Origin of the sequence: Flavobacterium gyeonganense (assembly GCF_029625295.1) — a bacterium.
GTDB lineage: Bacteria > Bacteroidota > Bacteroidia > Flavobacteriales > Flavobacteriaceae > Flavobacterium > Flavobacterium gyeonganense.
In genome coordinates this window covers 1,384,114-1,441,784 of sequence record NZ_CP121112.1, presented here as the reverse complement: position 1 = coordinate 1,441,784, position 57,671 = coordinate 1,384,114, and the positions used below count along the sequence as shown (strand labels likewise).

The window sequence follows — 57,671 nt, the reverse complement described above, 5'->3', positions numbered from 1 at the left end:
ATATTTTTGATTTAGATATAGATTTGAGTGTTGTTATTTCTAAATATTATGATTTGTAACTTTTAAGCAGATGATTTACCAAAACAACGCAACTAAATACTTTGATTTCCATCTACATAAGTGAACCATAAACTCACAATTATGAAAACCAAATTTTACTTTATTGCACTAGTACTAATCAGCTGTTTAATGTTTTCCTGCTCTTCAGACGACGAATTAAACTATCAGAATGATTTCCAAAAAAGCCAGAAAACGTGGCTGGATTTCAAAGCATCTTCAAATAACTCCTATAAGTATGTCGTATCTAGTGGTACACTTTTTCTCGCATATAGCTGGGAAACAACAATAACAGTATCAAATGGAAAAATAATCCAGCGTCATTTTAAATACACTGGAAATACTGAAAATATCCCTGATAACATTCCATTAGAATGGACTGAAGAAGAAAATCAAATAAACAGTCATGAAAATTCACCTGCTGCAGAAGCTTTAACATTAGATCAAATCTACAGTAAGGCAGAAAAAGAATGGCTTATTAAAAGAAAAGACGTTACAGTATATTTCGAATCAAAAAATAACGGACTGATTTCTACTTGTGGTTATGTGCCAAAAGGCTGCATGGATGATTGCTTTTTTGGGATAAGAATAAAAAGTATACAGTCGTTAACCCTGGATAATTAAACAAATTCGATGAAAAAAATTAGTATTGCCCTTTTTGGGATTTTAGCCCTGATTTTAACAGCATGCAGTGGCTCAGACACCTATCGCGGTTCCTGGAAAGCAACAGATGCCAAAGGTGAAAAATTCGAATTGTTCTTTAATGCAAAAGATTTTACGGTTAGAAAAAGTTTCGGCAAAAAAGAAAAATTTGAGTACAGTCAGAATTCTGTACAAATTGAAAACTCAGTTTCAACTTACGGAATCCAATTGTCTGACGGAAGAAGGTACCAGATTAATTTCCCTAAATCAGATGATGAAAGTGTAGGCCTAATTAAGGATGAAAATGGAACTCCCTTATATGTTATAAGCAGAAAAAATTATCTGAAATATGAAGATATTTTTAAGTTTAATTGAAGCTTAGTTGTTCTTTAAAAAAAGATCTTGCTTTTTGTTTTGTTGTAAATAGTTGATTTTAAATATTTTGGATTTGTTTTTTTTGTAACTTGTTTGCTGTTTAACCTATAAATCTAAAATCATGAAAAAATCTAACCTATTTATTTATGGTATTGTATTATTAGCCGTATTAATGGTTTCATGCAACGGGCGTAATAAACTGGTGAACTCCTGGAAAATTACCGCAGTAGAAGCAAAGATGCCACTCTCGGATTCTGCAAAAACTGAAATTTTGGCTAATGGAAAGTTAACCTTCACAAAAGATGGTCACGTGACAGGTTTTTTACAGAGTGAAATAACAGATGGTACTTATGCTTTAACAAAAGGAGGGAAGAGTCTGGTCATCAAAGATGAAACAGGAACTCCTTATCCATGTGAAAGCACAATTACAGGAGATAAACTCATATTAGAAAGTAAAGAAATGAAAATAACGCTCGATAAGATATAAAGAACTAAATTAAAATATTAAAATAAAACCTCCTAAATCAATGACTTAGGAGGTTTTGTAATTATGTATTTTATGAAATATTATTTTTCAACAATGGTATTAATCCCATTGATTGCTTTTTGAAACCGCAATGTTACCTGCTCCTGTAAAGAATAAAGTCAGGGCACCAAATAAATAAAGACCAAGTAATTCTAAAGCCCATCCTCCGTGTTCTCCCATAGAAAATATTTCAGAACTGTGGGCAATCAAAATGGCAACCAAACAATTGAAAGCATATATTGCAGCTGCAATTCTGGTTCTGAAACCAATTAAAATAGCAATAGGCGCAAGTATTTCTCCCACCAATACCCCATATGCAATAAAATCAGGAATGCCTTTTTCAGCAAGCATCGATTTAATGAATTCTAAACTTCCTCCAAATTTCGAAATACCATGCAGGAACATTAAAACGCTAACTGTGATACGGAGTATCAATAATCCTAAATCGTTGTTTTTTCTCATATTTTTTTACTCATTAGATTGTTAATAGAATCAAATATATCGAATTTGTCCTTATGTTGACTGCATGATTTAAAAATAAAAGTTTTATATTGGGGAATATAAAAAATGGATTATATAGTACAAATGAATATTAAAAATATACGAAATGAAACAATTACTTCAGTGGACAATCATCATTCCAATATTAGCGTGGATTCTTTTTTTAGCGGACTTGTTGATGGAAGCAGCTTTTTTCAAATTGTAGCAAGTATCTTGCTTATTCTTAGTGTTATGTCTGCCGTACACCATTCTGAAATAATAGCGGAAAGAGTGGGAGAGCCTTATGGAACTATTATTTTGGCTATTTCGATAACAGTTATTGAAGTCTCCATTATTGTTTCTTTGATGTTGTCTGAAGGATCCGAAGCAGCATCGTTGGCAAGAGATACCGTTTATGCTGCGACAATGCTCATTCTGAATGGCATCATTGGATTATGCCTTCTTATTGGTGGTCTTAAGCATTACGAACAAAATTTTTCTACTTCTTCTGTAACCATTGGTTTGGTTTCACTGGTATCTATTATTGTATTTACATTAGTCTTTCCAACGTTTACTGAAAGTGTTCATGGGTCTTATTATTCCGTGCCGCAACTTGTTTTTGCCTCGGGAGCCTGCCTTGTTATTTATGGCTCTTTTCTTTTTGCGCAAACGACAAGATACAGGCAATATTTCCTGACTATTGGAGATGATGAAAATGAAAACATAGCTGAGCCAGTGGTAATCAATAACAAGACGTTTTACACAAGTCTTGTTTTTCTTTTAGTAAGCTTAGGGATTGTAGTGTTATTAGCAAAAACATTATCCCCTACAATTGAAAGTATTATTGTGAGCTATAACCTGCCAAAAGCATTGGTAGGAGTTGTTATTGCCGCCATAATTTTGCTTCCCGAGGCAATTGCAGCAATCATAGCAGCAAGAAAAAACAGGCTGCAAACGAGTTTAAACTTAGCTTTGGGCTCTGCTTTAGCCAGTATAGGACTAACTATTCCAAGTGTAGCAGCAGTTTGTATTATGATGGATATGCCGATTATTCTAGGACTTGATATTAAATCTATTGTTTTATTGGCATTGTCTGTATTTACTGTAATGTTATCATTGAGCAAAGGAAAGTCGAATATTGTTTACGGGGTAGTACTTTTGGTAAATTTATTTGCTTTTATATTTTTGATGATATATCCGTGATGATACAAATAAGAAAATTTGAAACTCTTTTTTGAAAGTATTGTTTAATGAATTTTACAATGCAACTCATTTGAATTTCTATGCAATAAGTAATTTAGATCCAGATTACAAAAACGGTTCTGTCAGCCGGTGTTTAAAAGAAAATAGTACAAGTCCTACTTTTGATTTGATATTGAATTTTTCAAATAAAGTAGCCCTGTAAACTTCAATGGATTTTATTGATAGATTCATAATTTCGGCCATCTGTTCATAGGTTAATTCTCTTTCATCACAAACTAGCCTCAGAAAATCGAATTCGCGCTGCGTTAAAACAATATTTTCCTTTTTTTCGTTATTGCTATCATAATTGCGAACACGCTTAAGAATTTCAGAAACGTTGTTATATCCTATTTTAATAATGTTATCAATAGCAAATTTCAAATCGTGAGCTGTACAATTTTTATGTAGAAAACCTCTGGCACCATGATGATAAGCCGCATCGATTATTTGTTCGTCAAGATGCTGTGTCAACAATAATACTTTAAACTCTTCTTCTTTTTCTTCAAGTGCCTGCAATACTTCAATACCGTTCATGTGAGGCATGGAGTAATCCAGAATGTAGATATGTGGAGACGGATTTATGGGTAATGCCTGCAGGAAATCATCACCATTATCAAACTCTTGTATTACTTTGTAGTTACCCATTTTATACAGCAATTCTTTTAAACCTTGTCTTACAATAGAGTGATCATCGATTATACAAATAGTAGTCTGTTCCATACTTAGATTTTTTTATTTTCAGAAAGGGTAATTTCAGTTCCGGATCCTATTTGGCTTTCTACAGCTAAAATATAGTCTATGCTGCTGGCTCTGTTAATCATGTTTAGCAGTCCTAAAGACAATTTGCTTTTTTTATCTGTAAAATGAAATCCTTTACCATTATCTGCAATTATCATTTTAAAATCAGGACTGGTGGTTATCAAAATACTCATTTTAGAAGCTTTGGCGTGTTTAAAAATATTATTGATACATTCCTGAAAGATGCGGTAAATGATTATCTTTTCATTATTGTCAAATTTCTTTACCTCGATTTCCTCAAAAGAGTACACAATGTCAATTTTGGTATTTTTTTGCAATCGCTTTATTTCTGCAGCTATAGCTTTTATTACATCTTGCTGCAATAGCAATTGGCCATTTAAGGCATGACTGATACTTCTTATTGATTGTGATAAATTAGTAACGGATTGCGACAATGGCTCTAATGTTTTTTGCAGCTCAGGAGAATCCAGTTTAATGTTTTCTATCTGAAAATTAATATAGGTCAATTGCTGTCCGGCATCATCATGAAGATCCTGAGAAATATTATTGAGTACCTGCTCCTGCGTTTCAATTACAGTTTGGGTAATTCCTTTTTGAAAATCGAGATCTTTCTGATGCAGAAGTTCTGTGTATTTTTTTATTTTATTAAAATAAAGACGAATCAGAATAACACAAAAAAACAGTATTAAACCAATAAAAATGAAGGCTATTATTATTCCTATTACGACTTGATTCATTTGTAGTTATTTTTTTCTCTGTAGATGTAAATATTAATTAAGGTATAATAGGCGATACAAACTATATTAACAATGAAAACATATAAAGTAACACTACCAAATAAAACTTTTTTTGTCACTCCTAAGGATTTAAAACCAAGCATTAAGCCCATGCCGAAAAAGAAATATACCGGTGCAAACAAAAGCAGATAATTATTAGATAGAAAATACATTAAATTTTCTTCTTTTAACTGTCTGTAACTTTCGTAAATAAAAAGTGAGACATATAACAGAGCGCCAAAAACGAAGGTGTAATAATTATATTCGTCCGTTATTTCTATAATTATAAAATTAACAACAGAAAAAAGCACAAAAAGATACAGTATTACATTGGACATTTTTTTACGATTTATGATTTCTCTAAACGCAAGCATCCAACAAATATCATGAAAAATAATACTGATATTAAATGGTATTCGAATGGGTCTGTTATTATATACTAAAATAGAATTGATTAATTCCGTAAAAAAAACCACAAAAAGAATATACAGTAAATAGCGGTGCATTTTAATTTTCCAGCTAAGATTGCATAAAGCAAAAAGCAGCGTTATTAAAACGCATGCTTTTATTGGATTTATAATGTCTAGTATATTCAATCGTATTTATTTACAAGGGTATGTTAGGAACTGGAACGCCATGAGGGTCCGTTGAATAATCATAATATGGGTTTGCATTGATTCTATTTCCTTCACCTGGGTTTCCATTTACCTGAATGACAACTACTGACTGTACATTTTTAGGTTTTTCCTCTAGCGTAGCAAAACTAAATTGAAATTCGGAGTTATCATCTTTAGCATATTTTTTAGCCAGGCTTCTTATTAAAGCTGTAGAAAAATAATAACCTTTAACTCCATATCTCTCTGCCATTATCAGTTCACCAATTTTTTCATCATTAGATTTATCAGCTACCACGTTGAGATAGGCATCGTATCCATGAGAGCCTATTATTTTTTTAAGCTCCCCCAGCTGATTACATATTTTTCTTTTTGATTACTTACAGTGCCTTTAGCTCTATGGTCTTCGAGGACTGCTTCTTCTAGTGTGCATTCACAAACACTATCACCGTGCTGTCTTAACCATTCTGCTTTCTCTTCAATATCTGCTGACTTATAATAGCCCTCTAAAGTTAAACAATAAGATAAAGGAGCTTCTTTATCTACATCAGTTGCTGTAGTTGGACTTTCTACTTTTGCTTTTTTACAAGCTCCAATGGTTAAAATAACCATTAACACTATAGTAATTTTTTTCATGCTGTAATTTTTTAAGGGTTAATAATTTATTCTTCAAATTTTGCAATAAATCAATCGCAGCTAATGGGGTAAAACACTATTTTTTAAAGATTTTACCCCTATTATTCAATTTACTAGCTAAAATAGCGATTTTTCATTAACAACCCCAACAGCTATTTGAACTTCAAATAATTAGACAAAAAACTATACATATCATAGGTGTTTACCCAAGTAATTAAATTACACACTGAAGTAGTTTTGGAATGCATATTATCAATAATGCAACCAGGCTGCCGAAAAGGGATTTTATAGAGTAGGCATCAATATAAAAACAAAAATCATGGCGTGTAAATTTACTATAAATTATCCGCATCCAAAAGATGAGGCAGTACGAAAGCTCAGAGAAGCTGTTCTAAATCAGGAAGGAACTTTTGATGGCAACACTATCCAGGGACATTTTGAAGTAAATACCTCTATGGGTACTTTTGAAGTTGAGTATACTATTGATAATGATAATATTGTTGTAAAAGTACTGAGAAAACCAATTTTAATTTCTTGCAAAAGATTAGAAAGAGAGGTTACAGAATATCTTGAAAACAATCCAGCCATTAAAAATTCTCAATTTCAATTACTTAAAATAAAGGCGATCCTATTTATTTTGAGTACCGCATCCTTTTTTGGGTCCTGTTGCTCAATTAAAATCCCACAACCCTTAAAGATTCCAGATCCAACCACTACTGTAACTCCGGAATCTTCCTATTTGGGTGTAGAAGCCTGTGTTTCCAAATCCGATTTTTTACTGGCAGTAAAAAAAACATACATAATCCTATTGTAAACGATGACAAACCAGTAAAAGTTGTCGCTACAATACTCGCTACAGAAGACATTACATTTAACAGGATTGTTAGTGTATTGGTTAAGCCTTATGAACCAGGCTATTGGAAAGATGTAGCAACAAAAACTTATACAACTGTCAGGGAAGCATTTGGCTGTTGGTTAACACCATGGAAATGGGGAAAATGCTGGAAAAATGTTTTAAAGGAAGTATGGACAACTACAAAAGTGTATGTCGAGCCCGTAGTAGCTGTTTATCAACTGCAGACTGTTGCTGTCATGGAGATCGTAAATAAGGTTTACAAACCTGAAGTAGCTATTCATTATCCAACTTATTTGGATGATATCCAAATATCATTTACTGGCAATAAATACAAAATAACAGGCTACACTCATACAGAAATCAAATTAGATGTTGAGAGTAAAATAATACCATTAACGCCCGAAGTAAAAATCAAAAGTTTATTAAACTTAGATGTACATTGCGAGGTAGTTTTAGAAGGAGATGTTACCATCACCAATGATAAAAAAATTGATTTATCTTCCGGAATAACAACATTCAACATCAAAACTCCAATGGACAAGCTTCCTGAAATTGGAGGGAAAAATTTTTCCAAATACTTGTTTACAGATTTAGCTTTAGCAAACATTACTGAGAAATTAGTTGAGGAAGTTGGAAAAAAATCCCTGCAAAATGCGCTGGATAAAATGCTTGAACAAAACGCTAACACCTTAAATTTTGCAGAACAAATAGCGTATGTAACCCAGGCGATGTCTGGTTCCAAAGAAGTATCTCCTAATATTTGGCTAAATTTAAAACCACTCGAAATATCCTGTTCCAATCCGTATGGCTCCGAAGAAAACCTTTGTATTAATGTGGGTTTAAAATTTGAACCAAACATCTGCTATTCTGAAGTTATTCCTGATTTACCTCCCGGCGAAGTGGCATTTAGGGTAGCAGAACCACATCCTGCCGAAACAAACATCAACCTCAAACTTTCAGCACCAATACAGAAATTAGAAGTTTTGCTTTCTGAGGCCATAAATAATAATTTAAAAAATAGTGGTAATAAAATTTTAAAATCACTTTTGGTCGAAAATGCAGCAATTTATCGAACTCAAAATAACAAAATTGTGATTGCCCTAGACATTACCAGAAAAAGGCTGTTGTGTAACTGCAACGTTTTTTCAGCCTACTTAACAGGAGACCTGTCTTATGACAATTCAATCAAACAATTTTCCCTTAAAAACATTGATTTTAGTGTAGATACAAGAAGTAAACTTATCAATACCATTTACAAAGAGTTCTTAGATCAAAAAACAGAAAATTATATCGAACAACATGCCCTATTTGATATTGAACCTATTTATAAAGAAACGAGCCAAAAAATTGAAAACATGTCATATGCAACTGACTATGGATTACTATCCGGAAATTTAGCACTGACAACATTTTTAGGCCCTTATGTAAATGACACTACAATAGATGTTATTGCCCAACTAAAAGGAAATTATACGTTTCAGTTTTTACATAAAAAACCAGAACTATTCTTAGCCAATCCTTCTATAATTAGAACAGATGAAAATGTAAGCCTCAGCAAATTTGTAGCTATACCTACAGACACCATTAGCCCGAAGCAAATTTCTGAATTTGAAGGATATAGCCTTATAAAGTCCGATTCAGTATCTGAAAAAGCTACAGTAACATCTTTATTACCCCTTTACGATGAAAATAAAGAAGTCAAAAAGAAATCGAATAAAGATGAAGATTTTATATATCTCATTGATTCCGAAGGGAAAAAAATAGAAAAAAGAAAGTCCTTTGAAGACCAAATATTTAAAGGTGAGGAAATCATTATTATTGATTCTGTAGGCAATTTGAAGAAAAAAGTTATGGATTAATTTTTTTTCAAAAGATGTAGTTTCTTCTTTCATAATTCATTTTGATTGATTGCACTACATAATCTTAAGATTTACAAATAGTAGGCTAAAAAGAGACAGTAATTACGGTTTTCAATGAAAAATTAAATCAAACAAATCTCAACGTTTTACAAACATCTTAACGGCAAATTATTTGATTTTTTATTCTAAATAAAGACTTCAAATAAAAAAAAACAATGTAATACAGATAGTAGCAAAGCCAGATCAATTTCAAAACCTAACGATTCACCCACAACAAACAACTTGTTAAATCAACTGTTTATACCAAAATTACTATCTATTTATAACTATTTCTAATTGAATCCTGCCTTTAATTCCTTAACCAATTAATCCAATTATTATGAAAAATTTTTTAATATTTACATCGTTACTATTTCTTCAGACTGTTTACACTCAAAATTTCATGTATTTAAATGCCATCGATTTTGATTTTACAACAAATAAAACAGGTTATACAGGTCATTTTAATATTTATTCTCCTCCTATTGACTCTTCAGCTTGGGGGTATAATGCCGGAATTATGAAAATAAACTATTCAACATCTGACAGCATAATGCTTTATAGAGAAGATTACGTAAAATTAAAACCGCTTGATCCGCTTAAAATCGGAAGCAAATATGAATCTAAATACAACGAGTATAAAAATAAAACTAAAATATCATCCTATAGTATTTATATACAATCAATGTATGCACTAACTCCAGCTAAAAATTGCAACAAGATATTTGCCCATGCCCATGCCGAATTACTAATTTCTAATTTAGAAGCCAGCACTGCAATTAATACAATACAAAGAGATACTTTGACAATAACATCATTAGATTCAATACCTCAAAGAATATTGTCTACACAAGGAGACAATATTGAAAGAAAAAGCAAAAGTATTAACGGGTATTTTGGTTTAGGTATGACCTTCGATCTCAAATGTACCGATAAATCTCGCTTATTTTTTCAACCGACAGTAGGTTATACTACGAATTTTCCACAAGCATCGTCTGTAAACACAAATGGCAATGCAAATAATTACTACCTCAGTGAAATAAAAGATTGGAATTCCTTTTACCTTGTTAGAAGTTATTTTCGATATACTTTAGTACAAAATTCAGCTCCCGCAACAGGTACTACACAAACGACACCTTCAGAACTTATTCTTGGAACTGATATAAGAGGAATGTTTCCCAGATTTACGCCTTTTTACTCGGTTTATATAGGTTTAAATTTGGATTTAGCCAAGTTGGTAGATTTGTTTAAGTAAGTTTACCAACAAAATATCTGCATTTCGACCATTATCAAACTGATCGAAACAGATGAAAATAAAAAAACTCCTTAATTTCTTAAGGAGTTTCTTGGTGGGCGATGAGGGGTTCGAACCCCCGACCCCCTCGGTGTAAACGAGGTGCTCTGAACCAGCTGAGCTAATCGCCCTGTTTTACTAGGTTGCTATCATTTCGTGATTGCGAGTGCAAATATACGGTACTTTTTGAGTTCTGCAAACAAAATCAAGTAAAAAATATAACTTTTTTAAAAATAAATTTTATCTCCTTGTTTATGAATTTGTTATTAAAAGTGTTTTCTGGAACTTATTAGACAGAAAAGAACAGTTTTTAACTCAAAGGCAGTTCGGCCACTACAAAAGTGCTTCCGCCAGCGTAGATAAAATCATTTTCAGCAGCATTTTTCTTTGCTTCAGCGAAAGCGATCTCAACCGAATCGTATTTTTCGCCCTCTAAACCAAATTTTTCAGCTGCATTTTTTAAGGTTTCAGCAGGTAAACCTCTTGACGAATTCGGGCTGCAGAAATAATACTTTGCCTCCTTTGGGAATAAGGGCAGAATAGCATCCAAGTCTTTATCATTCACAACACCCAAAACAATATGCAGTTTCTCGTACTTTTCATTTTGAAGCTGCTTCATTACAACAGTCAGGCCATGCTTGTTATGCGCCGTGTCACAGATGATTTTTGGATTTTCACCCAGTTGCTGCCATCTTCCCTGCAGACCTGTATTTTTTACAACATGCAATAAACCTTCTTTTAATTGGCCAGTTGAAATTTTAAAATCAGTTTGGTTATTTAAAATTGCAATCGTCTGCTGGACCGTTTTTTTATTGTGAAACTGATAATCACCAATTAAGTCAGATAAATAAATCTGATCAATCAAATCAGACGCAAAAGAAATAGGAGCCTTGTTTTCTTCGGCTTTAGCCACAAACACCGGCTTGGTTTCATCTGTATATTCGCCAATAACGACCGGAATATTAGGTTTGATAATTCCGGCTTTTTCTCCAGCAATAGCCTCCAGTGTGTTTCCTAAAAACTGGGTATGATCTAAACCAATATTGGTAATTACCGAAACCAGAGGCCTAATGATATTTGTAGCATCCAGTCTTCCGCCTAAACCAACTTCTATAATGGCAATGTCAACTTTTTCAGAATCGAAATAATCAAAAGCCAGTCCAACCGTCATTTCGAAAAAACTCATATCGTTTGCTTCAAAGAAATCTTTATGTTTAGCAATGAATTCAATAACAAAATCTTCTGAGATTTCCTTGCCGTTTATTTTAATCCTTTCCCTGAAATCTTTCAAATGTGGCGAAGTGTACAATCCAACTTTGTATCCTGCTTCCTGCAAAACCGAAGACAGCATGTGCGAAGTAGAGCCTTTACCATTGGTTCCTGCAACATGAATGCATTTTAACCTGTTCTGCGGATTGCCCAAGTGTGCCGCCAGCAGTCTGATGTTGGTTAAGTCTTCTTTGTACGCTGAAGCACCCTGAAGCTGATACATGGGCAATTGATTAAACATCCAATTCGTAGTTTCCTGATAGTTCATTTTCGAATAAAATAGCGGTTAATTGAAATAATTTTCGATTTTATTAGTTTAATAATAGAGTGAAAATTATCTTTATTGCAAATTTCAAATATTTTTTAGAATTAATTATTATAAACCAGGATTAATATATGTTTAGCTTCATTCAATTACAGACAGATACTATTGCAAACGCCGCATCTAACGTAGTTATCGAACAAGTTGCACCCAATACCGAAATTTCAGTTTTAGGATTTATTTTAAAAGGGGGTGTGTTCCTTATCCCAATTGCAATTTTATTGTTTTATACCATTTACGTTATCATTGAACGTTATTTATATATTGCAAAAGCATCAAAAATAGACAATCGTCTAATGCAGGATGTGGGAGATAAACTGCATGCCGGAAATATTGAACTGGCCCGATCTATTGTAGAAAGAAGCAATACGGCTTCCGGAAATATTTTAAAAGAAGGCGTTTTGGTTATCGGGCGTCCAATTGCTGAAATCGAATCGAATATGGACCGTGCTGCTGACATTGAAATTGGTGAAATGGAAAGCCGTTTAGGACATCTTGGTCTTATTGCTGGTATCGCGCCAACACTTGGATTCGTTGGAACCATTTCCGGAGTAATCAAGATTTTCTACAGCATTTCAGTAACAGAGAATATTAGTATCGGAAACATTTCCGGTGGATTATACGAAAAAATGATCAGTAGTGGGGCAGGGCTGATTGTGGGAATTATTGCCTATAGTGGTTACCATATCCTGAATGGTAAAATTGACGATTTTGCCCTGAAAATCCAGAAACAAATATTAGAATTTGTCAATATAATTCAAAGAGCATAAGCCATGTCAATCAAGAGAAAAAGAAGATTTCATGCTGAAGTGGCGACATCGTCGTTAAGTGATATTATGTTTTTCCTGCTGTTGTTTTTCCTGATTATATCAACGCTTGCAAATCCGAATGTTATCAAAATGACATTGCCAAAAGCCAAATCAAACGAAAAAACGAATAAGCAATTAATCAGTTTATCGGTTACCGAAGATAAAAAGTTCTACATCGACAAACAGCCAGTCGAATTTGAAGAATTAGAAACAAGCCTGATGTCAAAAATTGGAGACGATAAAGAGCAAACCGTCGTGGTTCGTATTCCGTTTAATCTTCAGGTTCAGGATTTAGTTGATGTACTGCAGATAGGAGTAAAGAATAATCTGAAATTTGTAATTGCGACGAGTCCGAAGTAAGAAAATTATTTGGGCGTGACCACAATAAAAAAATGGGCCAATCAGCAGGATGTTGATATGCCCATTTTTTTATTCCGGTCGGGCTATTCGCGCTACTTCGGTAGCTTGCTGCAAACGAAGTTCACTGAACTCCGATGAAAATAAAGATTAAGTGAAGTAATCCCTCACGCGAATGACAGGTATTAAAGAACAATAATGTTTATATTTTTACAAAGTACTGTCATTTCGACCGAAGGGAGGAATCACACGCGGGATTCCGCAAAGTAAATCACCAATCTTTGTCGAGTTTCTGGTGTGATTTCTCCCTTCGGTCGAAATGACAAAACCTGTAATAAAAAAAGGCCTTCTGAAATAATTAGAAAGCCTTTTTATGTAATTAATTATTCGTGCTAATCAGTGAAATCCGTGTTTTTAATTCAAACTAAAATTATAAATAATCTTACCCACTTGTTTCGCAGGAGCATTGCTGTCAGCATCCCATTTAGTGTTCATTGCAGCAATTTTTGCCTGATCTAATAAACATCTAGCTAAGTTGGTTGTTCCTTTTATTCCAGGTGTAGCGCTTATTGTTCTTCCGCTTTGATCTACTGTAACTTCAACGACTACTTTTCCTGCTTCATCACAGGTGTATTTTGGTGCCGGTTTTGATAATGCTTTTCGGTTTCCTAAGGAATATCCCGATCCTCCGCCAGAACCTCCACCACTTCCTGCACCGTAACCGCTTCCTGTACCAATGCCGTTTCCGGTTCCATTACCGCCGCCTGTTCCTCCACCGGAACCTCCTGAGCCATAATATCCGCCAGAACTTAGGCTGCCGTTTGCTTTTCCTTTGTTTCCTGCCACTTTATCATCGCCGTCCCCTCCTTTATTTGAACCTTTTAAAATGCTGGATAGAGCATCATTGGTAGAATTCGAAACTTTAGGTTTTTCAGGAACAGGTTTTGTAACCGGTTTTTCTACCGGAACAGGTTTTTTGGGCTTTTCTTTTGTTGGAATAACAACATCGTTATCTGCGGTTGTGTTTTCCTGAGTAATGATAGCTTCTTCTTCAGGAGTGGCTTTTGCAGGTGCTTGTTTTACATTGTTTTTTACATCCAGAACTTCACTTTTATAGTTAGCACCAGAACCCAAATCACTGTCACCAAAATTCAGTGTAACACCACCGCCACCACCGCCTTCGGCTAGTGCTGCATTATTTTCAGGATTATAAGGAGGCCAGAAACGTATAAAAAACAACAGCAATAACAGCAAACCATAAATTGCAGTAGAGATTAATAGTGATTTCTTTTTATCTGAAGAATCCGTAGAAGTCATTTTGATTCTGAATTTTGTAATGTATATTTTAGTAAAAACGTCTAAAAGTACTAAAAATTGTTTAGAAGCAAAGAGAGAATTTAACCGCAAGGCTCGCAAGAGTCTTATGCAAGGAACTTTGCGCCCTTTGCGTAAACCCTTTGCGAGCTTTGCGGTTAAATCTAAAAAATAACGAGCTAAAGTTTTAGCTCGTTATTTAATATAAGTGTATAAAAAATTACACTAATTGTTTCAATGCAATTTCAAAGGCAGTTGCACTTATATTGGTTTTTGACGGATTCAAAGCATGCGCTTTTACAATCGCATTTTTTATAATTTCCGATGTGTCGTTAAAAATAGCCTCATCTGTCATCTGAACTTTTTTCTCCATAAAATAAGCAAAAACCCTCGCCATTCCGCAATTCGAAATAAAATCTGGAATTAGACTTACTTTATGATCCACTTCTTCCATGATCGATCCGAAGAAAATTTCTTTATCCGCAAAAGGAACATTAGCTCCGCACGAAATTACTTCTAAACCGTTTACAATTAAACTGTCAATTTGAGCCTGAGTAACCAATCTTGAAGCTGCACAAGGGGTAAAGATTTCTGCGCCAATCGTCCAGATTTTTGAGTTGATTTCATCAAACGGAATCATATTATCGGCTACTAATTTGTTTCCGTCCTTATTTAAAAACAAAGTTCTTATTTCTTCAAAAGTAAAACCCTCTTCTTTGATTAAGCCTCCATCGCGGTCAATAATGCCAATAACTTTCGCGCCCATTTCTGCCAGATAAAAAGCAGCAGCCGAACCTACATTCCCAAATCCCTGTACAATTGCTTTTTTACCTTTGATATCGCCGCCGTAAGTTGCATAAAAATGGCGAACAGCCTCAGCAACACCAAAGCCGGTAATCATATCAGCGACAGTATATTTTCTGGTTACATCAGGAGAGAACTTAGGATTTTCAATTACTTTTATAACGCCCTGACGCAATTGACCAATGCGGTTGATTTTGTCAGCTTCTGTTGGTTTAAAATGTCCGTTAAAAACGCCTTCCTGCGGATGCCACACGCCACATTCTTCGGTCATCGGTATTACTTCATGTATTTCATCAACATTCAAATCGCCTCCGGTTCCGTAATAGCTTTTTAATAAAGGCGAAACGGCTTTGTACCAACGTTGTAATACGCCTTTTTTACGCGGATCGTTCGGATCAAAATTAATTCCGGATTTAGCGCCTCCAATTGCAGGACCTGAGACGGAGAATTTTACTTCCATTGTTTTTGCCAATGATAAAACCTCGTTCATGTCAAGGCCTTTTCTCATTCTGGTTCCGCCTCCGGCAGCTCCACCGCGAAGTGAATTAATGACAGTCCAGCCTTCGGCTTCCGTTTCGGAATCTTTCCAGTTGAAAACAATTTCAGGTTCTTTATTTTCGAATTGTTGCAATAAATCTTTCATATTGTTGCGATATATTTATTTTGAGCAAATATATGAAAGGTTTTATGAGAAATATGCACTTTGATTTCTTTTTTAATTTACAAGTGCAAGTCTTAAAACATCCAATTGCTATTGTTTGGCTTTGTTGCATTTAAGAAAATAATTTTACTATCTTTTCAGAAACTTTAATCTTAAAAAACATGAAATTGAAAGTAATTATCTTAGCCATATTTGCTGTTTTGATTAGTTGTAAAAAACAGGATCCGGAAAATGATAACCATTCAGATTTAACTTTAAAAGAATCATTCAAAAATGATTTTAGAATAGGAATGGCTGTAAATGAAGAGATATCATCTGGAAAGGATTTAGTGTCTCAAAATATTATTTTAAAGCAATTCAATTCTATTACTCCAGAAAATGTCATGAAAGCAGAAAGAATAAATCCGGAACCGGGAGTGTATAATTTTAAACCTGCAGATGACTTCGTAGCATTTGGACAAAAAAATAAAATGTTTATAGTGGGGCATACCTTAATATGGCACAACCAGACCCCTGAATGGTTTTTTCAGGATAAAAATGGAAATCCAAATACGAAAGAAGCGCAAATGGAAAGAATGAGAACCCATATTCAGACTATTGCTGGCAGATATGCAGGAAAAGTACAAGCCTGGGATGTTGTAAATGAAGTGATGGACGAAAATGGCTCTTACCGTAAAACGAACTGGGTTAATAGTATTGGTAATGGTGATACTTTAGTAAAGAATGCGTTTAAATTTACAAGTAAATATGCGCCAGACACAGAATTATATTACAACGATTTTAATGTTTGGAGGCCGACAAAAAGAGATGGTATTATGCGTATGGTGAGAATGCTGAAAAAAGAAGGTGTGAGAATTGATGGGATTGGTATTCAGGGTCATTGGGGACTTAATTATCCTAAAAAAGAATATATAGAAGCGGCAATAGATTCATTTGCTTCATTAGGGGTGAAAGTAATGATTACAGAATTAGATATTGACGTTTTGCCATTAACAAAAGAAGGACAAATTATTGGAACCGGATTGTTACATCCTCAATATGAATTAGAAGAATTTAAAACATTTTTAGATCCCTACCGAAAAGGTTTGCCAGAGGATATCCAGAAGCAATTGACAAATAGATATGCGGAGTTATTTGAAATATTTTACAGAAAACGCGACAAAATTGATCGTGTTACTTTCTGGGGTCTGCATGACGGAATGTCCTGGAAAAATGATTACCCTATTGCAAACAGGACGAATTATCCATTACTATACGATCGTAATAAAAAACCAAAACCTGCTTTAAAAGCAATTTTAAATATAAAAAGGGATTAAAAAAAATATTGCTTTAGAACTGATTTTGCATTTTGTTAAGTTAGTTTGATGTGAAAAATAATACTATTAAATGTATTTGAATCAATTATAAAAAAAGCCGAAAACAGTTTTTGTTTTCGGCTTATTATTTATGAAACTAAGGACGTTTACTGTCCCAATAAGTTTTTCTTTAACGTTTCGTCAACAGGTTTGTCAGATAGCCATATTCCGAACAATGCTTTTTTGAAATCAAACCCGGGAATTTTTCCTTTTAATGATTCGTTTTTGAAAACATTTATTGTTTGATCCAAAGGGCTATAAGCTAATATAAAAACATCTTTTTCTGTGATTTTGTCACTTAAAAGTGTTTTCAGCTGCTCAATTCTTGGTCGTAATGTCTCAAGCTTATCTGCAGCAGATTTTTCAAATCCTGTATCCATTGCTTTGCCCAATTTGTTGGCAGAAACCATAGACGAAGTAATTTCAATCCGGATAGCCATTTCGGTATCGCTGTCCATAATAAATTGGGCATCCTGTGTTAATTGTGATAGGTACAAAGCCTGAACATATACTTCCATCCACATTTTTGATCTTCCGCCAGCTCCGTTAAGTTGCAAAGTTTTGTTCAAAACCTCAATTTTTCTTGGAACAGTAACGCCGTTTACATCGATGTGTGTTTGCGCAGTTAATGTAAATTGTATGCTTAAAAAAAGCGTGAGTAATAGTAAAATCTTTTTCATAGTCTTTCTTAATAATTGTTTTTTTTAGTGTTTTTGTTTTTTGCAAAAGTACTGTTAATCTGCAAAAATTAGTCTTTTAAACGGCAAGTTTTTTATGATATTGCAATTGGTTTGAAAAATATATTGAATTAAAAATCAAATTAGTAAGAGTATTTTTATCGTCGATTTGCAGTGCAGAAGCTGTTCATGTGCGAAATCCATAAATGGTCAGTTTGTAATTTTTACTATCTATAATTTTACCCTTAAATTTTGAATAATATATTGTAATATTTAGGTTTTATTAATTTTAGTTTAGAGTTGAAACGAAAACGTTATAGTATTTTTTGATTAAAACTTAAAATACTATGCATGCATTGTTATTTGGTATTTAAAATTTATCTTTGAAAAGCTTCTTTCACGGAGCACATGAAAGCAATTTAACAACTAAAGAACCACTATTATGGATTTTAATCTAACAGAAGAGCATTTAATGATACAGCAGGCTGCAAGAGATTTTGCTCAAAATGAACTGTTGCCGGGTGTAATTGAAAGAGACGAAAAGCAAATTTTTCCGACCGAACAGGTAAAAAAGATGGGTGAGTTAGGGTTCATGGGCATGATGGTTGATCCAAAATACGGAGGAAGTGGGCTGGATACAATTTCATATGTAATTGCGATGGAAGAAATTTCTAAAGTTGATGCATCTGCTTCAGTAGTGATGTCTGTAAATAATTCTTTAGTATGCTGGGGACTGCAGGAATTTGGAACTGAAGAACAAAAACAAAAATACCTGCCTCGTCTGGCTTCGGGTGAAATTCATGGGGCATTTTGCTTAAGCGAGCCTGAAGCAGGTAGTGACGCCACTTCGCAAAAAACAACCGCTATTGATATGGGCGATCACTATCTCGTAAATGGTACAAAAAACTGGATTACAAACGGGAATACGGCTTCTGTTTATTTAGTTATTGCACAAACGCATCCTGAATTAAAACATAAAGGAATAAATGTGCTGATTATGACTAAAGATATGCCGGGGTTTTCGGTTGGGCCAAAAGAGCAAAAAATGGGGATTCGCGGTTCTGATACACATTCATTAATGTTTAGTGATGTGAAAGTTCCGAAAGAAAACAGAATCGGTGAAGACGGATTCGGATTTAAATTTGCCATGAAAACGCTTGCCGGAGGCCGTATCGGAATCGCTTCTCAGGCTTTGGGAATCGCTTCAGGGGCTTATGAGCTGGCTTTAAAATATTCCAAAGAGCGTAAAGCTTTCGGAACAGAAATCTGCAATCATCAGGCAATTGCTTTTAAACTGGCCGATATGGCAGTTAATATTGAAGCTGCACGTCATTTATGTATGAAAGCAGCATGGGATAAAGACCAGCACAAAAATTACGATGTAAGCGGCGCTATGGCTAAATTATTTGCTTCACAGGTGGCAATGGATACAGCAGTAGAAGCAGTCCAGATTCACGGTGGAAATGGTTATGTAAAAGAATATCATGTAGAGCGTATGATGCGTGATGCGAAAATCACTCAGATTTACGAAGGAACTTCAGAGATTCAGAAAATTGTGATTTCAAGATCAGTTATTTCAGAATAGCGGATTCTTTTTTAATTATAACCCTTTCGGCTTTTTTAACTTTGAAAGGGTTTTTTTTACGATTATTTTTTTTACTTTTCAGAAGTTTTGCCTTAAGAACACTAATCTAAATTTCTTTTATGAAAAATATATACTTTCTTCTTTTCTTAATTTTATTAGGCTGTAAATCTACTATTTCATCAGTCGGAGAAAAAACTTCAAAGGAAACCGCTGTTGAAAGCAATTATTTGGTTGAACAGAATGAAGTCTCAGATTTTTTAAAATATCTTTCTTCTGATGAACTCGAAGGAAGAGAGACAGGAACGAGGGGGATTGAAAAAGCAGCTGTTTTTTTAGAGGATTTTTTTAAAAAGAATAATGTAAAGCCTTATTTCAGTACGTATCGTGATACGCTTACGAATTTTAAGTCGCCGGCATATAATATTGTGGGATATTTAGAAGGAAGCGATCCTGAACTCAAAAAAGAGTTTGTGATTTTAAGTGCACATTATGATCATATTGGTTTACTGAAAAACAAGCAGGATGATGTGATCAATAACGGTGCAAACGATGATGCTTCCGGAGTAACCGTAGTTGCAGAAATGGCTAAATATTTCGCTAAGACAAAATTAAATAAAAGAAGTATCCTTTTTGTGTTTTTTTCAGGAGAAGAAAAAGGATTATTAGGATCTAAAAGTTTAGTGCAAAAGCTTAAAAAGAAAGATTTTAATTTATACGCCCAGCTCAATATTGAAATGGTTGGCGTGCCAATGAAACGCGATTATCTGGCTTATATCACAGGTTTTGATAAATCAAATATGGCCGAAAGCATTAATCAGTACACCGGAAAGAATACAATTGGCTTTCTTCCAAAAGAAGCCGAATATGAGCTTTTTTACCGTTCTGATAATTATTCTTTTTATGAAGCATTCAAAAAACCGTGTCAGTCCATAAGTACTTTTGATTTTGAGAATTTCGAATTTTATCATCATCCGTCAGATGAATTTCAGGTGATGAATATTCCGCATATCACTAAATTTATACAGGAATTTTTGCCGGCGGTTACACAAATAACAACAACTCCAACGCAAGAAATTACAATGACTAAATAAAGATTCTTTTTAGAAGATTTGATTATTTTTGTGGCATGAAAAATATTATTATTACTGGAACGAGTAGAGGAATTGGTTATGAACTGGCTTTACAGTTTGCCAATGCAGGACATAATGTTTTAGCGATTTCCAGAAAAATTCCACAGGCTCTTTTAGAAAACCAAAATGTAACCTGCCTTTCGGTTGATCTCGCAGATGAATCACAACTCGATATTGTAAGCGATTTTCTTTCTTCGACATGGAAAAAAATAGATGCTGTGGTGCATAACGCAGGTGCTTTGCTTTTGAAACCTTTTGAAGAAACCACTCAGGCTGATTTTGAAAGTATTTACAAAGTGAATGTTTTTGCTGTAGCTAATCTGACCCGGATTTGTTTGCCATATCTTGAAAAAGGCAGTCATGTAGTAACCATTAGTTCGATTGGCGGAGTGAGAGGCAGTCTAAAATTTGCAGGTCTTGCAGCTTATAGTTCAAGCAAAGGGGCTGTTGGTACCTTAACAGAATTATTAGCTGAAGAATACAAAGAAAAAGGCGTTTCATTCAATGTTCTCGCATTGGGTTCCGTTCAGACTGAAATGTTAAACGAAGCTTTTCCTGGTTATCAGGCACCCATTTCTGCAGAAGGAATGGCAACTTATATTTATGATTTTACGCTTAATGGGAATAAATATTTTAATGGAAAGGTGCTGGAGGTTTCTTCGACAAATCCGTAGATTAAATTCCAATTTTTAAAACCTAAATTCCAAATACATCTAACTTTTAACAGAAAACATTTTACTAAGATTGAGCGAAACATTAGCCAAATATATCCCCGAACATGCCGTAAAGCCTGTTTTCGATTTGATAGTTGCCAATCAGGTTCATCTTAAAATCGTTAACGAGCGTCAGACACGCCATGGTGATTACAGGAGAGGACCAAGTGGCAAACATGAAATAACAGTCAATGCGAGTTTAAATAAATATCGTTTTTTGATTACGCTTATCCATGAAATTTCTCATTTAGTAGCTTTTGAAAAGTTTGGACGGAATATTAAGCCCCATGGGAATGAATGGAAATTGACCTTTCAGCGATTAATGATACCCTTTATTCGTCCGGAGATTTTTCCAAATCAGATTCTTCCCTTATTGTCGAGACATTTTAAAAATCCTTCGGCAAGCAGTGATACCGATACCACTTTATCATTGGCTTTGAAGCAATATGATAAAGAAAATGATAAAAATTATGTTTTTGAAATTCCGTATGGCAGTGTTTTCAGAATTAAAAATGGAAAAATATTCAAGAAAATAGCTGTCAGAACAAAACGTTTTGAATGTCTCGAAATTAGTACCGGCAAATTGTATCTTTTTAATCCAAATGCTGAAGTAGAGCTGATAAATATTCAATAAAGAGAAATTAAATTCCAAATATAGAAATTCCAAATTCCAATTACACTAAGATTGGAATTTGGAATTTTAAAGATTGAATTTTAAAGATTTTATCCTTTCAAATAAGCTTCTCTTACCTTTTTAAATAAATTCGAAGAATAAACAAATTTAACAACTGCCTCATTTTCGGTTGTAAAGATTTCTTCTTTAGTTCCCTGCCAAGCTTTAAGGCCTTTCTTTAAGAAAACAATATTCTCACCAATCTCCATTACAGAGTTCATATCGTGAGTGTTGATTACCGTTGTAATATTGTATTCTTTTGTAATTTCCTGAATCAAATTATCAATTAGAGTTGAAGTATTTGGATCAAGACCAGAGTTTGGCTCATCACAAAACAAATATTTGGGATTGTTTACAATGGCACGCGCAATAGCCACACGTTTTTGCATACCCCCTGAAATTTCAGAAGGGAGCTTTTGATGTGCATCAACTAAATTTACCCTTTCTAAAACAAAATCAACACGTTCTTTGATTAGGGCTTTATTATTATTAGTGAACATTCTTAACGGGAAAGCCACATTTTCAGCAACGGTCATCGAATCGAATAATGCGCTTCCCTGAAAAACCATTCCGATTTCGGTTCTTAATTCTCTTTTTTCATCCGGATCTAAATCAGAATACACACGTCCGTCAAACTCTATTGTTCCTGAGTCGGGCGTGTGAATTCCTAATAAGGTTTTCAATAAAACTGTTTTTCCGGATCCACTCTGGCCAATTATTAAGTTGGTTTTTCCGGTTTCAAAAACTGTCGAAACGCCTTTTAAAACTTTGCTTTCACCAAATGATTTTTCTATGTTTTTTACTTCTATCATTATCCTAATAATAATTGAGTTAATATATAATTTAGAAGAATGATACAAACTGATGTCCATACAAAGGATACTGTACTTGCCTTACCAACTTCTAATGCACCGCCTTTCATATAATACCCGTGAAAAGATGGAATTGTAGCCAACAACATCGCAAAAATCAAAGTCTTAATAAAAGCATATGTAATGTGGAAAGGGATAAATTCCATTTGAGCTCCCTGGATAAAATCCTGACTTGTAGAAAATCCTCCATAAGCACAGGCAAGCCATCCTCCAAAAATTCCCAGAAACATACTGATTCCAATAACAAACGGATACATTAATAAAGCTATTATTTTTGGGAAAACCAGATAGTTTAAGGAATTAACACCCATAACTTCAAGAGCATCAATTTGTTCGGTAACACGCATAGTTCCAATACTTGAAGTGATATAAGAACCCATTTTTCCGGCCATAATTACCGAAATAAAAGTAGGTGCAAATTCCAGGATTACAGACTGACGTGTCGCAAAACCAATTAAATATTTTGGAATTAACGGATTAGTTAAGTTTAAAGCAGTCTGAATAGCTACAACCCCGCCAATGAAGAAAGAGATAAAACAAACAATTCCGAGGGAGTCAATTATTAAATCGTCGATTTCTTTGAAAATTAATTTTTTCATTACAGACCATTTAGTCTGTTTGTTGAAAATTTCTTTCAGCATTAAAAAATATTTCCCTACCTGGGATAAATAACGAACTAACATCATAGTTTTACAAATATTGGCTAAGGTAAAAAGAAGTTATGAGTTTTGGGTTATGACTTTCCCTTTTTCGGTTGCTTTCGCAATCAAATTAACTTTTGTTTCATTTTTTGAAAACGATACTTTTTTATAAATTTAGCCTGCTCAGGGGTAACCAATAACGGGGTTTTTGCATTTTTTGCCTTCCAGAAACCTCTGATATAATCTAAAAAAAGAAATGGTTTTTTCTTCATCATGGCCAGTTTTGCAGAAGCAATAGCTGTAATCCAAAAGCCATAACCTATAGTATAAAAAGCTTCGCCTTGTTTATAGCGGGCTGTTTTGTTGTAATTGGCACCGGTTGGTTTTAAGTGTTTTACGTGTAACGATTCGTCTGTTACAATTTTCCAGCCGTAATATTTACACAATAATTCATCTACCGTGTCCCAGCCCATTGCAGGACGTAATCCTCCAATCTGATTGAAGGTTTCTTTACGGTATGCTTTTAAAGCGCCGCGAATATGATCTTTGTCAGTTAAATTTTCTAAAACCCAGTCACCGTTTTTTTCAATATAACAAAATCCTCCAGCCATTCCAACTTTTGAATCGGATTCGAAATGTTTAATAATGGTTTCGAAATAGTTTGGAGGAAAAATTAAATCACCGTCTATTTTTACAATGATATCATATTGTGAATCTAAAGTTTCAAAACCTTTTTGAAAAGCCTGAATGACTTTACTCCCCGGCATGTGAATCGCATCTGAACTTTTGTTGACAACAGAAATAAACGGATTTTCTTTTGCAAAACTCAAAACTACTTCTTCTGTTTTATCTGTTGAATTGTCATTTACGACAACCACTTTTGATGGCAAAACTGTTTGTGAAACCAGAGATTGTAAAGTCAGACCAATTAAATCCTGTTCGTTGTGTGCGGGTATGACGATGTAATATTTCATAAAATAATTATCAATTGTAAATTATTAATTATGAATTTTTTCTGCGTACACAATATAATATCTGTTTGTAAAACTGCGTAAAAATGGTCTTAAACCGAATTTTTTAACCGGATTGGTCCATTTTTGTCTGTCGATGATTTTCCAGCCGGTTTTTTCCAGAAGCCAGTCCAGCTGCCAGTCTTCAAATTCGTGGTAATGTCTGTCCCACATATCTGTTTTAGATCGATAAGCCGGAGAAAACCATAAGCGCATCGGAATCGAAATCAAAAGTTTATCCGATTGGATTTCTTTCAGGATCGTAAACGGATTCAATAAATGTTCGAAAATTTCGAAAGCCGTTACCACGTCTGTCTTGTTATTTTTGAGACTTTCCTGATTCAGGTCTAAATCTTCTCCAGTCGTATTTTTTACTGAAAAACCGGCTTCTTTCATGATTTTTGAAAACGGATTTTCAACCCCTAAATCAAGGATTGTTTCAGATGTTTTGATGTGTTTTTGTAAAAACTCCAGGGTAAGTTTGAATCTTTTATTTGGAAACGTTTTTTCGTACATAATATAGATGTGAACCAGGCAGGGCCAGTTCTTGATTTTATGATTAGGTGGCAAATATACAAAGATATCTTCTAGTTTTGGTGTTTTTTAGCCCGGATAGAAATGAAAAGCCCACGACTTAAAAAGTGTAGTTTTTACAGGTTTAAAGAAGCGACTGGAAGAAGCTTTTTTAAGGCAAAAAAAAACACATTTTTTAAGTGTGGACTTGTAATGGATAGCCGGAAGAGCTATTTATAATTTAATATCTGTACACAAATGCATTGACATTCATTCCTGCTCCAACCGAAGCAAAAATCACAACATCTCCTTTGTTAATTTCGTGATTTTCGATTTTGCCCTGAATTAACAGGTCGTATAAAGTTGGTACGGTGGCAACACTGCTGTTTCCTAAATCATGGATACTCATAGGCATGATGTCTTTTGGAGGTGTTTTGTCATATAGTTTATAAAAGCGTGCAATGATGGCTTCGTCCATTTTTTCGTTTGCCTGATGGATAAGGATTTTTTTAACCTCATCGATAGCAATTCCGCTTTTATCCAGACAGTCTTTCATGGCGCACGGAACATTGCTTAATGCAAATTCGTAAATTTTACGCCCATACATTTTGATGTATTTTATATCCGGATCCAGATCAGGATTGTATGATTTACCGAAGAAAAGAAAGTTGGCTTCATCATTTGCAAAAGTGGCACTTTCGTAAGATAATAATCCTGCTTCGTCATTTGAGGCTTCTAAAATTGAAGCTCCGGCACCGTCTGAATAAATCATCGAATCACGGTCATGATCGTCAACAACTCTTGAAAGGGTTTCTGCGCCAATAACCAAAACTCTTTTTGCCATTCCGGATTTGATGAAAGCATTCGCTTGCAATACGCCTTCAATCCATCCCGGACAGCCAAAAAGTATATCATAAGCCACACATTTTGGGTTTTTGATATCCAGTTTATGTTTCACACGGGTTGCTAAACTCGGAATCATATCTGACTGAACAGTTCCGGATTTGACATCACCAAAATTGTGTGCAAAAATGATATAGTCTAAAGTCTCTTTGTCGATATTAGCATTTGCAATGGCTTTTTCGGCTGCAAAAAAAGCTAAATCAGAAGTTATATGCTGATCTTCGGCATAACGACGATTTTCTATTCCGGTGATGCCTTTGAATTTTCTTATTACAGTTTCGTTTGGATATCCAAAAGGAGTTCCATCTTCATTTAAAAAAACATGTTTGTCAAAATCGGTATTCTTAACTTCTTTTTGCGGAATATAGCTTCCTATACCTATTATCTTTATTTTCATTACTTCTTTTTTCCAAAATTTTAGCTAATTTATAAATAAATATATTATTACAACTATAAAAACTATTATGCATGCATATAATTATGGAATAGTAATTTTTTTAGTAATATACTGTCTATTTTTCAATGAAATAAGAGTTTTGACGAATTTTGAACCTTTATAATAAAAAAATGCTCCGACAAATCGAAGCATTTTAATGTATTAGGTAAATTTGAAAAAATTAGTAAGAAATCAAGGTTGTAATACTTGATGCAGGCAAATTGATTCCAAAGTTACCGCCGGAAACAGCAATATTATCAGCTGCTAAATTAGATGAACTGGTTGTTTTGTAGCGATTAAACCCTGTTATTGATATATTGCTGTAACTAAAAGGCTGATACGTTATTTCGGAATTGTCATTTATAGCTACAATAACTAATTTATTGTCTTTTTTGTATGCCGTAATATAAACACCAGATGAAGGGTTTGCTGTACAGTTAACTTTATTAAATCCAGGACGAATCCATCTGGAGAAATGTGCCATTGCGTAACCGCGTTTTGTAATGTTGCCGTTTTCATCAAGCAGACCATAGCTTCTTCTTATATACCACCACGTATACATACTGTAACCTGCAACCATACACTTGTGTATTTCTTTAGCAGTGTTCATAGCACCTGTCCAAATATTAGCATCGTTTGTGTCTGTAATATGCTCTGTCATCCATACTTCTTTTCCAAAATTTACATATGTCGGATTTGCGCCGTATATGTGACCAGCAATATAACTGGTTTTGTTTTTGGCTGTTGTGTTGCTCAGGTAAGTATTAATATAAGTTGTATTCATGTTAAAAGGTTCTGGGGCCATTATTTTAGTACCACAGTTATCTCCCTGGGCAGCAACAAAATTTGCAACTTCTGAAGCTGTCAACTCCATTGATTCATAACTTACATTAATGTTTGGTTCATTTATTGGGCTAATTGCTGCAACTCCTCCTACAGTTGTATTGAAATTTTTAAGGTGTTGTGCGTAAGCAGCATAAGAACTCGTTTTTAGTTTTCCTGCCACAAGATTGTTATTGTCTTTCATTGAAGCCGGTGCAGTCCATGAAGACGCTATGATGGTTGCTCCGTAGGATTTAGCCGCATCAATTGTTGCTTTTTCTGCTGTCCAGTCAGAGCTGTTAGGAGAAATTCTGACTCTAAGGACGCTTAGCCCTAAACCTTCAGTGGTTGAGAAAGCTTTAACTTTTTGACTTGCAGTCAAATCAGCTACCCAGCCCCTGATGTTGGCTCCGCCAAATCCTCTAATGTATTGCTGGACACTAGCGGGCTCAATAGTAGCATTAGAACTTACTTTACCGGTAAGATTGGTAGGTTTTGTATCCTTTTCTGTAGTTGTGTTTTCAATTACTGCTGACTCTTCATCTTTTGAACAGCTCGTAAATGTTAAAACACTAATTAATAATAAAGATGCGATTCTTTTTTTCATAATAATGGTTTTTGAGGTTAAATATTTAGCTAATATAATAATAAAAACAACCGATTGTGAGAAAAATATTAAATTTTTTAATCGTAAATTTTTAATTATTAATATTTTAGCTATTTTATTTGCTACATAAACCTATTAGGTGTTATTAAAATACTAAAAATTCAACAACCGATTGTAATACAAATAGGAAAAAAGGATTAATTGGTAATTAGTGCTGAAATAACTATAAAATGAGTGTTTTAAGTAAAAGTCAATTTTATCAGAGAGGATACTTAGTAATTACACTAACAAAAAAGAGCTACCGATTAGTAGCTCTTTAATAAGGGATTTTTAAATTTTTATTGTTTAAAATGGAGTTATTTTTTAATTTTCCATATAAGCTTCAATAGGAGCACAGCTGCAAACTAAGTTTCTGTCTCCGTAAGCATCGTCTACACGACGAACTGATGGCCAGAATTTATTTTCGGCAATGTAATCTAATGGATAAGCTGCTTTTTCTCTTGTATAAGGGAAATCCCAGTTGTCAGTAGTTAACATGGCTAATGTGTGCGGTGCATTTTTCAATACGTTGTTTTTATCATCCGCTTTTGCTTCTTCAATCTCTTTTCTGATTGAGATAAGCGCATCACAGAAACGATCTAATTCTGCTAAATCTTCAGATTCTGTAGGCTCGATCATTAAAGTTCCTGCAACCGGGAAAGAAACCGTTGGAGCGTGGAAACCGTAATCCATTAAACGTTTTGCGATATCACCAACTTCGATTCCGTTTTCTTTAAATGAACGGCAGTCTAAAATCATTTCGTGCGCTGCTCTTCCGCATTCTCCTGTATAAAGAATTGGATAGTGTCCTTCGAAACGTGCTTTCATATAGTTAGCATTCAAGATTGCGTGTTCTGTAGCACTTTTTAATCCTTCAGCACCCATCATTGTGATATAACCGTAAGAGATTAAACAAACTAAAGCAGATCCGTAAGGTGCAGAAGAAATAGCTGTAATTGCCTGCTCACCGCCAACATTTAAAATTGGATTTGTTGGTAAGAAAGGAACTAATTTTTCGTTCACACAGATTGGTCCAACTCCAGGTCCACCGCCTCCGTGAGGAATAGCGAAAGTTTTGTGTAAGTTTAAGTGACAAACGTCAGCACCAATTGTAGCAGGATTTGTTAATCCAACTTGTGCGTTCATGTTGGCACCGTCCATATATACTAATCCGCCGTTATCGTGGATTAATTTTGTGATTTCAATAATTGAAGATTCAAAAACGCCGTGAGTAGAAGGATACGTTACCATCAAACAAGATAAATCATCTTTATGTTCAATCGCTTTTTCTCTTAAATCTTCTACATCAATATTGCCTTCTGGAGTCGTTTTAGTAACTATGATTTTCATTCCAGCCATCGCTGCAGAAGCAGGGTTTGTTCCGTGAGCCGATGAAGGAATCAAACATACATTACGATGCCCTTCGTTTCTTGACATGTGGTAAGCACGAATTGCCATTAAACCAGCATATTCTCCCTGAGCTCCAGAGTTTGGCTGTAAAGTTGTTCCGGCAAAACCAGTAATTACATTCAATTGCTGTTCTAATCTTTTAAGCATTGTGATGTAACCTTCTACTTGGTCAACTGGTGCAAATGGGTGAATGCTGTTCCAGTTTGGCATTGATAAAGGCAACATTTCTGAAGCTGCGTTTAATTTCATTGTACAAGAACCTAATGAAATCATTGAGTGATTCAATGATAAATCTTTACGCTCTAATTTTTTGATGTAACGCATTAACTGACTTTCCGAATGATGATTGTTGAAAACATCATGCGTTAAGAAAGAAGATGTTCTTTCTAATGAAGCCGGTAATTGACTTGCTTCTGATAATTCAGAAACTGTGAAAGTTTCTTTTCCTAAAGCTTCGGCAAAAATTGCAATAATTTCGTTGATGTCTGCAACAGAAGTCGTTTCGTTGAATGAAATCGAAATACTATCAGCATCAGGATAGAAGAAGTTTACTTTGTTTTTCTCTGCAACAGTTTTTACTTTTTGAGCGTCAGCTTTTACTAAAATAGTATCAAAGAAAGCTGTGTTAGTTTGGGAAACTCCTAATTTATTTAAAGCTTCAGCAACAGTAACTGCAGATGCATGAACTTTGTTTGCAATATATTTCAAGCCTTTTGGTCCGTGGTAAACCGCGTACATTCCAGCCATAACGGCTAATAAAACCTGAGCCGTACAAATGTTTGAAGTCGCTTTTTCACGTTTAATATGCTGTTCACGAGTTCCCAAGGCCATACGTAAAGCTCGGTTTCCATTTACATCAATAGAAACTCCGATAATACGACCTGGCATAGATCTTTTGTATTCATCTTTAGTTGCAAAAAATGCAGCGTGAGGACCACCGTAACCCATTGGAACACCAAAACGCTGAGTAGTTCCTACAACAACAGCCGCTCCCATTTCTCCCGGAGAAGTTAAAGTTGCTAATGATAAAATATCAGCAGCAAAAGCCACTTTTATTTCGTTTTCTTTTGCTTTAGCAACAAAAGCTCTGTAATCGTTTACCTGACCGTATTTTCCCGGATATTGTAAAATCGCTCCAAAAAACTCATTTGAGAAATCAAAAGTTTCGTGGTTTCCAATAACTAATTCAATTCCGATTGGAGTTGAACGTGTTTGAAGTACAGATAAAGTTTGAGGTAAAATTTCTTCAGAAACGAAGAATTTGTGTGTATTGTTTTTCTTTTGGTCACGAGTACGAACGTCAAATAATAACGCCATAGCTTCTGCAGCAGCCGTTCCTTCATCAAGTAAAGAAGCGTTTGCGATTTCCATTCCGGTTAATTCGATAACAGTAGTCTGGAAATTCAAAATAGCTTCCAAACGTCCCTGAGCAATTTCTGCCTGATAAGGTGTATAAGCTGTATACCATCCTGGGTTTTCAAAAATATTTCTCTGAATTGGAGCCGGGACGATAGTCGGGTGATAACCTAAACCAATGTAAGATTTAAATGTTCTGTTTTTCTTCCCTAAGTCACGAATATGATTGGCATATTCGAATTCTGTCATTGCAGGATCTAAATTCAAAGGTGCTTTTAGACGAATGTCATCCGGAAGTGTTTCATAAACCAGTTGTTCAATCGAGTCAACTCCAATGGTCTTCAACATGTACGGAAGATCGGTTTCTCTTGGTCCAATGTGTCTTAAAGCAAAAGCATCTGTTCTCATTTGTAGCTATCTAATTTTTAAAAGAATGTAATTTTATGTTTGTATTCTTTAATTTGTTCAGAAGAACACAAGCTTTATTACATTTTATAGTAAATGTGTTGTTTTTTTGTGGCGCAAAATTAAGTATTATTAATAATTTAATGGGTATTTTTAACTTCAATTTTTATGAATTTTTCAACCAATAGGCGGGTTTGTTAACAATTGATTAGATTTGAAGGATGAAACTATTGAAACAGATATTCGATTTTTACTTAAACAGCAGTATTCACGTGGCTTTGTCGTGTTATGCTTTGGTACATATCACATTTCATGTATTTCATATTGAGTATAATGAAGCGATGGCTCTGTTTGTTTTTTTTGGAACAATTGTGGGGTATAATTTTGTTAAATATGATGCGCTGGTTCGTGTTAAGAAAAATCCAATCGGAATTCAGCTGAAAATTATTGCTGTTTTAAGTTTTATTTCGGTGATTTTGTCCGGTTATTACTTTCTGCAATTAGAGCAAATTACTCAAATTGTCTCCTTCGCAATTTTTGCTGTTACGGCACTTTATACGCTTCCATTTTTTCCCAATAGAAGAAATGCCAGAAACTGGGCGGGCGTAAAAATTTACATTGTGGCCATTTGCTGGGTGGGGGCAACATTGGTTTTGCCTTTAATCAATGCGGGAGAAGGATTAACATCTGATTTTTTTATAAAATCGATTCAGCGTTTCGTATTGGTTTTTGTACTGATTTTGGTTTTTGAAATTATTGATTTAGCCAATGATGACCCGCATTTGCAAACCGTTCCACAAACAATTGGAGTAAAAAGAACTAAACTTTTGGGTTTTTTATTACTGATTCCGTTTTGGTTTTTAGAAATTTTGATTTCTACATTTAATTACCGTGATGCTATAATAAATCTTATTATGGTTATAATGCTGATGCTTTTTATTTTCTTTGCAAATCCCAGCCGTTCTAAATATTATACTTCTTTCTGGGTCGAAAGCGTACCGATTCTTTGGTGGCTTATGATTATGTTTCTGTAAATTATAAAATCATTTTTGATAGATTTCATTGTTTGCTTCTTGAGGGAGTAGTATTTATTTTTTAAGCCAATGATCCTGCCTCTTTTAATAACTTCATGTGAATTTTTCATCTTTTCATGACCAATAATTTCCATCTTATAACATTTTTTAATTAAACCCTATAAATCATATATAGTTTTGATATAGAATGTATAACACATTATTGTTCAGTTGTTTTTGGTATTGAATAGAATGTGTAATGAAAATCAGTGGAGCAGATCCCACTAAAAAAACGAGGCGGTTCTGAAAAGCCTTACGAGTAAGAAAATATTAAATTGAAAGTTATGTCAGATTTATTAGCAGGTGCTTATTTAGCAAAAGGCACAATCGGAAATGTTGGAATGCCAGGTGCTCCAGTTGCATCATTTAGCTTAGTAGTAGTACCATCACAGCATTCTGTATCAGGTACAGTGGTAATTACTCAGGCTGTACAAGGTCCTGATAGTCATATCGTAGTACCAGTAACTGGAAAGATATTTGCAACCGGCATAGGAAATGTTACTCAGGTTGTTGGTTTAAGAGGACAGTATGTGCATGCAGTTCCGTCACCGGCAATTGGATCTTTTTTAGCAAATTTTGATGCTCATTTAGCTATAGACAACGAATGGAATGGTACTGGTGGTTTTTCATATTTTGGACATAATGTGGAAGATGTACCCGTAAAAGCTGTAAACCAGGCTGAATTAGTATAAGTAATTTCAGCTATTAAATATATTTTAAAAAAAGCTAGTCTTTTCTATTACGAGAGTATTTTTAAGATTAAGAAAAAATTAAATCGTTTAAAGAGTTTGTTCGTGCTAAACACTAATAACCGCTAACAGATTATGCTTTTTTGGGGGAAAGTTAATCCATTTTGACGGGGATTAAAGTTGTTGTTTTGGATTACTCTATTTATTTTCAGCTATTTTTTTGAGAGTTTTATTTCTTTCCAATAGAAAATAAATCAGATGTTTTTTTAAAAACAGAGTATCGAATAATTTTCCGATAATGCCAAACGGAGTTTCATAGTGCAGTTGATCTGTCATTATGGTGACTCCGTTTATTTCTTTAAAAAAATGCTCATTTTTGAACGTTTTGAATTTTCCTTCTTCCATTTCATCTACAAAATAATCATAAAAAGTCATTACTGTGATCCGGCTTTTATGAGTCAGGTAAAATCCGAAGTGTTTGCCACGCCAGGTTACGGTTTCATTTAAACTAATTAAACCAGAAGTCACACCGGCAATCGCTTTTTCATTTGAAGCTGTAGATTGTTGATGAATTTCAATGTTTCGGGAGACATCAAAAACGGTTTTTAACGGAGCATTTATTTTTGTGGTTAGTTTATGGTTGTCATTAGTGTAATAAATTTTGAAAAGCCTTGTCAATACTTAAAAACTTAAATTCAAAACCATTTTCCAATAATCGTTTCGGAATCACATTTCGACTTTTCAAAACCAGTTCCGTTTCTGTTCGAATAAAATATGAACCGATTTCCAATAAAAATTTACTCATAGGAATGCCAAAAGGAAAACCAACGGCTTTTCTAAGTTTCTGCATGAAATCAGCATTTCGAATGGGTTGTGGAGAAACAAGATTTACAACTCCTGTCATTTCTTTTTGAATGATAAAATCAACCGCATTTACAAAATCCTCTTCATGAATCCAGCTGACAAACTGATTTCCTTTTCCTTGTTTTCCGCCAAAACCAGTTTTTGCTAAAGTCTTCAGCGGAATAAAAGCACCGCCGTTTTTTCCTAAAACAATAGAAGTTCGCAAAGCAGTTTTTAAGGTTTTTGGCGTTTCAGTTTTAAAGAACGCTTTTTCCCATGAAAGCGCCACATTGATAGAGAAATCATTTCCGATTTCGCCATCCGTTTCATCCATTTGTTTGTCTAATGAAAAACGATAGATGGTTGCTGTCGATGAATTCAGCCAGTGTTTCGGCGGGTTTTTGCAATTCAAAACTGCTTTGTTCAGAATTTTGGTGCTTTCAATTCGGGATAAAAGAATCTCTTTTTTGTTTTCTTTGGTATAACGGCAATCTACTGATTTTCCGGCAAGATTGATTAAAACTGTTGCATTTTCCAATTCCTTTTCCCATCCTGAAAATGTTTTGGCATTCCAGTTTACATGTTTAATTCTGTTAATTGTTTTTGAGTTTCCTCTGGTCAGTATTACGATTTCCTCAAATTTATCTTTGAAATGATTTATAAGAGCCTGTCCTAAAAATCCGGTTCCTGCTGCAATTACGAGTTTTTTCATTTGTGTAATTTTTTTGCCACAAATTCCCGAATTTTTGATTTTCATTTTTCAATTCGTGAATTCGTGGTGAATATTTTAAATATTAAGCTTTAAAAACCAATCTTTCTTCTTGCTGCGCTTCTTTGGCTTTTCTTTTTCCTCTAAAAAAGAAATACAAATTAAAGAACAACATAATTCCCAGATAAATAGAAAATCCGCCAATTTTATAACTTAATTTTTCGATTAATTCCTGATAACTGTTTTCACTGATATTCATTTGAAGAATCATAAGCGCAAAACCAATATTTAAAAGATAAAAACCGGTTTCAAAAAGTCTGTTCGTTGCATCGGCTATATCTTCACGGCCTTTAAAAATATCCAGCATAAAGATTTTGCCATTTTTGAAAAGCGTTTTAGAAACATAATAAGTAAGGAATAATGCAATTGGTAAATAAATACTGTAACCGATTAAGATTTTTGTAGTTTCCATAATATTTGATTTTAGTTGTTATTTAATGAGTTTATGAATGTACTTTGTTATAATTATAATGTTTAAATAATGGAGGACTGATATAATAAAAATAATAACAGCCGTTTTGAAGCAGATGATTTCAGTCAATTGCGTGAGCGATATTATCTTTTGCCAGGAAATCAATGTCATGGCACAATAGCCAATATTTAAAAGATAGTAGCCTAATAGTAAAACCTGATTGATTTTTTGACAGATATCAGCGTGATTTGGAATCAGTTCTGCGACATAAATATTTCCGTTTTTGTAGCAGATTTTTCCAACTCTCAGGATAATAAATATTGTAATGCTGAGATAAATGATATAGGCAATGATGTTGAGGTTCATATATTAGCTTTTTTATAAATTAATACAGAAAAATATATTGCCAATATTGGAGGAAGGGCAAATTGAGTAAATTCCAAAATAGGCATATAGATAATATTTGAGTTGCATATCCAACAAAAGAAAAATAAGCACACACCAGATAAATACCATTTTAGCATGTTGTCTTTGGGGTCGTAAAATAAAAGTGATACACCTGAAACAACTTGAAACAACCCAATTATTGGTGTAAACATTAACCCATAACCAATTAAATTTCCACTGCTTTCTTTTGTTATAAAACCTAAAGCAATAAGGATAATTGAAATTCCAACTAAAAAAATGTTCATGTAGTTTAAAATTTTCATAATTATAGTTTGTTTTAAACTTTCAGAAAAAAATGAAAGTTTTATTTAAATTTTTTTAAGTTGTAGAATTACTTCATGATTTTCATAACCAATTTCCCTAGCCAGTTATCATTGAATTCAGTCATTTTATCCAACATATTATCAGCTTTTAACACAAAGTCGTACAATTTAGTAGTCTGATCTACAAAATGTTTTTCTTCCGCTGAATCTTTTGCTTCAATAGTAGAAACTTCTTTTAAGATTTTTAGCGCTGGTTTGATTTCTCTTTTACTTCTTTCTCTCGAAATTTTTACCGCTAATTCGTCTAAATCTTTCTCGGCAGTAAAAAACTCTTTACGTTCTCCGGCTTTGTATTCCTTGTAAACAATTCCCCAATCCATTAAAGCACGAAGGTTCATACTGGCGTTTCCTCTGGAAATCTGTAATTCCTCCATAATTTCTTCCATAGAAACAGGTTCGTTGGAGACCATTAATAAAGCATGAATCTGTGCCATAGTTTTATTAATGCCCCATTGAGAACCTAATGCCCCCCAGTTTTGAACAAACTTATTTTTTGCTTCTTTGAATTCCATGAAGCAAATGTAAGTAAAGTTTTTAAACTTTCAAAAATAATTGAAAGTTTGTTCTTGAAGAGTGATTTTTCTTAAAGAATAATCTTATGCCTTGTTTTTTGCATTTTATAACAAGGAATCTTCTTTTTACAACATTATATATTTAATTATCTGTTTATCAGACATATTTTTACAAATAGAAAATCAATTGCAGTGGAGCAGACCCACTAAAAAAACGAACTGTTAGCATTCAGAAAATAATGCTAGGCGCAACCTGAAAAGCCTCATGAGTAAGGACAAACCAACAAACAAGTTAATATTATGGAAACTTTACAAGAAATTTTACACGAGAAGGTAACGGTAAATGCTATTGGTACACCAGCAGAATATGATGTTTATGCAGAATATATGTCAAATATTATTAAGCAGCTTCCTAATCCAGGAAAATTGAAATTGTTAACTAATACTTCAAGTGCACAAGCATCTTTCTTCTTTTTAGATGACGTAACAAGTGCAGTTAATGGAACTTTATATAATAATGTATTGAACCAGAGAATTAAAGGAGAAGGAAAACTTAATGATGTTGATCAAGTTGGTCTTACACAAGAGTCCTTTACTAACAGTTATCTTAGTGTTTATACAAAAATAGGATATCAATTATCTCCAGCTGATAAGGCAACTCAGCAAGAAATTAATTCTGCTGTTGCATCAACTGTAAGATCACTTACTACGATTTGGAACAATTGGTGGGATGCAATTCAGCCAAAAGATGTGAATAAGCTTAATGACACTAATACCAATATAGCTTTGGTACAAATGACTAATACTTTGAATACAGTTTGGGTTAATCCTGACTTCAAAGATCTAATAAGAAAAGATCCTTCTTATCCTTATGTTCATCTGAATGACTTTGGTAAAATCTACAATGAAATGCCAGTCTCAGTTCCTAAACAGATGAGAGACTATATAATTGAAGTGTTTAACAAGTCTGGTGCAGCAGGAGCTATTACTGCTGATATTGCAAATGCAACACAAACTCTTGCAGGTATTATCAATAATATTCAAAACCCGACATTAGGTGCTTCTGGAAATGGCGGAATGCCAATTACCGGATCAAATAATCCAATTCCTGGATTACTTTTTGAGCCAGCGAGACCAAATGCTTTAGTTGCGCAGCTTAGAGCTAATCCACCTTCTTCTATATATCGATTTTCAAGAAAGATTACAAGATCTAGCGAAACGACATTAGATGTTCAAGCTTCTGCAGGTGGAGGAATCAGAATTCCATTCTTGTCATTCTTTTCTTTTGGAGCAAGTGGAGGAGTAAAATCAAGTATTTTTGAAAATACCTATTCAGGTTCAGACTTTAGAGTAGAAATCGTAATTAATAATGCGACACTGAGCCCGCTTATGAGCAGCAGTCCATTACTTTACAACATCTCAACTAAACAAGGCTGGATGTCAACTTCTCCAGCAAAAGACGCAATCAAAAATGGATATCCGGCACCAACAGGTATTACTGGTTATGTGTTTAACAGTGAACCAAATTTTAAATTTGGAGAAGGTGAAGATTTTGGATATGTTAATTCATTAGTATTTAGCCAATTTCTTGAAATCAGTATTAGTTTCGAAAAATGTGACAGCAAACAAGTCAGAAAATATTTTGAAGAGCATGTTGATACTGGCGTATACTTTTTAGGGATTCGTTTAGGAGGTGCAAGTCAATCTTTAAGCTACAGCTATACTTATAGTGAAGAAACGGCTACTTCTATCAAAGTTACTGTAAAACCAGAAGCTCCTGGGTATATTCCTGGAACTGACAGTATCATTCAATCATTATCTCAATTAGTTGCAGTAGGGGTACAATATCCTTTTGCCTAATTTATAGTTCTTGAAATAACTTAAAAAGAGGGTTGTTAATCATGCTCAATGATTGATAACCCTCTTGTCATTATGCTTCAATTTTATAATTTAAATGAAATTAATAATGGAAACTTTTCTAAAGGACATTGATGACAGTGCATACGCTAAATATGTGCCTGATGATACTCCAGAATATCCAATTTACGCAGAATATATGTCTAATATTATTTTGCAGCTGTCAAAATCAGGCAAACTGCAATTTTTAACAGGAACATCAAGCGGGCAGGCTTCTTTTTATTATAAAAGCCCTGTTAATGGGGCTGTTAATGCTAGCTTATATAATAATTTTTTAAACCAAAGAGTATCAGGACAAGGAATGCAGTATGGTGTAAAACAAGTGGGTTTGTCATCAGACTCATTTATAAACAGCTATCTAAGCGTTTATCTGAAATTGGGTTATCAATTATCTCAAAAAGACAAAGCATCACAAGAAAAAATATATAGAGACGTTTCAACTACAGTAAGAAAAATTACGTCATTGTGGAATACTTATATAAATGATTTTAAACCAAAAGGTGTTTTAAAACTAAATGAAACAAACACAAACATTGCATTAATTCAAATTACTGATGTATTAAATACAGTATGGATTAATCCTGAATATATTCTGATATTAAAAAATGATCCGTCATATCCTTACGATCATATCGATGAATTTGGAAAAATTTATAATAAGATTCCAGAAACAGTTCCTAAAGAAATGAAGGAATTAATGATAGAAATTTATAAGCTCTCAGATACCGCTGGGGCAGTTACAGCAGAAATTGCTTATGCAGCTCATACAATAGCTATTATAATTTATAATTTGAAAATACCTACCAACGAAAATAAAGGGCTCCCTTTGACAGGATCAAGCAGCTTAATTCCTGGATTAGCTTTTAATCCTATGCCTGAAGACATTATTACTCAGTTGAGTAATTCGCCCGTTGTTTCGTATACAAATAAAAGCGATGTAGATAAATTACCTTTAGATCTTTTGAAAGTTAAGATGCAGGATTTAGAAGAAAAAACTATCTCACCATTAAAATTTTTGTCTAATACTTTGGAAAGCGGAGAAATTAGCAGTGTTTTTAAAAAAACATTCTCGGGTTCATCCTACATCGTAAGAGCAATCATCAATAATCCTGTTATTAAACCGCTGACGGGAATAAATCCTGTACCTTTTGATATTCTGTCAAATACCGGCTGGATGAATCCTGAACCAGTAAAAGAAGCAATTAAACACGGATATCCGCCTCCACTAGATATTACGGGTTATGTGTTTAATAGCGAGCCAAATTTTAATTTTAAAGAAGGTGGAGATTTCGGATATATAAAAGGTATTGTTTTCAGTCAATTTCTAGAATTATATATAACATTTGTAGACTGCAATGTAAAAAAAGTGAAAAATTACTTTCAGGAAAATAAATTATCAAATTTTAGTTTTCTTGGAAAACCAATAGGAAATCCATCAGATACATCACCTTATATGTGCGAAATTGAATCTGAAACGAATACAACTGTATCAGTAATCATTAAACCACCGCCACCAGGATACATCCCTCCTGATTATGACATTACAAATTCTTCCTGTCAATTAATAGCGGTTGAAGTTGTTTATCCATTCGCAGATTAAATTTTATTGAAGAGTTTTTATCGTTAATCTTTTTCACGGCAATAATTTAAAAATTATTTTTTAAGAGTTGTAAATTTATGTTAATTGAAGATTTGAACTTTTATTTAAGGAAAGGGAAAGATATTTTTGTAAAAATCACTTTTTTATGGAATTATACTACACCTTTTCGGTACTTATTGTACTGGCTTCTTTCTTCGCCTATTTAAACCTAAGATTTTTAAAACTTCCGGGAACGATCGGAATCATGATTATTGCGATGCTGGTTTCAGTAGGGATTCGTCTTTTAGGAGATTCTTATTTTCCTGCGACTACAAAACATTTTTTTGATTTGATAAAAGAATTTGATTTCAATGCGATTTTAATGGGCGCAATGTTGAACTTTCTTTTATTTGCAGGAGCACTTCATGTAAATATGTCTGATCTTAAAGAGCAGAAAGTTCCCATTATGATTTATTCTACTATAAGCGTTGTACTATCAGCTTTAATCATTTCAATCCTGCTTTATTACATCGCGCCAATTTTAGGAATAAAAATTCCTTATATATTTTGTTTAGTCTTCGGAACATTAATATCTCCAACTGACCCAATTGTGGTGTTGGGAGTTTTGAAAGAGGCTAAAGTCCCTAAAAGAATAGAAACCAAAATCGTTGGCGAATCTTTATTTAATGATGGAGTAGCAGTAGTGATGTTTGCGGTTGTTCTTAAAATGGCTACTGATCCTACATTTGATGCAACTTTAGGCTCGATTACCTGGTTATTTATCAAGGAGGGAATTGGAGGACTTTTATTGGGAGTTGTTTTCGGATTTACAGCATCGAAGGTTATGAAGAAAATAGATGATTATAAAGTTTCGGTTTTAATCACGCTTTCGATAGTAACAGGAGGGTTTTTAGTTGCCCAGAGCCTTCACGTTTCAAGTCCGCTGGCAATGGTAGTTGCGGGATTGATTATTGGGAATTATGGTAAAAAAGTAGCCATGAGTGAAGTTACTAAAGACTATCTGGGAAAGTTCTGGGAACTTATCGATGAAATACTAAATGCTGTTTTATTTTTATTTATTGGTTTTGAATTGTTATTGCTGCCAGATTTGAACAAACAATTACTAACAGGTTTTGTTGCCATTTTTATAGTACTTTTTTCAAGATTGACCTCTATAGTTTTGCCATGGCAATTTTTCGATATATTTAAGTTTTTTGGAATCAGATCAGCCTACAACAAAGGTTCTTTGATGGTTCTGGTCTGGGGCGGAATTCGCGGTGGAGTTTCAATTGCACTGGTGCTTTCTATGCCTGAAGGAGAATATAAAAACCTGTTGCTAGAAGTAACTTATATTGTCGTTTTATTTTCAATTGTTGTTCAGGGATTAACAGTTGGAAAACTGGCAAAACGGGTTTTAGAAAAAGAGTAAATAATGAAGATTTCTATCTTGTCTTTAAACTACAAACCCTACAGTTAATTCGTAGGGTTTTGTTTTTTTATCGTTTGTCTTCTTTGGAATAATTTGAAGGACCGTTAATATTTATTGGATTGCCTAAAAAGTGTGGTTCACGATTTCGCAAAACATCAAAAAAAGACTTGAAAGTAGATAAATATTCCCGGAAGCAGACATATTCGTAACCGCGGTATTCTCCTTTATTTGCAGAATAACCAACAGATTTTATTCCAAGTTGTTTTCCAATATAAATCGCTCTGTTTAAATGATATTTTTGAGAGATTAAAGTTGCCTTTTTTATTTTAAAAATATATTTCGCTCTGTACAGGGTAGAATAGGTATCGAAACCGGCATAATCAATAAAAATTTTTGTGGTGTCAACTCCATGTCGGTAACAATAGTTTTTCATCACTGTTAATTCATCGTACTCCTCGCGGCCATTATCTCCTGAAAGTAATATTTTATTGATTCTTTTTGCTTTGTACAAACGGATTCCGGCATCGAGTCTGTCCTTAAGATATTTACTGGGCTGATCCCCGTTGATTCCGGCGCCAAAAATAATTCCAACATCATTTTTAGGAAACCTTCTCAAAGAATGATGAATATACTTTTTGGTAGATGATTTTACGTGATAGTTTACAGAAATAATTGTAATCAATCCGATAATGGCAAGGTAAAATGCTATTTTTAAATACTTTTTCAAACTGAATTTTTTTATAAGATTAAGCCAAAATTTAAGTCAAGATAAGTAAAATTATTTTTATGGCTAAAGCCAAGAAATAAAAAACCGAAGTATTGCTGCTCCGGTTTTACTATTTATTCCTCTAAGAAGTCAGAGATCTACAACAATCCCGCTCTTTTCAACAAAGCCTCAGGCTTTGGTTCCTGACCTCTGAAACGTTTGTACAAAATCATCGGATGTTCTGTTCCACCTTTAGAAAGCACATTATCTTTAAATTTTTTCGCTATTTCTGTGTTGAAGATTCCATTTTCCTGAAAATATTCAAAAGCATCTGCATCCAGAACTTCTGCCCATTTGTAGCTGTAATATCCGGAAGAATAACCGCCCTGGAAAATATGTGAAAAAGCTATACTCATAGCATTTTCTTTTACATCCGGATACAATTGCGTATTGGCAAATTGTTCGGTTTCGAAAGCTTTTAAATCAGTAATTCCTGTCGGATCTTGTCCGTGCCATGCCATATCCAATAATCCAAAACTTAATTGACGCAATGTCGCTAAACCTTCCTGGAAACTGGCACTTTCTTTAATTTTCTGAACATACTCAATAGGAATAATTTCTCCAGTTTCATAATGATTCGCAAACAAAGCCAAAGCTTCAGGCTCGTAACACCAGTTTTCCATAATCTGACTTGGTAATTCTACGAAATCCCAATAAACAGAAGTTCCGGATAAACTCGGGTATGTAGTGTTTGCCAGCATTCCGTGTAAGCCGTGACCAAATTCGTGGAATAAAGTCGTTACTTCATTAAAAGTCAATAAAGATGGTTTTGTTTCAGTTGGTTTTGTAAAATTACAAACGTTCGAAATATGAGGTCTTTCGTTTACGCCATTCTTTACATATTGCGACTTAAATGAAGTCATCCAGGCACCGTTTCTTTTTCCTTTTCTTGGGAAGAAATCAGCGTAGAAAATCGAAACCAAATTATTATCAGCATCCCGAACTTCATAAGTTGAAACTTCTTCATGGTATTTATCAATGTCAAAAACTTCAGTAAAAGTCAATCCGAAAAGTTTATTGGCAACTGTAAAAGCACCTTCTAAAACTTTTTCCAATTGAAAATACGGTTTTAGTTTTTCATCATCCAAATTGAAAAGCTGTTGTTTTAATTTTTCAGAATAATAAGCTCCATCCCATTTTTCCAATTGTTCGATTCCGTCTAATTCTTTTGCAAAAGAAGTCAGTTCTGCAAATTCTTTTTGCGCTGCAGGTTTAGCTTTCGCCAGTAAATCATTCAAAAAAGTAAAAACTTTATCCGGGCTTTGTGCCATTCTTTCTTCCAGAACAAAATGAGCGTGGGTTTTATATCCTAATAAATTGGCTCTTTCATGACGAAGTTTAGCAATTTTCAGAACATTTTCTTCGTTGTTGAATTCATTTTTTTGAAAACCTTTTGCTCCAAAAGCAATAGTCATTTTTTTACGCAGTTCGCGATTATCAGCATAAGTCAAAAACGGAACATAACTAGGATAATCTAAAGTAAAAATCCAGCCTTCTTTTTGTTTCTCTTTGGCTAATAAGCGGGCAGCTTCGATTGTACCTTCCGGTAATCCGGCTAAATCGCTTTCATCAGTTAAATGCAATTCGAAGTTATTGGTTTCAGCCAAAACATTTTCGCCAAACTGTAAACTCAATTTCGATAATTCTTTGTCGATTTCGCGTAAGCGGTCTTTTTTTCTTCGGCAAGATTAGCTCCGTTTCTGGAGAAGCTTTTGTATTTTTTGTCTAAAAGCGTAGTTTGTTCCGGATTGAGGTTCAGACTTTCTTTTTGATTGTAAACCGCTTTTATTTTGGCGAATAATTCCGCATTTAGTGTAATATCATTTCCGAATTCAGCCAGTAAAGGAGAAACTTCCTGAGCAATTTTCTGCATTTCGTCATTCGTTTCAGCCGAATTTAAATTGAAGAAAATGCTCGAAAGACGATCGAGAATATCACCCGAAAACTCCATTGCAAGAATGGTGTTTTCAAATGTTGGTGCTTCAGGATTATTTACGATGCTATCAATTTCGGCTTTCGCCAAAGCAATTCCTTCCTGAAAAGCCGGAAAATAATCTTCGATTTTAATTTGCGAAAAAGGTGCTGTGTTGTGTTTGGTATTGAAATATTGTGTTAAGATGCTCATTTTAAAATATAATGTTTAAAAATATAAATTAGAAAATCATAATCTGAATTTCTTCGTATCCTGAAAAGTATTCCAAAAACAAAGTAATTCTAAATTAGTGTTTTCGATACGATAATAAAGTGAAATATGTTTGGTAATGACAATTTTATAAACGCTTTTGAAGTTGGTTTTTATAAATAAAACATTATCATTTTTTAGAAGTTCTATTGTGGTATTTACTTTTTCGATGAAACCAAAAGCAACTTTTTCAGACCATTCTGCTTCTAAATAATCAATGTTGTTCCAAAAGTCTTTTTTAGCTTGTGGAGCCCAAATTACAGTCATTATTTAAAATATTTTGAATAACGATTTTTGGTTTCTTCCATCACCACATCATGAGAAATACCTTCATTATTATCTAAAGAATAAATAGCCTCATTTATATTGTTTTTTTGTTCTTCTGAAAGGCTTCCTTTAGATTGAATTAAGTCAACAATCTCCTGAATTAAATCAGGATTATCAATGTCTAAAACAATTTTAGCAAGTTCTATTTTAGAAGTTTGAATGTTCATTTTGCTTTTTTCTCAAAGTTAAGTTTTTCTTTTAGACTTTTTTATAATGAATCGTTAATAATTCTAAAGGTCTATACCGCAAAGAATCTCAAAGAAAAAACACAGAGATTCACAAAAATTTTGTGCGCCTCTGTGTCTTTTTTGTGTATCTCTGCGAAATTATTTTTTCAAACCTTCAGCCGCTTTGTTAACCGCAGCTTTCAACTCTTCTTTGTAAGCAATAATCGTATCCAAAACTTTTTTGTCATGGCTTCCGATGATTTGTGCTGCTAAGATTCCGGCATTTTTTGCTCCGTTTAGCGCCACTGTTGCAACAGGAACGCCACCCGGCATTTGCAAAATCGATAAAACAGAATCCCAGCCATCAATAGAATTACTAGATTTTACAGGAACTCCAATTACAGGAAGCGGAGACATCGAAGCCACCATTCCTGGTAAATGTGCCGCACCGCCCGCTCCGGCAATAATTACTGAAATCCCGCGATCGTGTGCATTTTTACTGAAATCGAATAATTTCTCCGGCGTTCTGTGTGCCGAAACGATATCTACTTCAACTTCAATATTAAATTGTTTTAATATGTCGATTGCATCCTGCATAACTGGCATGTCAGAGATGCTTCCCATTATAATAGCTACTTTGCTCATTGTGTTTTTGTTTTTTTGTTTCAGGTTTCAGGTTTCAGGTTTCAAGTTTCAAGTTTCAAGTTTTTGGAAACTGAAAACCGATACTGAAAACTGTTTATTTTGTTTTAAGTTATAAACAGTGACTAATCACTAATTATTATTCACTAATCACTTTAATAGTATTCTTAACTTCCTCAGCAATCCTTCTCGCTTCCTGCATATTTTCATTTACAATCGTAACGTGGCCCATTTTTCTGAAAGGGCGGGTTTGTTTTTTACCATAAATATGTGGTGTGACACCGTTCCATCCTAAAATGGTTTCTATGTTTTCATAAACGACATCTCCGGAAAAACCTTCGGCACCAACTAAATTTACCATAATTCCGGCTACTTTGCTGTCTGTGTTTCCTAATGGAAGATCTAGAATAGCACGTAAATGATTTTCAAATTGAGAAGTATAACTTGCTTCGATTGAGTAATGTCCAGAATTGTGTGGACGCGGAGCAACTTCATTTACCAAAATTTCATCTTCATTGGTTTGAAACATTTCAACAGCCAAAAGTCCAACGTGATTGAATTTTTCTGAAACATTTAAAGCAATTGCTCTGGCTTTTTCGGCAACTTTTTCATCGATTCTTGCCGGACAGATTACGTATTCTACTTGGTTAGCTTCCGGATGAAATTCCATTTCGACAACCGGATAGGTTTTGATTTCTCCTGACGGATTTCTTACCACAATTACCGCCAGTTCGTTTTTGAACGGAACCATCGTTTCGGCAATACATTCTACATTTGGAAGACTGTCTAAATCGGAAACTTGGCGAATGACTTTTACGCCATTTCCATCATAACCAAATTCAGTACATTTCCATACAAATGGCAATTTTAGATCGTTGATTTTAGATTTTAGACTCTCTAAATTTTCGAATCGTTCAAAATGAGCAGTTGGGATATTGTTAGCTGCGTAAAATTGCTTTTGGATTCCTTTATTCTGAATTCCTTTTAAGGTTTTAGGAGAGGGATATACTTTTAAGCCTTCGTTTTCTAATTGCGTTAAAGCTTCAAGGTTTACCAATTCGATTTCAAAAGTCAAAACATCAACTTGTTTCCCGAAGTTGTAAACCGTTTCATAATCCATTAAATCGCCCTGAAAAAATTTGTTGCAGGCAATTTTACTCGGTGCTTCTTCACTCGGATCTAAAACGTAAGTTTGTATATCAAATTTTCTGGTGTCGAACAAAAGCATTTTACCCAATTGTCCGCCGCCTAATATTCCTAATTTAAAATCAGAAGAAAAATAATTCATTTTGCGTTATGTTTTTGCAAAGATACTTTAAAGGATTGAATTGCGAAAAAACACTATTTTATTTTCTTCAAAACTTCTTTAGCAACGGCCTTGTATGCTGCGGAATGATCTCCAAAATCTTTATCAAGAATGACTTTTAGTTCAGGATGAATCCAGTCATAATGCTTGCCCAAAAGGTATAGAGTCCTAATCGAATAGGCTTTTGTAGCAACTTTTACATCATTAATCAGCCAGTCAAAACTCGCTTCTATGCAGTCCTGAAGATTTTCTTCGGATAAACAGATTTTGTTTTCGTCTTTTTGATAATGTGACTTGACTAAAAGCTGAACGACTTTTGCGACGGGGCGAAGTGAACTTTCATCTTTCAAAACCTTCAAATTAGAACAAAAAAAATCAAGATGCGGCTGCAGCCAAAGCAATTCTTCGTAAGAAACAAATTCTAAAATCCAGCAGGCTTTATGATTGTTTTTGTCTGAAGGCGTAAAACAGATTGAAACTAATTCACTGAAAAGTGCAGGATTTTCTAAAATATCCTGTGCAGCTATTAGCCGATTTTCCCTGTAAGCATTTACATAATCCAGTTTTTGCTGCAGTTCAGAAAGCATTTTTATAGTTTAATGATTCAGCCACTAAAATAAATAATTTAAGGATACAGTTCCGTAGTAATTTACAGGAAGTCCGGGATAATAATATCTCGGAGATGAAGTCCCGACCGGAAGTGCATTTGGTAAAATTAAAGAAGCATATTTTTCATTGGTCACATTATTGATTCCAAAAGCTAAATTGGTATTTAGATTAGGCAGAATTTCAAAACGATAACCAGTTTTTAAATTTACAATACTATAAGAATCTGAAAAAGCAGTGTTCGAATCGTTCATCGGAATTTCATCAACAAATTGATAGTCTGCATTCAGATAAATTCCTAAACGGGTATTGAAAATCAGGCCGGCATTGATTTTATCGGATGGAACTCCGGTCAGTTTATTTCCGGAATAATTGTTTCCGTTATCCACAAATTCTTTAAACTCATATTTTCCAACAGAACCGCCAATGTATGAGTTCAGGTTTAAGAAGGAATTGATTTGCCAATTGTGCTTCAACGTAATTTCGACTCCTTCATGCAATGTTTTTCCGGCATTTACACCTTCATATTGATCATCGCCAATTCTTTTAGCAACCAGTAAATCTTTAATTTCCATTCGATATACTGCAAATTCGGTATAAAGGTTTTTACTGAAAAAGTAAAATTTTCCTCCAACTTCAAAATTGTAGCCGTTTTCAGGTTTAATGTTGGTGTTGATTTTTCCTTCACTTGTCAGTGTTTCTTCTGTCGCAGGAAGGGAAAATCCACGGCTTGCTGAAAAATATAGTGTTTGCTGTTGATTTGGTTTGAATAATAAAGAAAGCTGTGGCGAAAAAATTCCATCATAACTGTATTTTTCATTTGCCGTTTTTTGAGGAAGAAAGTTAGTCAGTTCAAAATTCGTTTCATTGTAATTTAAACCAAATTGAAACTCAAATTTTTCAGAAAGCAGCGATCTGATTTGCGAAAAAATATTATAAAAATGCCTCTTCTGATCGGTTTCAGTCAATTGATTTCCTTGCAAACTGCCTTGCTCGTTGTTCTGTTTGTATAGATTTTCAAAAGTATTTCCGTTGTACTTATCGGTAAAATATTCCATTCCGAAAATAAATTGATTTTTCAGTTTTCCAATTTTGAAAGCTCCGGAAAACTGAGTTCTCGCTCCGGCTGCAAAAGTGTATTGACGCAAAACATCAAAAGGACGTGGTTCGTTGCTGTCTTTATAATTGATAAAAACAGAAGTGGAATTATTCAGATAATCATTGATTTTGAAATCATAAGCCAGTCCTGCCAAAGTCGATTTGTATTCTTTAAATCCTTTTGAAGCAACCCAGGTTGGTGCTCCGGCCTGCGGATTATTTTCGAAAGTTGTTTTATTAATCGAACTCGGAATATATGCTTTTAAATAGGTGTAATTCGAAAAATAACTCAGTTTGCTGTTTTTATTTCTAAATAATTCTCCGGCAACGGTAATTCCTTCACGCTTATAAGAACTGTTTTCACGCCAGCCATCAGATTTCAGATTATGATAACTTAAATTTATACTTGATTTTTTTTCATTCAGACTATAATTCAAACTGTTTTTCAATAATCCAAAAGAACCAAATACAGAACTTACAGTGGCCGTTTGGTCATTATTTTTTGAAAGCTGCGGTGAGATCAAAATCGCTCCGCCTAACCCTGCTCCGTAGATACTAGAAAGCGGTCCTTTAATAATCTCAATCTGGTTCAGGTTTTCTAAATCAATATCATCAATCACCGTTTCGCTGTTTCCTGAAGTCAGCGGAATACTGCCGTAAAAAGCCCTGATTTTATTGGTTCCATAAGGCGTTCGCGCTCCAATTCCTCGAATCGAAATTCGGGTTGTGGTAAAATTGGAAGACTGCATAAAAACGCCCGGAATGGTGTTGACAACATTTGTGATATCAGTAGCATTATTTTGTATCAGCTCTTTTTTGGATAAAATGCCAATAGAGGCCGGCGCATTTTGCAGGCTGTCATTAATATGTAAGGAACTGATAATAACTTCTTCCAGTTTTTCCGGTTTAACAGTAGTAATAGATTTGCCTTTTTCTTCTTGAGCAAATATGTTTTGGAAAATCATTATTGACAGAAGAAAAAAGAAATATTTTTTTAAGAGCATAAAGAAATAATTTTAGTTTTAGGTCTTAAATTTTAAACACATAGAAACATAGTTTTGGATTGTCTATAAAGGTGTTTCACTAGCAAAAAGACACATAGCTATGTATTTTTAAAATAAGTGAAACGCATTTTTTAGCTTCCAGAATACAGTGCCTCTATGTGTTTAAATAATTAACGTAAAGTTTGGAATTTGGAATTTAAAAAAATTGGAATTTAATTTTTATTTATTAGCAGTAACCTTCCAAATCGTATTCCCGCTGTCATCATTCACCAAAAGTGATCCATCATTCATAACGGTTACTGCAACCGGACGTCCGTAAACTTCGGCTTTATCAGCGTCAGAAATAAAGCCAGTTAAAAAATCTTCGGGTTTTCCGGATGGTTTTCCGTCCTTAAAAGGAACAAACAACACCTTATAACCGGAAATTACAGAACGATTCCATGAACCGTGCTGACCTACAAAAGCACCGTTTTTATATTTCGCCGGAAAAGCATTTTTTGTATAAAAAGCCAATCCCAAAGAGGCAGTATGTGCACCAACCGGAACATCAGGAACAATTGCTTTATCGACTAAGTCTTTTCGCTCGCCTTTTAATCTCGGATCAGGAATGTTTCCAAAATAAGAATAGGGCCATCCGTAAAAACCTCCTCTTTTTACACTTGTAATATAATCCGGAACCAAATCATCGCCCAGCTCATCGCGCTCATTAACTGCAGTCCAGAGTTCTTTTTTATTAGCAGGATTCCAGTCCATTCCCATTGGGTTTCTAAGACCTTCAGCATAAATTTTTTCTCCGGTTCCGTCAGGATTGATTTCTAAAATGGCTGCGCGTCGAATTTCTTTATCCATTCCGTTTTCCCCCACATTGCTTCCTGAACCCACGCCAATATAAATTTTTGTTCCTTCAGGATTGGCAAGCAGACTTCTGGTCCAGTGATTGTTGTATCCGCCAGCCGGAAGTTCAACAATTTTGACTCCCTGGGTTTCTAATTTCAATGGAGCATTTTTGTAAGGATAACGGTAAAGCCCGTCGGTATTGGCAACATAAAAAAAGTCTTTCAGAATAAGCATTCCAAGAGGTCTGTTGAGGTCTTTCAAAAAGACTTCGCGGGTTTCAAAAACACCGTCTTTATCTTTGTCACGTAAGACTATAATTTGGTTTTTGCTTGCTCTTGTGCCGCTTTCAACAACAAAAATATCATTATTTGGACCGATGTAAGACCAACGAGGGTTCTCCAATCCGTCAGCAAATTTTGTAACCGTAAATCCTTCCGGTGCTTTTGGTGTTTTCCCCTCTGGCCAGCCTATAACTTTACTGTTTTTAGATTTAGATTCTGTTGCGTAGGGAGGAGGAAGTGTAATATTTCCTATAGCCGTTTTTACAACATTGGCAGGCTGTTTGGCCAGAGCTTCTTTTTCTTCTTTTTTTACCTGCCCGTTGCAGGCTGTTATTGCAGTTAATAAGGATACAGATAATAATTGTATGGTAATTTTCATGGTGATTTTGATTAAATATTTGTCAAACAACAATTTAATGATTATGAAAGAGTTACTCCAAACCGGTTGTAAATATTAACTGATATTTAACATTTTTAAAAAAGTACTAGTGCTATAAAATTTTGATACTTACACTTTGGTAGTAATTCTGTATCTTTGTCCATTATTTTAAAGAACAAAAATAATGATACAACTTCACGATAAACAATTTGTTCCGTTTATTTCGGCTAAAGAAATTGATTTTGCTTTATCTAAAATAGTGGCGCAGGTAGAAGATGATTTTGGAGATGATACGCCCATTTTTGTTGGTGTTCTGAACGGTGCTTTTATGGTTGTGGCTGATTTTCTGAAAAAATATAAAAGTCCCTGCGAAGTTTCATTCATTAAAATGGCATCGTATGAAGGAACAGAAAGTACCAATTCGGTTAAAGAATTAATCGGAATCAATCAGGATCTTTCAGGAAGAACAGTTGTCATAATCGAAGATATTATTGACACGGGAAACACAATCGAAGAATTAAAACAAAAGTTTAAGGAGCAAAATGTAAAGCATTTTAAAATTGCAACTTTGTTCTTTAAACCGGAAGCTTATAAAAAAGATATCAAAATAGATTATGTCGGAATCAGGATTCCAAACAAATTCATTGTAGGCTACGGTCTGGACTACGATGGTCTGGGAAGAAATTTACCCGAAATCTATAAGTTAGCAGAATAATTTTAAACAAACACAACTATATATTCATTTTAAACTTCTTAAAAATAAGGAGTCACAACAATTACTTTCATTATGATTAACATCGTTTTATTTGGAAAGCCGGGAGCAGGAAAAGGAACTCAGGCAGAATTTTTAAAAGAAAAATACAATTTGACACACCTTTCAACAGGAGATATTTTTCGTTTCAATTTAAAAAATGATACAGAACTAGGTAAAAAAGCAAGGGTTTTTATGGACAATGGAGAGTTGGTTCCTTGCGAATTAACTACCGAAATGTTAATTGATGAAGTAAAAAAACATCCTGATACAGCAGGATTTTTATTCGACGGATATCCAAGAACAATCAATCAGGCTGAAGCGTTAGATAAATTTTTGCCAACAATTGGTTCAGAAGTTACAGCTACTATCGCTTTAGAAGCTGATGACGAAATTTTGGTAGCACGTTTGCTTGAAAGAGGTAAAACAAGCGGAAGAGTAGACGATCAGGACGAAGAAAAAATTCGTGTGAGATATCAGGAATATAACGAAAAAACTGCTCCGTTAATTGGATATTACAAAGAGCAGAATAAATTTCATGCTGTAAATGGCATAGGGACAATTGAAGAAATTACAGAAAGATTAACGTCAGTTATAGATAATTTGTAATAAATCTGTTTTGAAGTTAAAAGTTAAATGTTAGGAGGAAATTTGAAATACTCAAAACATTTAACTTTTGACTTTTAACTTTTAACTTAAAAATGGAAATACTAATAATATTTTTTCTGATACTATTAAACGGAGTTTTCTCGATGTCAGAGATCGCATTGATTTCAGCAAGAAAAAACAGACTTGAAACTGCTGCAAAAAAAGGAAATAAAAGCGCTAAAACAGCACTTGATTTAGCCAATTCACCAAACAAATTTTTATCAACAGTACAAATCGGAATTACACTGATCGGAATTTTGACGGGTATTTACAGTGGTGATAAAATTACAACCGATGTTCAGGTTTTTGTTAGCGGATTTGAAATTCTAAAACCGTATGCTAATTCTGTAGCAGTTGGGATTGTGGTTGTTGTTTTAACTTTCTTTTCACTAGTTTTAGGCGAATTACTACCAAAACGAATTGGCTTAAATTATCCTGAATCTATTGCCAAAATGGTAGCCATGCCAATGAAAGTGATTTCGATTATCACGGCACCGTTTATCTGGTTGCTTACCTCTTCAACAGATTTTTTACTGAATGTTTTTCAGATAAAACCAACTGCTGACGGAAAAGTTACTGAGGAAGAAATCAAAGCAATTATCAAAGAAGGAACAGAAGTAGGCGAAGTACAGGAAATAGAGCAGGATATTGTGGAACGTGTTTTTCACATTGGAGACCGTAAAGTAAGCTCTCTCATGACGCATCGAAAATCGGTAGACATGCTACCTTTAAAAGACGATAAAGCTAAAATTAAAGAACTGGTTTTGCATGATTTACATGCCGTTTATCCGGTTTACAAGGATAATTATGATGACATTGTGGGAGTTGTAACCTTAAAAAATATTTTTGCCAATATCGAAAAAGATAATTTTGACCTTGCATCCATAACATCTGAGGCACCTTATCTGATGGAGCAGACAACGGCTTACAAAGCGTTGGAAAATTTCAAAAAAACAGGTGTTCATTATGCCTTGGTTTCTGATGAATATGGTGTTTTTCAGGGCATGATTACCTTAAACGATATTTTGGAAGCTTTGGTAGGTGATGCGTCAGATTTTTATAAAGATGAATTTCAATTAATAGAAAGAGAAGACGGATCATGGCTGGTTGATGGACATTATTCGTTACACGATTTCTTAACGTATTTTGAGTTAGACGAATTAACAAACGATTACGAAGTAAACACCGTAAGCGGAATGATTATGACCGAACTTTCACATATTCCAAAAGAAGGAGAAAAATTAATTTGGCAAAAATTTGTCTTAGAAGTTGTCGATATGGACGGCGTAAAGATTGATAAAGTGCTTGTGAAAGCATTAAAAGAGTAGAGAGAATTTTGTTTCAAGTTTAAAATGTTTCGAGTTTTTTTAGGTTAGTATACTGGATAACCTGAAACCTGAAACCTGAAACCTGAAACTATACATAAACAAAAACAATGACAGAAGGAAATTTTGTAGATTATGTTAAGATATACGTTTCTTCCGGAAAAGGAGGAAAGGGATCTACGCATTTACATAGGGAGAAATTTATTGAAAAAGGAGGCCCGGACGGAGGTGATGGAGGACGTGGAGGACACGTATATTTAGTGGGAAATAAAGGTCTTTGGACACTATTTCATTTAAAATTTGCCCGTCATATCAAAGCTGGACACGGTGGAGACGGAGGAGGAGATCGAAGTACTGGTGCAGATGGAGAGGATAAAATTATTGAAGTGCCGCTGGGAACTGTTGTAAAAGATAAAGAAACTGGTGAAACACTTTTTGAAATTACAGAAGACGGAGAAAAACAGATTCTGGCAAGAGGAGGAAAAGGAGGTTTAGGAAACTGGCATTTTAGAAGTTCTACCAACCAAACGCCTCGCTATGCACAACCTGGATTGTTGGGTGTAGAAATGGATGTAATTCTGGAACTTAAAGTTTTGGCAGATGTTGGTTTAGTTGGTTTTCCCAATGCTGGAAAATCGACTTTATTATCTGTATTGACTTCGGCAAAACCAAAAATTGCCGATTATCCGTTTACGACGTTGAAGCCAAATCTTGGAATTGTTGCCTACAGGGATTTTCAGTCTTTTGTGATCGCAGATATTCCTGGAATCATTGAAGGAGCTGCAGAAGGAAAAGGGTTAGGTCATTATTTCCTGCGTCATATCGAGCGTAATTCTACTTTACTGTTTTTAGTTCCGGTTGATACACCGGATATCAAAGCAGAATATGATATTCTGGTAAATGAATTAACAAAATACAATCCTGAAATGCTGGACAAAGAACGTCTTTTGGTAATTTCAAAATGCGATATGCTGGATGATGAGCTTAAAGCTGAATTGAAAGCAGAGTTAGACGTTTCGTTTAAAGATGTTCCGTATATGTTTATCTCTTCTGTTGCTCAACAAGGTTTGACAGATTTGAAAGATAAACTTTGGAAGATGCTTAACGAGTAAAAAAATAAAGATTTATTATAAAGGTGTTTTGTTTTTCAGAACACCTTTTTTTTGTTTTTAAGAATATTAAATTCGCAAAATAACAATAAAATAGGATTCTTAAATTTCATTTTAAATGTAAATTGACTGTTATGATTGTGAAATGAATTATCTTCGCAAGACTAATTCAAATATTATGATGAAAAGAATAGTCTTATTTTTAACGATGTGCCTAATGGCATTTCCAGTAAGAGCCGACGAAGGTATGTGGTTCTTAATGTTCATCGAAAGATTGAACCATAGAGACATGCAGAAAATGGGTCTGCAGCTAACTGCTGAAGAAATCTACAGCATTAACCATCACAGTTTAAAAGATGCCATTGTGCAGTTTAACGGAGGTTGTACTGCTGAAATCGTTTCTAAAAATGGTTTGGTATTGACCAATCACCACTGTGGTTACGATGCCATTGCTGAACTTTCAACTGCTGAACAAAATTATCTTAAAGACGGTTTTTGGGCAAAAGAAAAAAGTGCCGAAATGAAACCAAAATCGTTATACGTTCGTTTCTTCGTGCGTATGGATGATGTTTCTAAAAGAATTTTGTCAAAAGTAAATGCTACAATGACAGAAACCGAAAGAAACAAAATCATTCAGCAGGAAATTGCTTTGATCGAAAAAGAAAATAACGAAGGCGGAAAGTATACGGTTTCTGTTCGTCCTTTCTTCCAGGGAAATGAATATTACTATTTCGTTTATCAGGATTATAAAGATGTTCGTTTAGTAGGTACGCCTCCTGAAAGCGTGGGTAAATTTGGTGGAGACACTGACAACTGGGAATGGCCACGTCAAACGGGTGATTTCTCTATGTTCAGAGTGTATGCTGACAAAGACGGAAATCCTGCAGAATATTCTAAAGATAATGTGCCTCTGCAACCAAAACATTATCTCCCTGTAAGCATTAAAGGTGTAAAAGAAAATGATTTCGCTATGATTTTAGGGTATCCGGGAAGAACAAACCGCTGGATGCCGGCTGGAGGAATCGAACAAAATATAAAATATGCTTATCCTGCGTGGGTTGAAGGTGCTAAAACCGGAATGGATGTAATGAAAAAGTATATGGATAAAGATGCCACTGTTCGTTTACAGTATGCTTCAAAATATGCTTCGACAGCCAACTACTGGAAAAACCGTCAGGGAATGATAGATGCCTTAACAAAAGCAGGAACTGTAGATGTAAAGACAGCACAGGAAGATAAATTCTACGATTGGGCGAGTAAGCCTGCGAATAAGGAAAAGTACGAAAATGTAATTCCGACAATCAATGATTATTATAGAGAAACGAATTTAAAAGCGACTCACGATAATTATTTGATCCAGCTTTTACGTACTTCAGCTCTTGCTACAGCACCTGCAAATCTAGGAAATGCATTAATTGCGTACTCTAAAGAAAATGATGCCAAAAAAGCAGAAATGCTGCCAAAAATCAACGCAATGGTTGAGGATATTTATGGCGAATTTTATGCTCCGTTAGAAAAAGATGTATTAACTGCACAGTTAAATTTATATGCTTCTAAAGCGGCCGAATATGGTTTAGCACCACAAATTGCTAAAATGAAAGCAGCTAATAACGGTGATTTTACTGCTGACATAGCAAAAGCAACTGAAACAAGTTTTTTTGCATCTAAAGAGAAAGTTTTAGAATATTTAGCAAGTCCAAAACCGGCTGCGCTTCCAATAGATCCATTATATATAATCTCTACTGATTTGTTGACAAAATACCGTACTAAATCAGATGATCAGGCAAAAGCGGATGATGGTTTTGCGACTGCTTACCGTTTATTGGTAGAAGGTTTAAGAGAATCAAAACTGAATGCAATTAAATATCCGGATGCAAACTCAACTTTAAGATTAACTTACGGAAAAGTTCGTGCTTTACCTGCAGATCCTCGTAATGATGCTAAAATCAACAATTATACAACCATGGAAAGTATGGTGAAAAAGTATAAAGCAGGAGACCAGGAATTTGATTTGCCAGCCCGTTTATTAGAATTGAACAAAGCAAAAGATTTTGGGCAATATGCTGATAAAGCTGGATACATGCCGGTAAACTTCTTAACGGATAACGACATTACAGGAGGGAACTCTGGTTCTCCGGTTCTTAACGGAAAAGGAGAGTTAATCGGAATCGCTTTTGACGGAAACATCGAAGCGATGGCAGGGGACGTAATTTTTGACTCTAAATTACAAAGAACAATCAACGTAGATATTCGTTATGTACTTTGGATTATCGACAAATATGCCGGAGCCAAAAATATTATTGACGAATTGACTATTGCAAAATAATCTCAATTTATTTATAAAATTAAACCCGACAGGTTCTGAAACTTGTCGGGTTTTTTGTTGATCTTTTTTTGGAATTTGGAATTTCAGTTTACCTTAATCCGAATCCCTTTTGTATGACTCGTAAATTCCGGAGCATACATACTTTCTATAGTGGTAATCCCGTTTGAGAATTCGCCGCTGTTATTCACACGAATGTCGTATTCTATGACATAAGTTCCTTTATTTATTTGATCAAAGAAGAAATGAGATGCAGCATCTTTTGTACTCATATAATAGCCCAGACCATCGTTGTATTTATATTCTGAAAGTACATTTACTGGTTCAAAACAGGAAGCTCTCATGTCTTTCAAGTGTACATATTCTGTGTCTTCTTTAGCCGAAATAATTAATCTTACCGTTACCAAATCTCCGGTTTTTAATGGATTTTTAGACGTTATTTTTTCTAATTCGTTTCCTTTTAAAGTACTCTTTTTAAGATATAATTCTTTTACAACTGATAAAACAGCTCCCGAATTGGTTTTGATTTTATCCAGATCCTCAAAATACTGCCAGTAAACCCCGCCAAATCCTGGAACTTTTGATTTGTTTTCGATGCTTATTGAAGCCATTTCTTTTTTCACTTCATCTGCTTTCCAGTTCATTTTGATATAACCCGTTGCAGCTTCTTTTTCATTTTCTGCTAGTTTTTTGGTCATTATTTTTTCATCTCCGAGTTTTATAACTGTGTTGTCTTTTACACTGAGCCAGTCATTTCCCTCCATCAATAACGCATAAACTGCTTCTGTGGTAGATTTTGTCGTTGGCCAGTTTTTGGTTTGTTTGTTTTTTAGCAGCCAGACCTTCATCGCATCAACGGATTTGGTGTCGTTTGTCACTTCGGCGAAAGCTTCAATTAATAAAGCCTGAGTTTCTATTGGTGCCTGATACCAATACCAGCCTGGTTTATTGGCAATCCAGTACATTCCCCAATCTTCATTGTTGGAAGAAGTTTCTTTTAAACTTTCTAAAATGGTTTTGGCAGCCTCTTTTTCTCCATAACGATTTAGGGTTAAAGCGGTCATTCCTTTTTCGTAAAGAGAATAAGAA

At 34.3% G+C, this 57,671-nt stretch carries 55 protein-coding genes, 1 tRNA gene and 1 pseudogene (1 of these 57 running past the window's edge); 24 read left to right on the top strand and 33 right to left on the bottom strand.

Going from position 1 to position 57,671, the window contains the following annotated elements; translation table 11 throughout:
- The first annotated feature begins 141 nt into the window (after nucleotides 1-141).
- The 3 genes from P5P89_RS06365 (at nucleotide 142) to P5P89_RS06355 (ending at nucleotide 1,561) form a co-directional block, all read left to right on the top strand.
- Nucleotides 142-681 (top strand): hypothetical protein, encoded by a 540-nt coding sequence (locus tag P5P89_RS06365; protein WP_278011205.1) that lies wholly within the window; start codon nucleotides 142-144, stop codon nucleotides 679-681.
- Between the two features lie 9 nt (nucleotides 682-690).
- Nucleotides 691-1,074 carry a hypothetical protein gene (locus P5P89_RS06360; RefSeq protein ID WP_278011204.1) on the top strand — a complete coding sequence of 128 codons (384 nt, stop codon included), beginning with the start codon at nucleotides 691-693 and terminating at the stop codon, nucleotides 1,072-1,074.
- Nucleotides 1,075-1,195: 121 nt separating this feature from the next.
- On the top strand, nucleotides 1,196-1,561 hold the full coding sequence (locus P5P89_RS06355; RefSeq protein WP_278011203.1) for a hypothetical protein: 366 nt from the start codon (nucleotides 1,196-1,198) through the stop codon (nucleotides 1,559-1,561).
- A 99-nt stretch (nucleotides 1,562-1,660) separates the two neighbouring features.
- Here P5P89_RS06355 and P5P89_RS06350 read toward each other — a convergent pair whose 3' ends face one another.
- On the bottom strand, nucleotides 1,661-2,062 hold the full coding sequence (locus P5P89_RS06350; RefSeq protein ID WP_278011202.1) for a DoxX family protein: 402 nt from the start codon (nucleotides 2,060-2,062) through the stop codon (nucleotides 1,661-1,663).
- 105 nt (nucleotides 2,063-2,167) lie between these two features.
- Between P5P89_RS06350 and P5P89_RS06345 the strand changes: the two genes are divergently transcribed.
- The gene (locus P5P89_RS06345; protein ID WP_278011201.1) at nucleotides 2,168-3,283 is read left to right on the top strand and encodes a calcium:cation antiporter; all 1,116 of its coding nucleotides are present in this window, start codon (nucleotides 2,168-2,170) and stop codon (nucleotides 3,281-3,283) included.
- Nucleotides 3,284-3,388: 105 nt separating this feature from the next.
- Here the strand turns inward: P5P89_RS06345 and P5P89_RS06340 are convergent, their stop codons facing one another.
- The 4 genes from P5P89_RS06340 to P5P89_RS06325 form a co-directional block, all read right to left on the bottom strand.
- Nucleotides 3,389-4,042, bottom strand: a complete 654-nt coding sequence (locus P5P89_RS06340; protein ID WP_278011200.1) for a response regulator transcription factor — start codon at nucleotides 4,040-4,042, stop codon at nucleotides 3,389-3,391.
- 2 nt (nucleotides 4,043-4,044) lie between these two features.
- Nucleotides 4,045-4,818: a sensor histidine kinase gene (locus P5P89_RS06335; protein ID WP_278011199.1), complete on the bottom strand. Its 774-nt coding sequence runs from the start codon at nucleotides 4,816-4,818 to the stop codon at nucleotides 4,045-4,047.
- Between the two features lie 645 nt (nucleotides 4,819-5,463).
- Nucleotides 5,464-5,724 carry a hypothetical protein gene (locus tag P5P89_RS06330; RefSeq protein WP_278011198.1) on the bottom strand — a complete coding sequence of 87 codons (261 nt, stop codon included), beginning with the start codon at nucleotides 5,722-5,724 and terminating at the stop codon, nucleotides 5,464-5,466.
- A gap of 77 nt (nucleotides 5,725-5,801) precedes the next feature.
- A complete protein-coding gene (locus P5P89_RS06325; RefSeq protein ID WP_278011197.1) occupies nucleotides 5,802-6,107 on the bottom strand; it encodes a hypothetical protein in 306 nt (101 codons plus the stop codon).
- Nucleotides 6,108-6,426: 319 nt separating this feature from the next.
- On the opposite strand from P5P89_RS06325, the gene P5P89_RS06320 reads away from it, so the two are divergent.
- The 3 genes from P5P89_RS06320 to P5P89_RS06310 all read left to right on the top strand — a co-directional run bounded on the left by P5P89_RS06320 (nucleotide 6,427) and on the right by P5P89_RS06310 (nucleotide 10,116).
- Nucleotides 6,427-6,921 (top strand): hypothetical protein, encoded by a 495-nt coding sequence (locus P5P89_RS06320; protein WP_278011196.1) that lies wholly within the window; start codon nucleotides 6,427-6,429, stop codon nucleotides 6,919-6,921.
- 77 nt (nucleotides 6,922-6,998) lie between these two features.
- Nucleotides 6,999-8,822, top strand: a complete 1,824-nt coding sequence (locus tag P5P89_RS06315; protein WP_278011195.1) for a DUF4403 family protein — start codon at nucleotides 6,999-7,001, stop codon at nucleotides 8,820-8,822.
- A gap of 379 nt (nucleotides 8,823-9,201) precedes the next feature.
- Nucleotides 9,202-10,116, top strand: a complete 915-nt coding sequence (locus tag P5P89_RS06310; protein WP_278011194.1) for a hypothetical protein — start codon at nucleotides 9,202-9,204, stop codon at nucleotides 10,114-10,116.
- A 92-nt stretch (nucleotides 10,117-10,208) separates the two neighbouring features.
- Here the strand turns inward: P5P89_RS06310 and P5P89_RS06305 are convergent.
- Nucleotides 10,209-10,286 (bottom strand) — tRNA-Val (locus tag P5P89_RS06305).
- 179 nt (nucleotides 10,287-10,465) lie between these two features.
- Nucleotides 10,466-11,692, bottom strand: coding sequence for a bifunctional folylpolyglutamate synthase/dihydrofolate synthase (locus P5P89_RS06300; protein ID WP_278011193.1), 1,227 nt, complete (start codon nucleotides 11,690-11,692; stop codon nucleotides 10,466-10,468).
- 128 nt (nucleotides 11,693-11,820) lie between these two features.
- Between P5P89_RS06300 and P5P89_RS06295 the strand changes: the two genes are divergently transcribed.
- Both P5P89_RS06295 and P5P89_RS06290 read left to right on the top strand, forming a co-directional pair.
- On the top strand, nucleotides 11,821-12,516 hold the full coding sequence (locus P5P89_RS06295; RefSeq protein ID WP_278011192.1) for a MotA/TolQ/ExbB proton channel family protein: 696 nt from the start codon (nucleotides 11,821-11,823) through the stop codon (nucleotides 12,514-12,516).
- Between the two features lie 3 nt (nucleotides 12,517-12,519).
- Entirely contained in the window at nucleotides 12,520-12,915 is a 396-nt protein-coding gene (locus tag P5P89_RS06290; RefSeq protein ID WP_110305515.1) for an ExbD/TolR family protein, read from the top strand.
- Nucleotides 12,916-13,326: 411 nt separating this feature from the next.
- On the opposite strand, the gene P5P89_RS06285 is transcribed toward P5P89_RS06290, so the two are convergent.
- Together P5P89_RS06285 and P5P89_RS06280 are read right to left on the bottom strand one after the other, a co-directional pair.
- Nucleotides 13,327-14,229, bottom strand: a complete 903-nt coding sequence (locus P5P89_RS06285; protein WP_278011191.1) for an energy transducer TonB — start codon at nucleotides 14,227-14,229, stop codon at nucleotides 13,327-13,329.
- 217 nt (nucleotides 14,230-14,446) lie between these two features.
- A complete protein-coding gene (locus P5P89_RS06280) occupies nucleotides 14,447-15,673 on the bottom strand; it encodes a Glu/Leu/Phe/Val dehydrogenase dimerization domain-containing protein (protein WP_278011190.1) in 1,227 nt (408 codons plus the stop codon).
- A gap of 185 nt (nucleotides 15,674-15,858) precedes the next feature.
- Between P5P89_RS06280 and P5P89_RS06275 the strand changes: the two genes are divergently transcribed.
- The gene (locus tag P5P89_RS06275; RefSeq protein ID WP_278011189.1) at nucleotides 15,859-17,007 is read left to right on the top strand and encodes an endo-1,4-beta-xylanase; all 1,149 of its coding nucleotides are present in this window, start codon (nucleotides 15,859-15,861) and stop codon (nucleotides 17,005-17,007) included.
- A gap of 146 nt (nucleotides 17,008-17,153) precedes the next feature.
- Here P5P89_RS06275 and P5P89_RS06270 read toward each other — a convergent pair whose 3' ends face one another.
- Nucleotides 17,154-17,726, bottom strand: a complete 573-nt coding sequence (locus P5P89_RS06270; RefSeq protein WP_278011188.1) for a chalcone isomerase family protein — start codon at nucleotides 17,724-17,726, stop codon at nucleotides 17,154-17,156.
- Nucleotides 17,727-18,165: 439 nt separating this feature from the next.
- Here P5P89_RS06270 and P5P89_RS06265 point away from each other — a divergent pair, with 439 nt between their 5' ends.
- The 4 genes from P5P89_RS06265 to P5P89_RS06250 all read left to right on the top strand — a co-directional run bounded on the left by P5P89_RS06265 (nucleotide 18,166) and on the right by P5P89_RS06250 (nucleotide 21,785).
- Nucleotides 18,166-19,308 carry an acyl-CoA dehydrogenase gene (locus P5P89_RS06265; RefSeq protein WP_278011187.1) on the top strand — a complete coding sequence of 381 codons (1,143 nt, stop codon included), beginning with the start codon at nucleotides 18,166-18,168 and terminating at the stop codon, nucleotides 19,306-19,308.
- Between the two features lie 119 nt (nucleotides 19,309-19,427).
- Complete coding sequence (locus P5P89_RS06260) at nucleotides 19,428-20,399, top strand: M20/M25/M40 family metallo-hydrolase (protein WP_278011186.1); 972 nt, start codon at nucleotides 19,428-19,430, stop codon at nucleotides 20,397-20,399.
- Between the two features lie 35 nt (nucleotides 20,400-20,434).
- A complete protein-coding gene (locus tag P5P89_RS06255; RefSeq protein WP_278011185.1) occupies nucleotides 20,435-21,112 on the top strand; it encodes an SDR family NAD(P)-dependent oxidoreductase in 678 nt (225 codons plus the stop codon).
- Between the two features lie 70 nt (nucleotides 21,113-21,182).
- Nucleotides 21,183-21,785 carry a SprT-like domain-containing protein gene (locus P5P89_RS06250; protein WP_278011184.1) on the top strand — a complete coding sequence of 201 codons (603 nt, stop codon included), beginning with the start codon at nucleotides 21,183-21,185 and terminating at the stop codon, nucleotides 21,783-21,785.
- Between the two features lie 89 nt (nucleotides 21,786-21,874).
- Here P5P89_RS06250 and P5P89_RS06245 read toward each other — a convergent pair whose 3' ends face one another.
- The 7 genes from P5P89_RS06245 to gcvP all read right to left on the bottom strand — a co-directional run bounded on the left by P5P89_RS06245 (nucleotide 21,875) and on the right by gcvP (nucleotide 30,841).
- Nucleotides 21,875-22,636 (bottom strand): ABC transporter ATP-binding protein, encoded by a 762-nt coding sequence (locus P5P89_RS06245; protein ID WP_278011183.1) that lies wholly within the window; start codon nucleotides 22,634-22,636, stop codon nucleotides 21,875-21,877.
- On the bottom strand, nucleotides 22,636-23,382 hold the full coding sequence (locus P5P89_RS06240) for an MlaE family ABC transporter permease (RefSeq protein ID WP_278011182.1): 747 nt from the start codon (nucleotides 23,380-23,382) through the stop codon (nucleotides 22,636-22,638). The genes P5P89_RS06245 and P5P89_RS06240 overlap by 1 nt, the downstream gene beginning before the upstream one ends.
- Nucleotides 23,383-23,462: 80 nt before the next feature.
- The gene (locus tag P5P89_RS06235; RefSeq protein ID WP_278011181.1) at nucleotides 23,463-24,311 is read right to left on the bottom strand and encodes a glycosyltransferase family 2 protein; all 849 of its coding nucleotides are present in this window, start codon (nucleotides 24,309-24,311) and stop codon (nucleotides 23,463-23,465) included.
- Between the two features lie 24 nt (nucleotides 24,312-24,335).
- Nucleotides 24,336-24,863: a methyltransferase domain-containing protein gene (locus P5P89_RS06230; RefSeq protein WP_278011180.1), complete on the bottom strand. Its 528-nt coding sequence runs from the start codon at nucleotides 24,861-24,863 to the stop codon at nucleotides 24,336-24,338.
- Between the two features lie 238 nt (nucleotides 24,864-25,101).
- Nucleotides 25,102-26,160 (bottom strand): 3-oxoacyl-ACP synthase III family protein, encoded by a 1,059-nt coding sequence (locus tag P5P89_RS06225; RefSeq protein WP_278011179.1) that lies wholly within the window; start codon nucleotides 26,158-26,160, stop codon nucleotides 25,102-25,104.
- A 220-nt stretch (nucleotides 26,161-26,380) separates the two neighbouring features.
- A complete protein-coding gene (locus P5P89_RS06220) occupies nucleotides 26,381-27,628 on the bottom strand; it encodes a glycoside hydrolase (RefSeq protein ID WP_278011178.1) in 1,248 nt (415 codons plus the stop codon).
- A 363-nt stretch (nucleotides 27,629-27,991) separates the two neighbouring features.
- A complete protein-coding gene (gcvP, locus tag P5P89_RS06215; RefSeq protein WP_278011177.1) occupies nucleotides 27,992-30,841 on the bottom strand; it encodes an aminomethyl-transferring glycine dehydrogenase in 2,850 nt (949 codons plus the stop codon).
- Between the two features lie 218 nt (nucleotides 30,842-31,059).
- On the opposite strand from gcvP, the gene P5P89_RS06210 reads away from it, so the two are divergent.
- The gene (locus tag P5P89_RS06210; protein WP_278011176.1) at nucleotides 31,060-31,872 is read left to right on the top strand and encodes a hypothetical protein; all 813 of its coding nucleotides are present in this window, start codon (nucleotides 31,060-31,062) and stop codon (nucleotides 31,870-31,872) included.
- 323 nt (nucleotides 31,873-32,195) lie between these two features.
- Nucleotides 32,196-32,603, top strand: coding sequence for a DUF1842 domain-containing protein (locus P5P89_RS06205; RefSeq protein ID WP_278011175.1), 408 nt, complete (start codon nucleotides 32,196-32,198; stop codon nucleotides 32,601-32,603).
- A gap of 195 nt (nucleotides 32,604-32,798) precedes the next feature.
- Here the strand turns inward: P5P89_RS06205 and P5P89_RS06200 are convergent, their stop codons facing one another.
- The 6 genes from P5P89_RS06200 to P5P89_RS06175 all read right to left on the bottom strand — a co-directional run bounded on the left by P5P89_RS06200 (nucleotide 32,799) and on the right by P5P89_RS06175 (nucleotide 35,906).
- The gene (locus P5P89_RS06200; RefSeq protein ID WP_278011174.1) at nucleotides 32,799-33,278 is read right to left on the bottom strand and encodes an SRPBCC family protein; all 480 of its coding nucleotides are present in this window, start codon (nucleotides 33,276-33,278) and stop codon (nucleotides 32,799-32,801) included.
- Nucleotides 33,247-34,155, bottom strand: a complete 909-nt coding sequence (locus tag P5P89_RS06195; protein WP_278011173.1) for a TIGR01777 family oxidoreductase — start codon at nucleotides 34,153-34,155, stop codon at nucleotides 33,247-33,249. The genes P5P89_RS06200 and P5P89_RS06195 overlap by 32 nt, the downstream gene beginning before the upstream one ends.
- 82 nt (nucleotides 34,156-34,237) lie before the next feature.
- Nucleotides 34,238-34,624 carry a hypothetical protein gene (locus tag P5P89_RS06190; RefSeq protein ID WP_278011172.1) on the bottom strand — a complete coding sequence of 129 codons (387 nt, stop codon included), beginning with the start codon at nucleotides 34,622-34,624 and terminating at the stop codon, nucleotides 34,238-34,240.
- 18 nt (nucleotides 34,625-34,642) lie between these two features.
- Entirely contained in the window at nucleotides 34,643-34,990 is a 348-nt protein-coding gene (locus tag P5P89_RS06185) for a hypothetical protein (protein WP_278011171.1), read from the bottom strand.
- Nucleotides 34,987-35,334, bottom strand: a complete 348-nt coding sequence (locus P5P89_RS06180) for a hypothetical protein (protein ID WP_278011170.1) — start codon at nucleotides 35,332-35,334, stop codon at nucleotides 34,987-34,989. Before P5P89_RS06180 ends, P5P89_RS06185 begins: the two co-directional genes overlap by 4 nt.
- Before the next feature lie 68 nt (nucleotides 35,335-35,402).
- Entirely contained in the window at nucleotides 35,403-35,906 is a 504-nt protein-coding gene (locus tag P5P89_RS06175) for a GbsR/MarR family transcriptional regulator (protein ID WP_278011169.1), read from the bottom strand.
- A 300-nt stretch (nucleotides 35,907-36,206) separates the two neighbouring features.
- On the opposite strand from P5P89_RS06175, the gene P5P89_RS06170 reads away from it, so the two are divergent.
- The 3 genes from P5P89_RS06170 to P5P89_RS06160 all read left to right on the top strand — a co-directional run bounded on the left by P5P89_RS06170 (nucleotide 36,207) and on the right by P5P89_RS06160 (nucleotide 40,831).
- Entirely contained in the window at nucleotides 36,207-37,766 is a 1,560-nt protein-coding gene (locus P5P89_RS06170; RefSeq protein ID WP_278011168.1) for a hypothetical protein, read from the top strand.
- A gap of 106 nt (nucleotides 37,767-37,872) precedes the next feature.
- On the top strand, nucleotides 37,873-39,423 hold the full coding sequence (locus P5P89_RS06165; RefSeq protein WP_278011167.1) for a hypothetical protein: 1,551 nt from the start codon (nucleotides 37,873-37,875) through the stop codon (nucleotides 39,421-39,423).
- A 145-nt stretch (nucleotides 39,424-39,568) separates the two neighbouring features.
- Nucleotides 39,569-40,831, top strand: coding sequence for a cation:proton antiporter (locus P5P89_RS06160; RefSeq protein ID WP_278011166.1), 1,263 nt, complete (start codon nucleotides 39,569-39,571; stop codon nucleotides 40,829-40,831).
- A 67-nt stretch (nucleotides 40,832-40,898) separates the two neighbouring features.
- Here P5P89_RS06160 and P5P89_RS06155 read toward each other — a convergent pair whose 3' ends face one another.
- From P5P89_RS06155 to P5P89_RS06115, 9 genes and pseudogenes are all read right to left on the bottom strand, one after another.
- A complete protein-coding gene (locus P5P89_RS06155) occupies nucleotides 40,899-41,558 on the bottom strand; it encodes a SanA/YdcF family protein (protein ID WP_278011165.1) in 660 nt (219 codons plus the stop codon).
- A gap of 137 nt (nucleotides 41,559-41,695) precedes the next feature.
- Nucleotides 41,696-43,722, bottom strand: a pseudogene (locus P5P89_RS06150) (M3 family metallopeptidase).
- A gap of 36 nt (nucleotides 43,723-43,758) precedes the next feature.
- Nucleotides 43,759-44,046 (bottom strand): type II toxin-antitoxin system RelE/ParE family toxin, encoded by a 288-nt coding sequence (locus P5P89_RS06145; protein ID WP_278011164.1) that lies wholly within the window; start codon nucleotides 44,044-44,046, stop codon nucleotides 43,759-43,761.
- Nucleotides 44,046-44,273 (bottom strand): hypothetical protein, encoded by a 228-nt coding sequence (locus P5P89_RS06140; protein WP_278011163.1) that lies wholly within the window; start codon nucleotides 44,271-44,273, stop codon nucleotides 44,046-44,048. The genes P5P89_RS06145 and P5P89_RS06140 overlap by 1 nt, the downstream gene beginning before the upstream one ends.
- Nucleotides 44,274-44,432: 159 nt before the next feature.
- A complete protein-coding gene (purE, locus tag P5P89_RS06135; RefSeq protein WP_278011162.1) occupies nucleotides 44,433-44,918 on the bottom strand; it encodes a 5-(carboxyamino)imidazole ribonucleotide mutase in 486 nt (161 codons plus the stop codon).
- Nucleotides 44,919-45,054: 136 nt separating this feature from the next.
- The gene (locus P5P89_RS06130; protein ID WP_278011161.1) at nucleotides 45,055-46,203 is read right to left on the bottom strand and encodes a 5-(carboxyamino)imidazole ribonucleotide synthase; all 1,149 of its coding nucleotides are present in this window, start codon (nucleotides 46,201-46,203) and stop codon (nucleotides 45,055-45,057) included.
- Nucleotides 46,204-46,256: 53 nt separating this feature from the next.
- A complete protein-coding gene (locus P5P89_RS06125) occupies nucleotides 46,257-46,808 on the bottom strand; it encodes a hypothetical protein (RefSeq protein ID WP_278011160.1) in 552 nt (183 codons plus the stop codon).
- Between the two features lie 24 nt (nucleotides 46,809-46,832).
- Complete coding sequence (locus P5P89_RS06120) at nucleotides 46,833-48,929, bottom strand: TonB-dependent receptor (RefSeq protein ID WP_278011159.1); 2,097 nt, start codon at nucleotides 48,927-48,929, stop codon at nucleotides 46,833-46,835.
- A gap of 219 nt (nucleotides 48,930-49,148) precedes the next feature.
- The gene (locus tag P5P89_RS06115; protein ID WP_278011158.1) at nucleotides 49,149-50,426 is read right to left on the bottom strand and encodes a PQQ-dependent sugar dehydrogenase; all 1,278 of its coding nucleotides are present in this window, start codon (nucleotides 50,424-50,426) and stop codon (nucleotides 49,149-49,151) included.
- 184 nt (nucleotides 50,427-50,610) lie between these two features.
- On the opposite strand from P5P89_RS06115, the gene hpt reads away from it, so the two are divergent.
- From hpt to P5P89_RS06090, 5 genes are all read left to right on the top strand, one after another.
- Nucleotides 50,611-51,141: a hypoxanthine phosphoribosyltransferase gene (hpt, locus tag P5P89_RS06110; RefSeq protein WP_278011157.1), complete on the top strand. Its 531-nt coding sequence runs from the start codon at nucleotides 50,611-50,613 to the stop codon at nucleotides 51,139-51,141.
- 72 nt (nucleotides 51,142-51,213) lie between these two features.
- Nucleotides 51,214-51,786, top strand: coding sequence for an adenylate kinase (locus P5P89_RS06105; RefSeq protein WP_269237541.1), 573 nt, complete (start codon nucleotides 51,214-51,216; stop codon nucleotides 51,784-51,786).
- A gap of 143 nt (nucleotides 51,787-51,929) precedes the next feature.
- Nucleotides 51,930-53,153: a hemolysin family protein gene (locus tag P5P89_RS06100; protein ID WP_278011991.1), complete on the top strand. Its 1,224-nt coding sequence runs from the start codon at nucleotides 51,930-51,932 to the stop codon at nucleotides 53,151-53,153.
- 107 nt (nucleotides 53,154-53,260) lie between these two features.
- Nucleotides 53,261-54,262 (top strand): GTPase ObgE, encoded by a 1,002-nt coding sequence (gene obgE, locus P5P89_RS06095; RefSeq protein WP_269237539.1) that lies wholly within the window; start codon nucleotides 53,261-53,263, stop codon nucleotides 54,260-54,262.
- Nucleotides 54,263-54,440: 178 nt separating this feature from the next.
- Entirely contained in the window at nucleotides 54,441-56,585 is a 2,145-nt protein-coding gene (locus P5P89_RS06090) for a S46 family peptidase (RefSeq protein WP_278011990.1), read from the top strand.
- An 83-nt stretch (nucleotides 56,586-56,668) separates the two neighbouring features.
- Here the strand turns inward: P5P89_RS06090 and P5P89_RS06085 are convergent, their stop codons facing one another.
- On the bottom strand, nucleotides 56,669-57,671 hold the end of the coding sequence (locus P5P89_RS06085; RefSeq protein WP_278011156.1) for an alpha-2-macroglobulin family protein. Its footprint extends 5,474 nt past the window's final position; only the last 1,003 of its 6,477 coding nucleotides appear in the window; its start codon lies beyond the right edge, outside the window; it ends in the stop codon at nucleotides 56,669-56,671.

Excerpts from the sequence above, each read along its gene's own strand:
- P5P89_RS06180 (WP_278011170.1), bottom strand. The coding sequence starts at position 35,334 with ATGAAAATTTTAAACTACATGAACATTTTTTTAGTTGGAATTTCAATT.
- obgE (WP_269237539.1), top strand. The coding sequence starts at position 53,261 with ATGACAGAAGGAAATTTTGTAGATTATGTTAAGATATACGTTTCTTCC.
- P5P89_RS06120 (WP_278011159.1), bottom strand. The coding sequence starts at position 48,929 with ATGCTCTTAAAAAAATATTTCTTTTTTCTTCTGTCAATAATGATTTTC.
- P5P89_RS06350 (WP_278011202.1), bottom strand. The coding sequence starts at position 2,062 with ATGAGAAAAAACAACGATTTAGGATTATTGATACTCCGTATCACAGTT.
- P5P89_RS06345 (WP_278011201.1), top strand. The coding sequence starts at position 2,168 with ATGGATTATATAGTACAAATGAATATTAAAAATATACGAAATGAAACA.
- P5P89_RS06310 (WP_278011194.1), top strand. The coding sequence starts at position 9,202 with ATGAAAAATTTTTTAATATTTACATCGTTACTATTTCTTCAGACTGTT.
- P5P89_RS06185 (WP_278011171.1), bottom strand. The coding sequence starts at position 34,990 with ATGAACCTCAACATCATTGCCTATATCATTTATCTCAGCATTACAATA.
- P5P89_RS06210 (WP_278011176.1), top strand. The coding sequence starts at position 31,060 with ATGAAACTATTGAAACAGATATTCGATTTTTACTTAAACAGCAGTATT.
- P5P89_RS06330 (WP_278011198.1), bottom strand. The coding sequence starts at position 5,724 with ATGGCAGAGAGATATGGAGTTAAAGGTTATTATTTTTCTACAGCTTTA.
- P5P89_RS06100 (WP_278011991.1), top strand. The coding sequence starts at position 51,930 with ATGTCAGAGATCGCATTGATTTCAGCAAGAAAAAACAGACTTGAAACT.
- P5P89_RS06280 (WP_278011190.1), bottom strand. The coding sequence starts at position 15,673 with ATGAAAGATTTATTGCAACAATTCGAAAATAAAGAACCTGAAATTGTT.
- P5P89_RS06090 (WP_278011990.1), top strand. The coding sequence starts at position 54,441 with ATGAAAAGAATAGTCTTATTTTTAACGATGTGCCTAATGGCATTTCCA.
- P5P89_RS06365 (WP_278011205.1), top strand. The coding sequence starts at position 142 with ATGAAAACCAAATTTTACTTTATTGCACTAGTACTAATCAGCTGTTTA.
- P5P89_RS06355 (WP_278011203.1), top strand. The coding sequence starts at position 1,196 with ATGAAAAAATCTAACCTATTTATTTATGGTATTGTATTATTAGCCGTA.
- P5P89_RS06255 (WP_278011185.1), top strand. The coding sequence starts at position 20,435 with ATGAAAAATATTATTATTACTGGAACGAGTAGAGGAATTGGTTATGAA.
- P5P89_RS06170 (WP_278011168.1), top strand. The coding sequence starts at position 36,207 with ATGGAAACTTTACAAGAAATTTTACACGAGAAGGTAACGGTAAATGCT.
- P5P89_RS06325 (WP_278011197.1), bottom strand. The coding sequence starts at position 6,107 with ATGAAAAAAATTACTATAGTGTTAATGGTTATTTTAACCATTGGAGCT.
- P5P89_RS06160 (WP_278011166.1), top strand. The coding sequence starts at position 39,569 with ATGGAATTATACTACACCTTTTCGGTACTTATTGTACTGGCTTCTTTC.
- P5P89_RS06265 (WP_278011187.1), top strand. The coding sequence starts at position 18,166 with ATGGATTTTAATCTAACAGAAGAGCATTTAATGATACAGCAGGCTGCA.
- P5P89_RS06140 (WP_278011163.1), bottom strand. The coding sequence starts at position 44,273 with ATGAACATTCAAACTTCTAAAATAGAACTTGCTAAAATTGTTTTAGAC.
- hpt (WP_278011157.1), top strand. The coding sequence starts at position 50,611 with ATGATACAACTTCACGATAAACAATTTGTTCCGTTTATTTCGGCTAAA.
- P5P89_RS06235 (WP_278011181.1), bottom strand. The coding sequence starts at position 24,311 with ATGAAATATTACATCGTCATACCCGCACACAACGAACAGGATTTAATT.
- P5P89_RS06205 (WP_278011175.1), top strand. The coding sequence starts at position 32,196 with ATGTCAGATTTATTAGCAGGTGCTTATTTAGCAAAAGGCACAATCGGA.
- P5P89_RS06130 (WP_278011161.1), bottom strand. The coding sequence starts at position 46,203 with ATGAATTATTTTTCTTCTGATTTTAAATTAGGAATATTAGGCGGCGGA.
- purE (WP_278011162.1), bottom strand. The coding sequence starts at position 44,918 with ATGAGCAAAGTAGCTATTATAATGGGAAGCATCTCTGACATGCCAGTT.
- P5P89_RS06175 (WP_278011169.1), bottom strand. The coding sequence starts at position 35,906 with ATGGAATTCAAAGAAGCAAAAAATAAGTTTGTTCAAAACTGGGGGGCA.
- P5P89_RS06360 (WP_278011204.1), top strand. The coding sequence starts at position 691 with ATGAAAAAAATTAGTATTGCCCTTTTTGGGATTTTAGCCCTGATTTTA.
- P5P89_RS06335 (WP_278011199.1), bottom strand. The coding sequence starts at position 4,818 with ATGAATCAAGTCGTAATAGGAATAATAATAGCCTTCATTTTTATTGGT.
- P5P89_RS06225 (WP_278011179.1), bottom strand. The coding sequence starts at position 26,160 with ATGAAAATAAAGATAATAGGTATAGGAAGCTATATTCCGCAAAAAGAA.
- P5P89_RS06245 (WP_278011183.1), bottom strand. The coding sequence starts at position 22,636 with ATGATAGAAGTAAAAAACATAGAAAAATCATTTGGTGAAAGCAAAGTT.
- P5P89_RS06115 (WP_278011158.1), bottom strand. The coding sequence starts at position 50,426 with ATGAAAATTACCATACAATTATTATCTGTATCCTTATTAACTGCAATA.
- P5P89_RS06165 (WP_278011167.1), top strand. The coding sequence starts at position 37,873 with ATGGAAACTTTTCTAAAGGACATTGATGACAGTGCATACGCTAAATAT.
- P5P89_RS06300 (WP_278011193.1), bottom strand. The coding sequence starts at position 11,692 with ATGAACTATCAGGAAACTACGAATTGGATGTTTAATCAATTGCCCATG.
- P5P89_RS06320 (WP_278011196.1), top strand. The coding sequence starts at position 6,427 with ATGGCGTGTAAATTTACTATAAATTATCCGCATCCAAAAGATGAGGCA.
- P5P89_RS06145 (WP_278011164.1), bottom strand. The coding sequence starts at position 44,046 with ATGACTGTAATTTGGGCTCCACAAGCTAAAAAAGACTTTTGGAACAAC.
- P5P89_RS06195 (WP_278011173.1), bottom strand. The coding sequence starts at position 34,155 with ATGAAAAAACTCGTAATTGCAGCAGGAACCGGATTTTTAGGACAGGCT.
- P5P89_RS06285 (WP_278011191.1), bottom strand. The coding sequence starts at position 14,229 with ATGACTTCTACGGATTCTTCAGATAAAAAGAAATCACTATTAATCTCT.
- P5P89_RS06230 (WP_278011180.1), bottom strand. The coding sequence starts at position 24,863 with ATGTACGAAAAAACGTTTCCAAATAAAAGATTCAAACTTACCCTGGAG.
- P5P89_RS06190 (WP_278011172.1), bottom strand. The coding sequence starts at position 34,624 with ATGGAAACTACAAAAATCTTAATCGGTTACAGTATTTATTTACCAATT.
- P5P89_RS06220 (WP_278011178.1), bottom strand. The coding sequence starts at position 27,628 with ATGAAAAAAAGAATCGCATCTTTATTATTAATTAGTGTTTTAACATTT.
- P5P89_RS06290 (WP_110305515.1), top strand. The coding sequence starts at position 12,520 with ATGTCAATCAAGAGAAAAAGAAGATTTCATGCTGAAGTGGCGACATCG.
- P5P89_RS06105 (WP_269237541.1), top strand. The coding sequence starts at position 51,214 with ATGATTAACATCGTTTTATTTGGAAAGCCGGGAGCAGGAAAAGGAACT.
- P5P89_RS06260 (WP_278011186.1), top strand. The coding sequence starts at position 19,428 with ATGAAAAATATATACTTTCTTCTTTTCTTAATTTTATTAGGCTGTAAA.
- P5P89_RS06270 (WP_278011188.1), bottom strand. The coding sequence starts at position 17,726 with ATGAAAAAGATTTTACTATTACTCACGCTTTTTTTAAGCATACAATTT.
- P5P89_RS06295 (WP_278011192.1), top strand. The coding sequence starts at position 11,821 with ATGTTTAGCTTCATTCAATTACAGACAGATACTATTGCAAACGCCGCA.
- P5P89_RS06340 (WP_278011200.1), bottom strand. The coding sequence starts at position 4,042 with ATGGAACAGACTACTATTTGTATAATCGATGATCACTCTATTGTAAGA.
- P5P89_RS06125 (WP_278011160.1), bottom strand. The coding sequence starts at position 46,808 with ATGCTTTCTGAACTGCAGCAAAAACTGGATTATGTAAATGCTTACAGG.
- P5P89_RS06240 (WP_278011182.1), bottom strand. The coding sequence starts at position 23,382 with ATGATGTTAGTTCGTTATTTATCCCAGGTAGGGAAATATTTTTTAATG.
- gcvP (WP_278011177.1), bottom strand. The coding sequence starts at position 30,841 with ATGAGAACAGATGCTTTTGCTTTAAGACACATTGGACCAAGAGAAACC.